Annotated in this window: 48 protein-coding genes and 1 pseudogene; 33 read left to right on the top strand and 16 right to left on the bottom strand. The window is 65.5% G+C overall.

Annotated elements, in window-relative coordinates:
* Both BOO71_RS21565 and BOO71_RS21570 read right to left on the bottom strand, forming a co-directional pair.
* Positions 1 to 1,580: TolC family protein (locus BOO71_RS21565; protein WP_075835937.1), on the bottom strand; the 1,580-nt coding region annotated here is incomplete at its 3' end.
* 162 nt (positions 1,581 to 1,742) lie between these two features.
* Positions 1,743 to 2,336 carry a TetR/AcrR family transcriptional regulator gene (locus tag BOO71_RS21570; RefSeq protein ID WP_075835939.1) on the bottom strand — a complete coding sequence of 198 codons (594 nt, stop codon included), beginning with the start codon at positions 2,334 to 2,336 and terminating at the stop codon, positions 1,743 to 1,745.
* A 182-nt stretch (positions 2,337 to 2,518) separates the two neighbouring features.
* Between BOO71_RS21570 and BOO71_RS21575 the strand changes: the two genes are divergently transcribed.
* The 3 genes from BOO71_RS21575 to BOO71_RS21585 all read left to right on the top strand — a co-directional run bounded on the left by BOO71_RS21575 (position 2,519) and on the right by BOO71_RS21585 (position 4,735).
* Positions 2,519 to 2,881, top strand: a complete 363-nt coding sequence (locus tag BOO71_RS21575) for a PadR family transcriptional regulator (RefSeq protein ID WP_075835941.1) — start codon at positions 2,519 to 2,521, stop codon at positions 2,879 to 2,881.
* Complete coding sequence (locus tag BOO71_RS21580; protein ID WP_075835943.1) at positions 2,878 to 3,993, top strand: permease prefix domain 1-containing protein; 1,116 nt, start codon at positions 2,878 to 2,880, stop codon at positions 3,991 to 3,993. The genes BOO71_RS21575 and BOO71_RS21580 overlap by 4 nt, the downstream gene beginning before the upstream one ends.
* Positions 3,994 to 4,117: 124 nt before the next feature.
* The gene (locus BOO71_RS21585; protein ID WP_075836007.1) at positions 4,118 to 4,735 is read left to right on the top strand and encodes an NADPH-dependent F420 reductase; all 618 of its coding nucleotides are present in this window, start codon (positions 4,118 to 4,120) and stop codon (positions 4,733 to 4,735) included.
* 158 nt (positions 4,736 to 4,893) lie between these two features.
* Here the strand turns inward: BOO71_RS21585 and BOO71_RS21590 are convergent, their stop codons facing one another.
* From BOO71_RS21590 to BOO71_RS21610, 5 genes are read right to left on the bottom strand one after another with little or no spacing between them, the layout of a single operon-like run.
* Complete coding sequence (locus BOO71_RS21590; protein ID WP_075835945.1) at positions 4,894 to 6,012, bottom strand: NAD(P)/FAD-dependent oxidoreductase; 1,119 nt, start codon at positions 6,010 to 6,012, stop codon at positions 4,894 to 4,896.
* Positions 6,009 to 6,824 (bottom strand): SDR family NAD(P)-dependent oxidoreductase, encoded by an 816-nt coding sequence (locus tag BOO71_RS21595; RefSeq protein WP_075835947.1) that lies wholly within the window; start codon positions 6,822 to 6,824, stop codon positions 6,009 to 6,011. The genes BOO71_RS21590 and BOO71_RS21595 overlap by 4 nt, the downstream gene beginning before the upstream one ends.
* Positions 6,821 to 8,395, bottom strand: coding sequence for a 5-oxoprolinase subunit PxpB (gene pxpB / locus BOO71_RS21600; protein WP_075835949.1), 1,575 nt, complete (start codon positions 8,393 to 8,395; stop codon positions 6,821 to 6,823). The genes BOO71_RS21595 and pxpB overlap by 4 nt, the downstream gene beginning before the upstream one ends.
* Positions 8,396 to 9,169, bottom strand: a complete 774-nt coding sequence (locus BOO71_RS21605; RefSeq protein ID WP_075835951.1) for a LamB/YcsF family protein — start codon at positions 9,167 to 9,169, stop codon at positions 8,396 to 8,398.
* Between the two features lie 38 nt (positions 9,170 to 9,207).
* Positions 9,208 to 10,404 carry a trans-sulfuration enzyme family protein gene (locus BOO71_RS21610; RefSeq protein WP_075835952.1) on the bottom strand — a complete coding sequence of 399 codons (1,197 nt, stop codon included), beginning with the start codon at positions 10,402 to 10,404 and terminating at the stop codon, positions 9,208 to 9,210.
* Positions 10,405 to 10,650: 246 nt separating this feature from the next.
* On the opposite strand from BOO71_RS21610, the gene BOO71_RS21615 reads away from it, so the two are divergent.
* The 3 genes from BOO71_RS21615 (at position 10,651) to BOO71_RS21625 (ending at position 14,511) form a co-directional block, all read left to right on the top strand.
* Positions 10,651 to 11,349: a PucR family transcriptional regulator gene (locus BOO71_RS21615; protein ID WP_075835954.1), complete on the top strand. Its 699-nt coding sequence runs from the start codon at positions 10,651 to 10,653 to the stop codon at positions 11,347 to 11,349.
* A 102-nt stretch (positions 11,350 to 11,451) separates the two neighbouring features.
* Positions 11,452 to 12,825, top strand: coding sequence for an aminotransferase class III-fold pyridoxal phosphate-dependent enzyme (locus BOO71_RS21620; RefSeq protein WP_075835956.1), 1,374 nt, complete (start codon positions 11,452 to 11,454; stop codon positions 12,823 to 12,825).
* A 177-nt stretch (positions 12,826 to 13,002) separates the two neighbouring features.
* Positions 13,003 to 14,511 (top strand): CoA-acylating methylmalonate-semialdehyde dehydrogenase, encoded by a 1,509-nt coding sequence (locus BOO71_RS21625; protein WP_075835958.1) that lies wholly within the window; start codon positions 13,003 to 13,005, stop codon positions 14,509 to 14,511.
* Between the two features lie 140 nt (positions 14,512 to 14,651).
* Here the strand turns inward: BOO71_RS21625 and BOO71_RS21630 are convergent, their stop codons facing one another.
* From BOO71_RS21630 to BOO71_RS21665, 8 genes are all read right to left on the bottom strand, one after another.
* Positions 14,652 to 15,275, bottom strand: a complete 624-nt coding sequence (locus tag BOO71_RS21630) for a uracil-DNA glycosylase (RefSeq protein ID WP_075835960.1) — start codon at positions 15,273 to 15,275, stop codon at positions 14,652 to 14,654.
* A gap of 82 nt (positions 15,276 to 15,357) precedes the next feature.
* Positions 15,358 to 17,484, bottom strand: a complete 2,127-nt coding sequence (locus BOO71_RS21635) for a molybdopterin-dependent oxidoreductase (RefSeq protein WP_075835962.1) — start codon at positions 17,482 to 17,484, stop codon at positions 15,358 to 15,360.
* Between the two features lie 158 nt (positions 17,485 to 17,642).
* The gene (locus BOO71_RS21640; protein WP_075835963.1) at positions 17,643 to 19,052 is read right to left on the bottom strand and encodes an NCS2 family permease; all 1,410 of its coding nucleotides are present in this window, start codon (positions 19,050 to 19,052) and stop codon (positions 17,643 to 17,645) included.
* A gap of 223 nt (positions 19,053 to 19,275) precedes the next feature.
* Positions 19,276 to 20,640 carry a guanine deaminase gene (gene guaD / locus BOO71_RS21645; RefSeq protein WP_075835964.1) on the bottom strand — a complete coding sequence of 455 codons (1,365 nt, stop codon included), beginning with the start codon at positions 20,638 to 20,640 and terminating at the stop codon, positions 19,276 to 19,278.
* Positions 20,637 to 21,482 (bottom strand): xanthine dehydrogenase accessory protein XdhC, encoded by an 846-nt coding sequence (gene xdhC / locus BOO71_RS21650; protein ID WP_075835965.1) that lies wholly within the window; start codon positions 21,480 to 21,482, stop codon positions 20,637 to 20,639. Before xdhC ends, guaD begins: the two co-directional genes overlap by 4 nt.
* 111 nt (positions 21,483 to 21,593) lie before the next feature.
* The gene (gene xdhB / locus BOO71_RS21655; protein WP_075835966.1) at positions 21,594 to 23,951 is read right to left on the bottom strand and encodes a xanthine dehydrogenase molybdopterin binding subunit; all 2,358 of its coding nucleotides are present in this window, start codon (positions 23,949 to 23,951) and stop codon (positions 21,594 to 21,596) included.
* 54 nt (positions 23,952 to 24,005) lie between these two features.
* Positions 24,006 to 25,427: a xanthine dehydrogenase small subunit gene (locus BOO71_RS21660; protein WP_075835968.1), complete on the bottom strand. Its 1,422-nt coding sequence runs from the start codon at positions 25,425 to 25,427 to the stop codon at positions 24,006 to 24,008.
* Between the two features lie 234 nt (positions 25,428 to 25,661).
* Positions 25,662 to 26,021, bottom strand: coding sequence for a hypothetical protein (locus BOO71_RS21665; RefSeq protein ID WP_139323107.1), 360 nt, complete (start codon positions 26,019 to 26,021; stop codon positions 25,662 to 25,664).
* Between the two features lie 321 nt (positions 26,022 to 26,342).
* Between BOO71_RS21665 and BOO71_RS21670 the strand changes: the two genes are divergently transcribed.
* The 27 genes and pseudogenes from BOO71_RS21670 to BOO71_RS21800 all read left to right on the top strand — a co-directional run bounded on the left by BOO71_RS21670 (position 26,343) and on the right by BOO71_RS21800 (position 54,952).
* Positions 26,343 to 28,199 carry a sensor histidine kinase gene (locus tag BOO71_RS21670; protein WP_075835972.1) on the top strand — a complete coding sequence of 619 codons (1,857 nt, stop codon included), beginning with the start codon at positions 26,343 to 26,345 and terminating at the stop codon, positions 28,197 to 28,199.
* A complete protein-coding gene (locus BOO71_RS21675; RefSeq protein WP_254843249.1) occupies positions 28,192 to 28,839 on the top strand; it encodes a response regulator transcription factor in 648 nt (215 codons plus the stop codon). The genes BOO71_RS21670 and BOO71_RS21675 overlap by 8 nt, the downstream gene beginning before the upstream one ends.
* Positions 28,832 to 28,963: a hypothetical protein gene (locus BOO71_RS29115; RefSeq protein ID WP_303046769.1), complete on the top strand. Its 132-nt coding sequence runs from the start codon at positions 28,832 to 28,834 to the stop codon at positions 28,961 to 28,963. Before BOO71_RS21675 ends, BOO71_RS29115 begins: the two co-directional genes overlap by 8 nt.
* Positions 28,964 to 29,084: 121 nt before the next feature.
* Positions 29,085 to 29,549: pseudogene (locus tag BOO71_RS21680) on the top strand (dihydrofolate reductase family protein); the annotation flags it as partial.
* A gap of 118 nt (positions 29,550 to 29,667) precedes the next feature.
* Positions 29,668 to 30,483, top strand: a complete 816-nt coding sequence (locus BOO71_RS21685) for an aminoglycoside N(3)-acetyltransferase (protein WP_075835975.1) — start codon at positions 29,668 to 29,670, stop codon at positions 30,481 to 30,483.
* A 106-nt stretch (positions 30,484 to 30,589) separates the two neighbouring features.
* Positions 30,590 to 31,093: a GlcG/HbpS family heme-binding protein gene (locus tag BOO71_RS21690; protein ID WP_075835978.1), complete on the top strand. Its 504-nt coding sequence runs from the start codon at positions 30,590 to 30,592 to the stop codon at positions 31,091 to 31,093.
* 10 nt (positions 31,094 to 31,103) lie between these two features.
* Positions 31,104 to 31,811, top strand: coding sequence for an ankyrin repeat domain-containing protein (locus BOO71_RS21695; RefSeq protein WP_254843250.1), 708 nt, complete (start codon positions 31,104 to 31,106; stop codon positions 31,809 to 31,811).
* Positions 31,812 to 31,984: 173 nt separating this feature from the next.
* Positions 31,985 to 33,646, top strand: a complete 1,662-nt coding sequence (locus BOO71_RS21700; protein ID WP_075835980.1) for an FAD-binding dehydrogenase — start codon at positions 31,985 to 31,987, stop codon at positions 33,644 to 33,646.
* 68 nt (positions 33,647 to 33,714) lie between these two features.
* Positions 33,715 to 34,374, top strand: coding sequence for an HAD family hydrolase (locus tag BOO71_RS21705; protein WP_075835982.1), 660 nt, complete (start codon positions 33,715 to 33,717; stop codon positions 34,372 to 34,374).
* Between the two features lie 80 nt (positions 34,375 to 34,454).
* Positions 34,455 to 35,426: a cytochrome c oxidase subunit II gene (gene coxB, locus BOO71_RS21710; RefSeq protein WP_075835984.1), complete on the top strand. Its 972-nt coding sequence runs from the start codon at positions 34,455 to 34,457 to the stop codon at positions 35,424 to 35,426.
* A complete protein-coding gene (gene ctaD, locus BOO71_RS21715; protein WP_075835986.1) occupies positions 35,423 to 37,123 on the top strand; it encodes a cytochrome c oxidase subunit I in 1,701 nt (566 codons plus the stop codon). The genes coxB and ctaD overlap by 4 nt, the downstream gene beginning before the upstream one ends.
* Complete coding sequence (locus BOO71_RS21720; protein WP_254843251.1) at positions 37,113 to 37,754, top strand: cytochrome c oxidase subunit 3; 642 nt, start codon at positions 37,113 to 37,115, stop codon at positions 37,752 to 37,754. The genes ctaD and BOO71_RS21720 overlap by 11 nt, the downstream gene beginning before the upstream one ends.
* The gene (locus tag BOO71_RS21725) at positions 37,751 to 38,314 is read left to right on the top strand and encodes a cytochrome c oxidase assembly protein (RefSeq protein WP_254843252.1); all 564 of its coding nucleotides are present in this window, start codon (positions 37,751 to 37,753) and stop codon (positions 38,312 to 38,314) included. Before BOO71_RS21720 ends, BOO71_RS21725 begins: the two co-directional genes overlap by 4 nt.
* Complete coding sequence (locus BOO71_RS21730; RefSeq protein WP_254843253.1) at positions 38,298 to 38,675, top strand: hypothetical protein; 378 nt, start codon at positions 38,298 to 38,300, stop codon at positions 38,673 to 38,675. Before BOO71_RS21725 ends, BOO71_RS21730 begins: the two co-directional genes overlap by 17 nt.
* Positions 38,672 to 39,226: a ubiquinol-cytochrome c reductase iron-sulfur subunit gene (locus BOO71_RS21735; protein ID WP_254843254.1), complete on the top strand. Its 555-nt coding sequence runs from the start codon at positions 38,672 to 38,674 to the stop codon at positions 39,224 to 39,226. Before BOO71_RS21730 ends, BOO71_RS21735 begins: the two co-directional genes overlap by 4 nt.
* Positions 39,223 to 40,683 carry a cytochrome b N-terminal domain-containing protein gene (locus BOO71_RS21740; RefSeq protein ID WP_254843255.1) on the top strand — a complete coding sequence of 487 codons (1,461 nt, stop codon included), beginning with the start codon at positions 39,223 to 39,225 and terminating at the stop codon, positions 40,681 to 40,683. The genes BOO71_RS21735 and BOO71_RS21740 overlap by 4 nt, the downstream gene beginning before the upstream one ends.
* A gap of 89 nt (positions 40,684 to 40,772) precedes the next feature.
* Positions 40,773 to 41,936 (top strand): heparan-alpha-glucosaminide N-acetyltransferase domain-containing protein, encoded by a 1,164-nt coding sequence (locus BOO71_RS21745; protein ID WP_083653729.1) that lies wholly within the window; start codon positions 40,773 to 40,775, stop codon positions 41,934 to 41,936.
* Between the two features lie 63 nt (positions 41,937 to 41,999).
* A complete protein-coding gene (locus BOO71_RS21750; RefSeq protein ID WP_075836023.1) occupies positions 42,000 to 43,121 on the top strand; it encodes a hypothetical protein in 1,122 nt (373 codons plus the stop codon).
* A 4-nt stretch (positions 43,122 to 43,125) separates the two neighbouring features.
* Entirely contained in the window at positions 43,126 to 44,409 is a 1,284-nt protein-coding gene (locus BOO71_RS21755; protein ID WP_075835991.1) for a polysaccharide deacetylase family protein, read from the top strand.
* A 281-nt stretch (positions 44,410 to 44,690) separates the two neighbouring features.
* Positions 44,691 to 46,520 (top strand): thiamine pyrophosphate-requiring protein, encoded by a 1,830-nt coding sequence (locus tag BOO71_RS21760; RefSeq protein WP_075836025.1) that lies wholly within the window; start codon positions 44,691 to 44,693, stop codon positions 46,518 to 46,520.
* Positions 46,513 to 47,625 carry an enolase C-terminal domain-like protein gene (locus BOO71_RS21765; RefSeq protein ID WP_075835993.1) on the top strand — a complete coding sequence of 371 codons (1,113 nt, stop codon included), beginning with the start codon at positions 46,513 to 46,515 and terminating at the stop codon, positions 47,623 to 47,625. Before BOO71_RS21760 ends, BOO71_RS21765 begins: the two co-directional genes overlap by 8 nt.
* The gene (locus tag BOO71_RS21770; protein ID WP_075835995.1) at positions 47,622 to 48,632 is read left to right on the top strand and encodes an SDR family oxidoreductase; all 1,011 of its coding nucleotides are present in this window, start codon (positions 47,622 to 47,624) and stop codon (positions 48,630 to 48,632) included. The genes BOO71_RS21765 and BOO71_RS21770 overlap by 4 nt, the downstream gene beginning before the upstream one ends.
* Complete coding sequence (locus BOO71_RS21775; RefSeq protein WP_075835997.1) at positions 48,616 to 49,005, top strand: hypothetical protein; 390 nt, start codon at positions 48,616 to 48,618, stop codon at positions 49,003 to 49,005. The genes BOO71_RS21770 and BOO71_RS21775 overlap by 17 nt, the downstream gene beginning before the upstream one ends.
* The gene (locus BOO71_RS21780; protein WP_075835999.1) at positions 48,998 to 49,462 is read left to right on the top strand and encodes a hypothetical protein; all 465 of its coding nucleotides are present in this window, start codon (positions 48,998 to 49,000) and stop codon (positions 49,460 to 49,462) included. Before BOO71_RS21775 ends, BOO71_RS21780 begins: the two co-directional genes overlap by 8 nt.
* Positions 49,452 to 52,064 carry a GMC family oxidoreductase gene (locus BOO71_RS28500; protein WP_083653726.1) on the top strand — a complete coding sequence of 871 codons (2,613 nt, stop codon included), beginning with the start codon at positions 49,452 to 49,454 and terminating at the stop codon, positions 52,062 to 52,064. The genes BOO71_RS21780 and BOO71_RS28500 overlap by 11 nt, the downstream gene beginning before the upstream one ends.
* A gap of 143 nt (positions 52,065 to 52,207) precedes the next feature.
* On the top strand, positions 52,208 to 52,594 hold the full coding sequence (locus tag BOO71_RS21795) for a sensory rhodopsin transducer (RefSeq protein ID WP_075836001.1): 387 nt from the start codon (positions 52,208 to 52,210) through the stop codon (positions 52,592 to 52,594).
* Between the two features lie 3 nt (positions 52,595 to 52,597).
* Positions 52,598 to 54,952: a glycoside hydrolase family 15 protein gene (locus BOO71_RS21800; RefSeq protein WP_075836003.1), complete on the top strand. Its 2,355-nt coding sequence runs from the start codon at positions 52,598 to 52,600 to the stop codon at positions 54,950 to 54,952.
* 93 nt (positions 54,953 to 55,045) lie between these two features.
* Here the strand turns inward: BOO71_RS21800 and BOO71_RS21805 are convergent.
* A partial coding sequence (locus BOO71_RS21805) for a carbohydrate ABC transporter permease (protein WP_075836005.1) occupies positions 55,046 to 55,828 on the bottom strand: 783 nt, incomplete at its 5' end.

Below are 55,828 nucleotides of genomic sequence, written 5' to 3' on the forward strand. Positions count from 1 at the left end.
GGGACGGGGACTGAGGGAGTGGCGATGGGGGGAGTGGGGACGGGGGGAGTCGGGAGAGGGGCTGGGGGAGGCGTGAGGGGCAGAAGCGGAATCTGGCCCAGCAACACCGGGTCCAGCTCACCCGTGGCCTGGAGCAGTTGCAACGCGGCCAGTTCCACTGCCGCCGCCTGAGCGTCGATGGCGTTCTGCGCCTGCGTTACGCCCAGTGCGGCCTGCTCGATGTCCAGCGGCGTGGCCAGTCCGGCGTCCACGCGGGCGCGGGCGCTGGCAAACGCGGTCTGGGCGCGGGTCAGCGCGGTCTGAAGGCTGGTCAGCCCTCCCACCTCGTCCTGATAGTCCGACAGGCGGGTACGGACGTCGAGGTCCACGCCCTGCCGCGCGCTGCTCAGGCCCAGTTGCGCCTGCTGCACGCCCTGGCTGGCCTGCGCCAGTTCCCCGGCCCCCGCGCCGCCCAGCAGGGTGTAGGTGCCGCTCAGCGACAGCGCCACCCCGCTGGGAATCTCGCCCGTGTCCTTCAGCGGAAGGCTGACCTGCACGCCCAGCACGCCGGTTCTGGAATTCAGACTGCCGCTGACGGTGCGGCCCGCGTTGCCCTTGGCGTCGCTGAGCTGCCCGGCGCGCACGCCAGCGGTCAGGTCCGGCAGGCGGGCGTCGCGCTGTGCGGCTGCCAGGGCGGCCTGAGCGTCGGCCAGCGCGGCCTCGGCCTTCGCGATTTCCGGGCGGGCGCTCAGGGCGCGTGACAGCAGGGTATTCAGATCACTGGAGGGGGCCAGATTGGGCAGGCTGCCGAAGCTGCTCAGATCGCCCGGCAGCGCCAGCGGACGCCCCAGCACGCGGGTCAGTTGCGCCGCCGCCAGATTCACGCCGCGCACCGCCTTATCCCGCGCTGCCTGGGCCGATTCCAGCGCCGATTGCCGCTCCAGCACCGCCTCTGCGGTGATCAGGTTCTGGGTGCGTTGCTCATCGGCCACCGCCCGCAGGCGGACACTCAGGGCCAGTTGCGCGTCGGCCTGGGCTACCCCGGTCACGGCGCTGCGCGCCCCGGCAAACGCCTGCGCGGCCTGGATGGTCAGCGTGGCGCGGCTGTTGCGCAGGTCCACCGCCGCCGCCGCCAGCGCGCGTTCGGCGCTGCGGACCGCTTCGCGGGCGGGGGACCACGGCAGCACGTTCAAGGCGGCGCTCACGTTCAGCGTGGTGCTGCCCTGCCATTCGCCCGTGTCCCAGGGCACCCTGGTCAGGTTGCCGTCGGCCCCCACGCTCAGGCTCAACCCTGCGCGGGTGCGGGCGCTGTCCAGCGCGAGTTGCGCGGCGCGGTACGTCAGGTCCGCCGACTGCCAGCCCGGAGACCCACGCAGCAGTGCCAGCACATCGTTCAGCGTGAACGGCGCGGTCTGGACCTGGGCCGGGTCAGCCGAGGTCTGTTGCAGCGGGGGCGGCGTGGGTGCGGTTGGAGCTGGCGGAGTTGGAGTGGGCGCAGTCGGTGCCGGTGCAGGGGGCGGCGCGGTCTGCGCGTGGCCTGCGCCCAGCAGTCCCAGGCTCAGGAGCGCCGAGAGAAAAAGGGTGGGGAAACGTCGTGTCATGGGGTGAACCTCGGAACAGGGGCGGAGAACATCAGATTCGGCGTGTGGGGTTTCTTGTGCAGAGTTTCTAGAGTGGCCACTTACTTTCGGGCAAGATGCTACACCCTCGCCCCAGGTCCGGGCCACCGTCCAAAGGTGGAGGCAGGCCAGAAAAAGACACGGTCACGGCGAAAGCCCCGGCCACAGCAGGTCCAGCAGCCCGCGCACGAAGCGCCCGGCGTCCATCGGCTCGCGCCCGGTCTGGTTCATCATGTGTTCCTGATGCACGTAGGTGGTCAGCGCGCCTAGAATGGTCAGGGCCGTGACCTCGGCGTCCAGCGGGCGCACCCGGCCCAACCCCAGCTCGGCGCGCAGGTAACGGGCCAGCACCTCCGCGTCCTGGCGCACCGGATTGCCCAGCCGCTCCAGAATGCGGTTGTGTTCGGGATCGTGCCCGCGTGACAGCACCGTCATCAGGTTGGGAATGATCGCGGCAGCCTCCCCCAGAAATTCCATGAACGCCTGTTCCAGATTGACCCGGACCTCGCCCTGCCCCAGCCGCTCCAGCAGATTCGCGCGCCAGTGGGCGTAATCGTGCAGGCCCACTGCCGCCTCGAACAGGTCCTCCTTGCTGGCGTACCTCTTGAACAGCGTGCCCTCCGAGATCCCGGCGCGGCGGGCGATCTCGGCGGTGGTGGCGGCAAATCCCTGCTCCAGAAAGACCTCACGGGCCGCCTCCACGATCTGCTCGTCGGTAATGGTGCGGGGACGGGCCATAAGTGAGGTTCTACTGCATTAACTCTGGAACCTACCGTGAAGGTGGTTACGCAATGCCGGAGAACTTGACAGCCCAACCCAGTTGGCGCAATGTATAGGAACACGATAGAGCAACCCAATACAGGGCAATTCAATACAGGGATACTCAATACGGAGCAGCCCAATACACAGGAGGCCCAGCCATGTCCACCGCACCGCCCACCCCGCCCGACGCCAATCTTCTGCGCGGTCACCTCGATCTGATCCTGCTGAGCATCATCCAGGGACCGCCCAAATACGGCCTGGAGATCAGCAAACTGGCCCAGACCGCCACCGACGGCTACTTTGACCTGAAGGTGGGCAGCCTGTACCCGGCGCTGCACCGACTGGAAAAGGCGGGCTTTGTTCGCAGCGAATTTACCAGCGGCCCACGCAGCGGCAATCAGGTCAAGGCGTACACCCTGACCGAGAGTGGTGGACGTGAGCTGAACACCCGCCGCGCCGAATTCCAGACCTTCACGCAGCAACTGGGCAAGCTGTGGACCCTGACCGGAGGCATGACATGAACCAGACGGAACAGTACGTCAGGCAGGCCACGCGCGGGCTGTGGGGCCGGGCGCAGCGTGAATTGCGGACCGAACTGGAAGGCCACATTGCCGAGCGCTGCCAGGAATTCCGGCTCTCGGGCCTGAGCGCCGCCGAAGCTGAACGCCAGACCCTGCGCGAGTTGGGCGCACCTGTGCAGGTCAGCAGGGGCATGCTGGACGTGTATACCGCTCCGGCGTTGGGCAAGGCAGGAGTGCTGAGTGCGCTGCTGGCCACCGCTGTCTTTTCCGCGTTGCCGCAGGGGCTGGCGCAGGTCACCAGCATTTACGGCAGCTTTCCGATGACCGGACCGACCAGTTATCTGGACTTTGAGCAGTTGAAAGCCGCCATCGAGAAGGCAGGCGGTCAGGTTGACGGGTCAGCCAGCAACGCCATCATTGCCCTCCCCGGCGCGGTGGTGGGCATGAACGGCCTGAGCGAGTCGGACTGGCCGGGTATCTCGGTGGCCCGGAACGGCAAGACCTACTATCAGACCGACGCGCTCCTCTATAGCCTGCTGAGCAGCAAACTGGACGTGCGGATCAGCGGCTGGACCAACCCGGTCGTGAATGCTGACGGCGCGAAAATTGCCATTGAAACCAGCGACTGGCAGACCATCAACTGGCTCTATGCCAGTACCCTCAGAATGTCTTTTTCAATGCCCAGGGACGATCTCAACACCCCCTATGCCCTGATCGAACCAGAAAGTTTAACAGGACGGCTCAATTTCAAGGGTGCATTTCAGAAGGCTGCGGTTTACGCGCTGGTCATCCCCAAACTGGTGAGCTGGACGGGAATGGACGCGAAGGGCCAGCCTGTAGGTGGCTTTCTCAATCTCCTGAATACCACCGCCCAGGCCCAGGCGGGAAGTGTTCAATTTCATGTGCCCCCGGACTTCAAGGATTACAAACTGTATTCCAACCCCAGCGAGTTTCAGAAGGCCCTTGAGCCGTACCAGCAATTGGTGACCGCGCCTGTTGCCCAGTGGAACGCCCAGCACCCTGCCCCCGTCCTGCTCCTGAAGCTTAGCGGACACTTCGGGCCGGATGCTTACACCATCGTTTCGCCCGGATCGGTGAAGAAGCAGCCCTGAGCGGTCCTGAGATTTACAGGGGAAGAGGCGAGTGGGCTTCCCTCGTGGCAGTCACCCCTGCTGGCCGCTGTACCGCAAGAAACGCACAATCTCCTGGCCGGTTCCGCAGGACTACAGTGGCGGCATGAAGATAGGCATTCTGGGAGCTGGACACATCGGTCAGGCGCTGGCGCGGTTGCTGGCGGAGGCCGGGCACGACGTCGGGATCAGCAACTCACGCGGCCCGGACACGTTGCGGGACCTCGCCGGGCGTCTGGGTCACGGTGTCACGGCCTACAGCAGCGAGGACGCCGCACGCTTCGGCGAACTGATTATCGAGACCGTCCCCTTCGGCCATTACAACGACCTGCCCACCGCCCAGATGAACGGCAAGATCGTGATCGACACCGCCAACTATTACCCCGAGCGGGACGGCAAGATCGACCTGGGCGGCCTGTCCGAGAGCGCCTTCATGGCCCGGCATCTGGGGAGCGCGCGCGTGGTCAAGGCGTTCAACGCCATCGCGTCGGCGGACCTGGAAAGCCAGGGAGACGCCAGCAAGGCCCTGGATCAGCGCCGCGCCATTCTCATCGCCAGTGACGACGCGGAGGCCAAAGCCGTGGTCAGCGGATTGATCGAGGCCATCGGCTTTGTGGCGGTGGACAACGGTGATCTGGAGCAGAGCAAAAACCAGCAGCCCGGAACGCCGATTTACGGCCAGGACGCGACAGCCCAGCAGGCGCGCGAGGTGCTGGGGCTGTAGAGCAGTTGCTGAAAAAATTGCTCCACGGCGCGAAGTCGGGGCGTCTTCAATGACAGTTCGCGATCCATTCCCGGAGCAACCTCATGCCAATGTCGACACATTGATCGTCGCTCCGTCTTCGTCGAAGATGGCTCACCACCGACGAAAACGGGCAAGTCTCACACCTGCAAATCCAGCCGCCTGACTTCTGATCCAGCGAAACGCTCAATGCCCAGCGGCGAGACATCTATAAACGGTGTCTCGCCCGTTGCGATCTGTGCAATTACGCGGCCCGTGGCGGCGGCCTGCATCACGCCATGCCCGGAAAAACCGCAGGCATTGAGCCAGCCGTCCACGTCCGGCATCCGGCCCACCACAGGAAAGCCGTCCGGCGTGAGTTCGTAGTAGCCCCACCAACTGGCTTTGCGGTCCAGCGAGGCCTCGCTCAGCCACGGCCAGCGCTCCAGCGCCAGGGTCAGCGTCGGTTCCAGCCAGTCCCAGTTCAGGCCCTCTCGCCAGCCGGTGTCGCCGGGGTCCGCCCGTCCGAAGATCAGGCGTTCGCCCTCCGAGCGCAGGTAGACGCCGCTGGTCAGGTCAAAGGTCATGGGAACGGGGCGGGGCAGTGTCAGCGGGCCAGTGCTGAAGACCATGCGGCGGGCGGGGTGAACAGGAATTTCAAGGCCCGCCAGCTTGCCTATCTCGCCAGACCAGGCCCCGGCAGCATTGAGGAGTTGAGGCGCTTCAAATGTGCCGCCCGGCGTTTGCACCTGCCAGACCTCGCCCAACCGCTCAATCACCGTGACGGGCGTGTCCAGCACCACCCGCGCCCCGGCCTCGCGCGCCAGCCGCACGTATTCGTGGTTGAGGCTGTGGGCGTCCACCTTGCCGTCGGTGGGGCAGAAGCTGCACCCGCCCAGGCCAGCCGTGTCGAAGGCGGCGTATTGCTGTGCCTCGTCAGGGGTCAGGGCTTCGGACGGAATGCCCAGACTCTGTTGCAGGGCCACCGCCTCCCGGTGTTCTGCCCAGCCTGCCTCCGGGATCAGCATCAGGTAGCCCTCGGCACGGTAGCCCGACTGCGGCATGGTGGCGTATTCGGCGATGCTCTCGCGCGACAGCAGGATGTTGGTGGCGTTGTTGAACTGCGCCCGCACGCCCGCCACGCTGCGCCCTGTGGAGCCGCTGGCGGGGCGATCTTTGTCCAGCACCACCACCCTCAGGCCACGCTGGGCTAGTCGGTACGCACTCGCCGCACCGATAATTCCAGCGCCAATCACGATGATGTCCGCCGTGTGATTCATTGCAGATCAGCCTCAATCTCGGGGAATCCCTCCACTGGATAGGTGTCTACATTGGCCGAGCGCTGCTGCACCAGCACGCCGCCGTCCACGCTGATGAACTGCCCCGTGATGTACGAGGCGTCGTCGGAGGCCAGGAACAGCGCCGCCCCGGTCATGTCCTCGGCCACGCCGTAGCGGCCCAATGGCACGGTCTTCTCGCGTTCGCGCAACTCGGATTCGGTCAGGCCGTAGGTGTTGATGAAGCCCGGCACCACACCGCAGACGCGAATGCCGTATGGCGCGAGGTCCAGGGCCATAGAGCGGGTCATGGCCTCGATGCCGCCTTTCGTGGCGTCGTAGGCCACATTGCCCCGGTGGGCGCGGGTTCCGCCGCCGGAGGAGGTGGTCAGGATCACGCCTTTCCGCCGCCGCGCCATGATGCCCGCCGCACGGTGAGAGCAGAGAAACACGCTCTTGAGGTTAACTTTCTGAATCCGGTCCCACCACGCCTCGTCCGCTTCCAGAAAGTGACGGGTGGTGTCAATTAAAGCGGCGTTGTTGTACAGCACATCCACGTATCCCAATTCGGCTTCCACCCTGCCGAACATGGCGTCCACCTGCGCGGCGTCGGACACGTCGGCGGCGGCGGCCAGAGCAGAGCCGCCCGCCGCCGTGATCTCGTCCACCACCGATTGCACCATGTCAGGCCTGATGTCGTTGACGGCGACATTCGCGCCCTCGGAGGCGAAGCGCAGGGCCACCGCCCGCCCGATGCCGCCGCCCGCACCCGTGATGAGAACGGTTTTGCCAGTAAAACGTTGGGGATGGGTCATATTTTTTCTCCTATGGGTGAAGCCTGGGCGTCCAGAAACCAGCGCCGCGCCCAGTCCTCCGGCGTGCCAGTCGTATCGGGGCGCAGAGAAACGAGCTGACCGGGCCGCAACTGCGCCGCCAGCGGCAAATCCTGGGGGTGGACGACAGCGGGCTTGTGATAGCCGCCGATGCGCCCCCGGTCTGAGAGCAGGATGATCGGCTCCCCGGCAGGCGTGACCTGCACGGCCCCGGGCGGGGTGGCCTCGCTGGTGACCTGCCCGCCCGGCACCTGTGGCCCGCCCAGGCGCAGGCCCATGCGGTCTGATCCCGCCACGCGGAAGGGGGCGCGGCCCAGGGCGTTCAATGCTTCCAGCGAGGCCTGTGGGCCGGGCAGCAGGCGCAGGGTAATGTGTTCGGGCAAAGTGAGTGGCAGGTTGGCAAAACCTGGCATGGCCTCCTGCACCCCCGCCAGTCCCAGCAGGTCGCCCGCCCGCAGTGGCCGCCCCACCCGGCCAATCAGGTCCGTGCTGCAACTGCCCAGGAACGGCGCACCTTCAAAGCCGCCTGCCACGGCCAGATACGCCCGTGCGCCCGTCTGGGTAGAGGAAAAGCGCAACGTCTCACCCCTCCGAAGCCGGAATCCTCGCTGCATCGGCCCACTTTCGGGGCGCATTCCGAAGCCGGCCACGCCCACCATCAGGTCACGCAGGGCGGTCAGCACCGGGCCTTTCAGGGTCAGCTCCAGCAGCGGCGCGTCAGGCGCATTGCCCACCAGTCCGTTGGCGAAGTGGGCCGAACGCGTGTCCATTGGTCCACTGCGGGCCAGCCCGACTTGCGCCTGATACGGGCGTCCCGCGTCCATCAGCAGGTCCAGCAAACCGGGTTTCTCTACCCTGAACGCGGGCAACCGGGGTGTGGCGGGCCACGTCTCGCGCACCGTGGGAAGGGGCGGCGTCTGGCCTTCCGAGGGCCGAAACCGCACCCGGTCTCCCGGCGCAATCAGGAAGGGTTCGGCACGGTTCGGGTCATAAATGGTGTCCAGCGCCGTGCCCAGCAGATTCCAGCCCCCAGGCGAGGACAGCGGGTACACGCAGGTCTGGGCATTGGCGATGGCAACGGCATTCGGCGGCACGGTGGCGCGTGGGGTAGAGCGGCGCGGCAGCCTCAGAACTTCACTGACCTCGCCCAGAAAGGGGAAGCCGGGGGTAAAGCCCACCGCGTAGACGTGGTATTCGGAACCCGAATGCAGTCGGATTACCTCCGCTTCGCTCAGGCCGGTGCGTTCCGCGACATCGGGCAGGTCGGGGCCGTCATAGCGGACGGGGAGTTCAATCAACCGGCCCTCGGCTCCCACCGGGTCTTCAAAACTGGCCAGATGCCGCGCCACCCAGTCACGCACCACTGCGCCGGAGACCAGCGCCTCGTCATATTCCACGAACAGGTTGACGTAACCGGGACCGAGATCGGTCACGCCCGGCAGCCAGTCCGCCCTCAGCGCCCGGTGAAAATTGTGCAGGCGGGCGTTCTGACGCAGGTCCAATTCCTGTGAGAACTGGACGTAAAAGCCGGTGGGATGGGCGGGCCGCTGCATTCAGGGCAGCCCGGCGAAGGAGCGCACTTCCACGCCCGCATTCTCCAGCGCCTCACGCACGGCCAGGGCGATCTGCACGGCGTTGGGGTTGTCGCCGTGAATGCACAGCGAATCCACTTCAAACTCAAAGAATCCCCCGTCTATCGCCTCAATTCGCCCCTGCGTCGCCATCATCACGGCGCGGCGGGCGGCCTCGGCGGGGTCATGAATGCTGGAACCGGGCATGGAACGCGGGGCCAGCCGTCCATCCTGCAAATAGGCGCGTTCGGGAAAGGTTTCCAGCACCACCGGAACACCCAGGTTACGGGCTTCTGTTTCCAGCAGGGTGGCGGGCAGGACCATCAGTGGCAGGGCCGGGTCAAAATCACGGGTGGCCTGGGCAATCGCCGCCGCCGTGGGCGCGTGTGTCCAGGCGCGGGTAGAGAGTGCGCCGTGGGCCTTGACGTGTTGCAAGGGAACCCCAGCAGCCCTGGCCATCCCCGCCAGCGCCGAGATCTGATACAGCGTGTCGGCATAGACCTGATCGGGGGCAGCCTCCATGATGCGTCGCCCGAAACCTGGAAGGTCTGGATAGCTGGGATGTGCGCCAATGCCCAGGCTATGCCTTCTGGCCAGTGCCACTGTTCCCTGCATGGTCAGCGGATCGCCCGCGTGGAAGCCACAGGCGATATTCACGCTGCTCAGCAGGGGAAACAGATTCGCGTCGTCGCCCAGCGTCCACGCTCCGTAGGACTCGCCCGCGTCGGCGTTGAGGTCAATGGATGTGCGCGTCATGCGGTCAGGCTAGCGGAAAAGAACAGCAGGTGGCGCGTTTATGCCAGTTCCTTGACCCGTACCTTCTCCAGAGCCGCCAGCACGTCCTGCACCAGATCGTCCGGGTCTTCAATGCCCACGCTCATGCGGACCAGACCTGGCGTAACGCCCTGGCGCAGCAGGGTTTCCTCGCCCAGCAGGGCATGGGTGGTGCTGGCGGGGTGGCAGGTCAGGCTCTCCACGTCGCCCAGGCTAACGGCCTGCGTGAACAGTTTCAGGCTATTCAGGAAGGTCATGGCCGCCCCCATATCGCCCAGATCAATGCTGACCAGTCCGCCGAAAGCACGCATCTGCCGCGCGGCAATCTCGTGGCCGGGATGGTCTTTGAGACCGGGGTAATACAGGGCCTTGATTGCCGGGTGGCCCTGCAAGGCGTCTGCCAGTGCCGCAGCCCCGGCGCAGTGGGCCTCCATCCGCAGGGGCAGCGTTTTCATGCCGCGCAGGAACAGGTAGCCCTCGAATGGCCCCAGCGACGCGCCGATGTGCCGCAGTCCGACGCCGCGCAACTCGGCCAGCACGTCCGCAGGTCCGGCCACCACACCGCCGATGGCGTCGCCATGCCCGCCCAGGTATTTGGTGGCACTGTGCATCACCAGATCAAAACCGTGTTCGATGGGCCGCGTCAGGTACGGCGTGCTGAAGGTGCTGTCGGCCACCGTCAGCGCCCCCACGGTTTTCGCAGCCCGTGCCACCCGCGCCAGATCAAGGATGCCCAGACGCGGATTGGTGGGCGTTTCCAGCCAGACCATCCGGGTCTTCGGGGTTAATTTGCTTTCCAGATCGGCCTCGTCGTGCGCCTCGTGGACGGTCACGCCGAATTTGCCCGCAACTTCCAGCAGGAAGCCTTCCGTACCGCCGTAAAGGGGAGCCAGAAAAACAACCTCATCGCCTGGCCCCAGCAGCGTCATGGCAATGGCCGACACTGCGCCCATGCCGCTGGCGAAGGCCACGGCGTCCTGCGCGCCCTCCAGATCGGCCAGTTTTTCCTCAAAGGCGCGGACGGTGGGATTGGTCACGCGCGAGTAGAAATAGCCGCTTTCCTCGCCCGCAAACAGGCGCTGACCGCGCTCGGCGCTGCCATAGGCGAAGGTGCTGGTGGCGTAGATCGGCGTGGCGTGCGCGCCCGTGGCCGGGTCGATGCCCTGCCCCGCGTGGACGGCGCGCGTGCGAAAGCCGCGTGAATCTGAGTTGGACATACGATTACTGTACGCCATGCTGCCTAACGGGCGTTCGTTAGGGGTGGACGGGGAGAGGGCTGTTGCTCAGTGTTTGGGGTGGCTGCCACGGTTAAACCCCTCCGCCCCTCCGGGGCACCTCCCCTTAGAAGGGAGGCAGGAGTTTTTCCGCCTGGCACGGCCTTCTGCGCTCCTAGGCTCCCTTTTGAGGGGAGCTGGCTGCGAAGCAGACTGAGGGGTTTCTTTTAGCCCGCTAAGCTATGCCCCATGCTGCCCACCCTGGCCGAGTTGCTGACCCTCCCGGCTTTCGCGGGCGCGGAGGTCAGGAGTGGTCACGCCCGACTGGGGCAACCGATCACCTGGGTTCATGTCTCCGAGATCAGTGATGCGGCCCGTTTTCTCAGCGGCGGGGAACTGCTGCTCAGCACGGGGACGCCGCTGATCGGGGAGGATGCGGGGGCTTATGTCCGCTCGCTGGCCGTTGGCGGGGCACACGGGCTGGCATTGGAGCTGGTGCGCGAGGTGCGTGAACTCCCACTGGCAGCGCTGGACGCGGCCCAGCAGTCCAACTTCCCGCTCCTCGTCTTCCGGCAGGAGGTGAACTTCGCCGAGCTGACGCGCGCAGCCCACGCCCGGATTCTCAGGCCGCCCGCCGCCGCTTCCCCGCCCTCGCTGGCCCCACTGACCGACGCCCTGAACGAGACGGGCCGCGCTGCCGACTTCGTGGCCTCGCATCTGGGCGCGGTGCTGGCGCTGCCGCCGCGCCCGCGCCTGACCCTGCTGGATACACTGAGCGCGCTGCTGGCGTGCAATTTCAACGTGGCCGAATCCGCCCGCACTCTGGGCGTGCGCCGTCAGACGGTGTATTACCGCCTGGAACAGTTGCGGGCCATGCTGGGTGATCTGGACGATCCCCAGCGGCAACTGGGGCTGCTGCTGGCGCTGGAGCTATCCAGAGGTTCCTGAGAACGCCGTTTTTTGGACACCCTGTCTCTTGAGTCCGGCGCGGTGAAAGGAGGACAATAGCCCCAGCATCCCGCTCCACAACTCTTGCCCGGAGGTTCGTCCATGACCAGCACCGAAGAGCGCCCATCCGTACCTGAACCCGTCGCCTCTGCCCATGACATAGCGCAGCAAAACCGCAACTACACCATGTTCTCGTGGTCCGTGCAGGGCGGGCCGCTGCCGCCCGTGATGACCGGGGGCAAGGGCAGTCACTTCTACGACGGCGACGGCCAGTCCTGGCTCGATTTTTCCAGCCAGTTGATCAACCTGAACATCGGCCACCAGCACCCGCGCATGCTGGAGGCTATCAAGAAACAGGTGGATACCATGTGCTTCGCCGGGCCATCCTTTGCCACCGAGCCGCGCGGCAAGCTGGGGCAGAAGCTGGCCGAGGTCACCGGGCTGGCCAAGACCTTCTTTACCCTGGGCGGCAGCGAGGCCAACGAGAACGCCATCAAGATCGCCCGGCTGGTCACGGGCCGCGACAAGATCATCACCCGTTACCGCAGTTACCACGGCGCGACGATGGGCAGCATGACCGCTTCCGGTGATCCGCGCCGCTGGCCGGTGGAGCCGGGAGTGCCGGGCGTGGTGCGCGCCTTTGACCCGTACTGCTACCGCTGCCCTTTTGGCAAGACGCCGGATTCGTGTGGCCGCGAATGCGTGTCGCACATTGACGAGATCATTCAGATGGAGGGGCCGGACAGCATCGCCGCGATTCTGGTCGAGGGCATCACGGGCAGCAACGGCCTGCTGGTGCCGCCCGACGACTACTACCTCAAACTCCGCGCGCTGTGCGACAAGTACGGCATCCTACTGATCACCGATGAAGTAATGAGCGGCTTCGGGCGCACCGGCAAATGGCTGGCAACGCAGCACTACGGCATCAAGCCCGACATCGTGACCTGTGCCAAGGGCCTGACGAGCGGATACATGCCGCTGGGCGCGTGCATCGTCAGCCAGCCCATCGCCGATTACTTCGACACGCACATGCTGTGGGGCGGCCTGACCTACAGCGGCCACCCGGTCTGCTGCGCCGCCGCCGTGGAGAATCTGGCGATCTACGAGGACGAGGGGCTGTTCGAGAACGCGCTGGAGTTGGGCGCATACCTGGGGCAAAGGCTGGAGGCCATGAAAGCCAGATACGCCTGCGTGGGCGACGTGCGCTACAAGGGCCTGTTTTCCGTGCTGGAGCTGGTCAAGGACAAGGCGACGAAGGAACCGCTGGCCCCGTTCGGCGGCACCTCACCGGAAATGGGCCAACTGGCCGCGCACCTGCGCAGTAAGCACGTCTATGCCTACAGCCGCTTCAACTTCCTGTGGGTCTGCCCGCCGCTGGTGGTCACGAAAGAGGAACTGGACGCTGGCCTGGATGTGTATGAGGAGGCGCTGGCGCTGGTGGATGCGACGCTGGCTGGGGCTGTAGCGGCGGATTAAATAAGTTCGCTCCGCTCACCACCCCCCAGCCGCTACGCGGCGGCCCCCCATAAAGAGGGGCTAGAAAAGAAAAAGACTCCCGATCTTTGCTCCCTCCCTCTTTATGGGGGAGGGTTGGGGAGGGGGTCAATCGCAGACGCCCGCTCAGCGTTGCCTGAATGACACGGAGGTACATCCATGACCGCCACCACCGAAAAAACCACCACCCTTACCCACTGGATCAACAACGCTCCCGCCGAGGGCAAATCGGGCCGCACTTCCCCCGTTTACAACCCGGCCACTGGGCAGGTGCAGGCGCAGCTTCCCCTTGCCAGCGCTGCCGAGATTGATGCCGTGGTGCAAATTGCCACCGCCGCCGCCCTCAAGTGGCGCACCAGTTCCCTCAGCGTGCGCTCCAGCGTGATGTTCAAGTTCCGCGAGCTGCTCTCGGCGCGGCGGGATGACCTCGCCCGCATCATCACCCGCGAACACGGCAAGGTACACAGTGACGCGTTGGGCGAGATTGCGCGCGGCCTGGAGAACGTGGAGTACGCCTGTGGCATTCCCACCCTGCTGCGCGGCGGCTATTCCGAACAGGTCAGCACTGGCGTGGACGTGTACAGCATTCAGCAGCCGCTGGGCGTGGTGGCGGGCATCACGCCGTTCAACTTTCCGGCGATGGTGCCGCTGTGGATGCTGGGGAACGCGCTGGCGTGCGGCAATGCCTTTATCCTCAAGCCCAGCGAGAAAGACCCCTCCAGCGCCAACTTCATGGCGGAACTGCTGAAGGAGGCCGGACTGCCCGACGGCGTGCTGAGCGTCGTCCACGGTGATAAAGAGGCGGTGGACGCCATTCTGGAACACCCCGGCATCGCCGCCGTGAGCTTCGTGGGCAGCACCCCGATTGCCAGATACATTTACGAGAAGGGAACCGCCGCTGGCAAACGCGTGCAGGCGCTGGGAGGCGCGAAAAACCACATGCTGGTGCTGCCCGATGCCGATATCGGCATGGCTGCCGACGCCGCCGTGTCTGCCGCTTACGGCTCGGCGGGCGAGCGCTGCATGGCGATCAGCGTGGTGGTGGCGGTGGGCGACTCGGGCGACAAACTGATCAGCGCCATTCAGGAGCGCATCCCCGCCCTCAAGATCGGCCCCGGCGACGTGGCGGGCAACGAGATGGGGCCACTGATCACCCGCGAACACCGGGACCGGGTGGCCGGATACATCGGCTCCGCGCAGGAGCAGGGCGCAAAAGTCGTGGTGGACGGGCGCGAGACCAAGTTTGACAACGACGGCTTCTTCCTGGGTGTATCACTGCTGGACGATGTGAAACCCGGCATGGCCGCCTATGACGATGAAATCTTTGGTCCCGTGCTGTGTGTGGTTCGCGCCGACACCTACGCCGAAGGCTTAAAGCTCATCAACGACAACGAATACGGCAACGGCACCGCCATTTTCACCCGCGACGGCGGAGCGGCCCGTCAATTCCAGTTTGATGTCGAAGTGGGCATGGTGGGCGTGAATGTTCCCGTGCCTGTCCCCGTCGCGTATTACAGCTTCGGCGGCTGGAAGGCCAGTCTGTTCGGTGACACGCACATGTACGGCCCGGAAGGCATCAAATTCTTCACCCGCAGCAAGGTGATTACCTCCCGCTGGCCCGATCCGGCAGGCAGCAAGGTGGATTTAGGGTTCCCGCAGACCCGCTAGAGCAGTTCTCCGAATTACGTCGCCGGAATGAGGGACTTCCGGCGACTCCATTCTCCGTCCTGCTCAGTAAAAGTCACTCGCTCTCTGCGAGCTGTGCCAGTCCGATCGGTCATAAAAATGATCTTTTTATGACAACTGCTCTAACCCCCGCTATTTCTCGCCAGCAGCCGCGCTTCTACCAACGCCGACAGCGCCCGCACCGGGGCCTGTGAATCGGTGGCGAAGTAGCGCGGGCTGGGGTGTGGACAATTCACGGTAGGCAGGGGGCGGGGCAGTTCGGGCCACACGAACTTCCAGCCGCCCTGCGCCTTGCCGCCCACCAGGACCACCACCCGGAGCGCGGGCAGCAGCGTCAGCAGTTCCAGCGTGGCGGGTGTGGCGGCCCGGACCTGCGACGCCGTGGGGGTGACCACGCCCCCCGCGCTGAGTTGCCACGGCAGGATGTTCCAGACCAGACAGCGCCGCCGCCCGATTCCGGCCAGTTTCAGCAGGCAGCTCAGGTTCTCGGCGGTGCGGTCAGGGTTGTCCAGTGAGGCGAAACCAGTCTGGGCGACTTTCGGCCCCGGTGATTCCAGCAACAGCAGGATTTCAGTATGGATGCCGCCGCTCTCGGGGTCAAAATTAGGCAGGTCCAGCCGCCCACCCAGCGCCTTGCTTTCCCTGAGCCGTGCCGCAAAAGCCGTCAGGGGCGCAATGTGGGGTTCTTGCAGTCGGGCGTGGCGGGCGGCGAGAACGCTCGGATCGGCCAGGGATTGCGTCTGCACTAGCTAAGTCTAGCTTTGGCGCGGTGCATCGGCACTCCGCATCCCTTCAGCCTGAGCTAAGAGATGTGGAGGCGCGGTCTGTTCAGTCCGCCGCGCTGGCCTCACTTGCTGCCGCCGCGTGCAGTGTGATCGGCGTCCCGTTGACCGCTGCATTCCCGGTCAATGCGTCCACCCGGCGCGAATCGGTCAGGTCATTCAGGCTGACGCCCGCGTGTGCAGAGGCCACGCCCAGCCGCACCCCAGCGCGCGAGTGGCCGAAGCCGTGCGGCAGGGAGGCCACACCGGGCATCAGCGTGTCGGTCAGTTCCAGCGGGACCGTGACCGCGCCCACGCGGGAGCGAACCTCCACGTCCTGCCCGTCCACCAGTCCGGCGGCGTCGGTAGGGTTGAGTTGCAGGGTGCAGCGCCCCGGCCCGCGCATCAGGCGCGGCGTGTTGTGCATCCAGGAGTTGTTGCTGCGAAGCTGCCGCCGCCCGATCAACACCAGCGGGGGAGGCATAATTTCCAGCGCCGCTTCCAGCCGGGGCAAGTCTGCCAGCATCGGCGCAGGGGCGAGATTGACGCGGCCAGAGGCAGTCAACAGACGTTCGGGGAAGCAGGGTTGCAGCGGGCCGTAATCCACGCCGTGCGGGTTGGCCTTCAGCTCATCCAGATTGGTGCTGTACGGGCCAGCCGAGAGGCCCATGTTCAGCTTTTCTTCGGGGGTGCTGCCTGCCTTGCCTGTCATTCGCTCGGTCAGACCCATGAAGATCTGGTAGTCAAACCGCTGATCCTCGGCAATGGGGAAGACGGGCAGCGAGTACCGCGCCGTGTTCTGCACCGCCAGCAGGTGAAAGGTGATGTCGTAATGGGCCACTTCCAGCCCGAAGGCGGGCGGCAGGATGACGTGGGCGTGCCGGGTGGTCTCGTTCAGGTAGGGATCGATGCTGACCATGAAATCCAGCCCCGCCAGCGCACTGTCCAGAGCTGCGCCGTCTGGGGTGGACAGCACCGGATTGCCCGCCACCGTGACCAGCGCGCGAATCTGGCCGTCGCCGGGGGTGGCGATTTCCTCGGCCATCGTCACGTTGGGCAGCTCGCCGTCAAATTCAGGCAGGCCCCGCACGCGGGAGGTAAAGCGTCCGTGGTGGACTGCGCCCTTCTTTGCCCGTTGAAGAAGATCGTAGGCGGGTTTGGTGAACATCGCGCCGCCCTCCGAATCCAGATGCCCGGTCACGGCGTTCAGCACGTTGACCAGCCACTGGGACAGCCCGCCGAATTCCTGAATGCTCAGGCCGATGCGCCCGTAGGCCACCGCGCGCTCGGCGGCGGCAAAATCGCGGGCCAGCGTGCAGATGGCGTCAGCAGAAACGCCGGTCAAGCCTTCCACCCGTTCTGGAGTGAAGGACTGGGCCGCGCCCCGCACATCGTCCAGCCCGTCGGAGAAATCGGCCAGATGGCCCAGCCGCTCCAGCCCCTCGGCAAAGATGACGTTCAGCAACGCCAGCAGCAGATAAGCGTCGGTGCCGGGGCGGATGAAGTGGAAGTCGGTGGCGTGGTCCGCACTCTCGGTGCGGCGGGGGTCCAGCAGCACCACGCGTCCGCCGCGTTCACGAATCGCCTTCAAGCGTCCGCGCACGTCCGGCGCGGTCATGATGCTGCCGTTGCTGGCGAGGGGATTTGCGCCCATGATCAGCATAAAATCGGTGCGGTCGATGTCGGGAATGGGGATCAGGAAGGGATGGCCGAACATCTCCGCGCCCGCGAAGTGGTGCGGCAACTGATCGATGCTGGTGGCCGTGAAGCGGTTGCGGCTGCCGATGGCCCGCACCAGCCCGCCCGCCGAGAGCAGCGTGCCGCTGTTGTGGACGCTGGGATTGCCCTGGAAGGTGGCCACCGCGTCTGCGCCGTACTTCTCGCGCACCGCCCCTAGCTGGGCCGCCACGTAATCCAGCGCCTCGTCCCACTCCATCTCGTGCCAGGTATCGCCGTCGCGCCGCATGGGACGTTTCAGGCGGTCCGGGTCCGCGTGCAGGTCGGGCAGCGCCGTTCCCTTGGGGCAGATGTGGCCCTTGCTCAGCGGATCGTTGACGTCGCCGCGCAGATCGGTCACTTTGCCGCCCTGGACAGTGATTTGCAGGCCGCAGATGGCCTCGCACAGGTTGCAGGCGCGGAAATAGACGCCATCGGCGGGCAGGGGAGCAACGGCAGGAGCGGTGTGCTGAGTCATGGGACGAACCTCCAGAAAGGGTTTTGAGTTGGGGCAGTCTGGCACATAGGCCGAGTCTGGACGGTGGATTGCCCCGCCTCTTCGACAATTCTTGCCACCAAAAGGAAGCGGTGGGCCGGAAATTCAACTCCGGTCCCACCGCCTGTCTACCCGTATGTTCAGCCCTCGGTGAGCCAGATGTAACGGGCCAGCAGCGCCGCCGCGACAGCGTACAGAATCGGGCTGACTTCTTTCGCCTTGCCGCTCAGCAGCTTGATGGCGCAGTAGCTGATGACACCCAGGCTCACGCCGTTGGCGATGGAAAAGGTCAGCGGCATGACGATGATGGTCAGGAACGCAGGCAAGCTGTCGGCGATGTCGTCCCAGTCGATGTGCTTCACGCCGTCCATCATCAGCGCGCCCACCAGGATCAGCGCGGGGGCGGTGGCCGCGCCAGGAATGGCGGAGGCCAGCGGCCACAGGAACATGCTCAGCAGGAACAGCACGGCCACCGTGACGGCGGTCAGGCCGGTGCGTCCACCCTCGCCGATCCCGGCGGCGGATTCCACGTAGGCGGTGGTGGTGGAGGTGCCCATGAACGCGCCGAACATGGCGGCGATGCCGTCCATCGAGAACAGGCGGCGGGCGCGCGGCATGTTGCCCTGGGCGTCGATGTACCCGGCGCGTTGCGACAACCCGGTCAGGGTCCCAGTGGCGTCGAAGAAATCCACGAAGAAGAAGGTGAAGACCACGCTCAGCAGGCCCAGGCCTAGCGCCCCCGCGATGTCCATCTGGCCCACCAGTCCGCTGGGCCAGATCGGCGTGCCGAAAATGCCCAGGAAGCTGCCGTCAAAGCCGGGAAATGAGCGCAGCGCGCCTTCCGGTCCACCCGCGTACACGGCGGCCCCGGTTGCGATTCCCAGCACAGTGGTGGCCAGGATGCCGTACAGGATCGCGCCGGTGATCTTGCGGGCCATCAGCGCGGCGGTCAGGATCACGCCGATGGAGGCCAGCCACACCGTAGGCGAGGCCAGCGAACCCATGCCCACCAGGGTGGCCGGGTTGGCGATCACGATGCCTGCGTTCTTGAGACCCAGGAAGGCCAGAAATGCCCCGATGCCCCCGGTAATGGCGTATTTCAGCGAGTTGGGAATGGCCTGTACGATGGCCTGCCGCGCCCCCAGCACACTGAGCAGCACGAACAGCACCCCGCTGATAAACACCGCCCCCAGTGCGGTCTGCCACGCCACGCCCATGCCCTGCACCACCGTGAAGGCGAAGAATGCGTTCAGTCCCATGCCCGGTGCCTGCGCGAAGGGGTATTTGGCGATCAGTCCCATGACCGCCGAGCCGAAGGCCGCCGCAATCGCTGTGGTCATCAGCAGTTGCACGAAGGCATTGGGAATGTTGATCGCCGTGGAGAGAACTTGCGGGTTGACGAACAGGATGTAACTCATGGTCAGGAAGGTGGTCAGGCCCGCGCGCATTTCCTGCGTGACACTGGAATTCTGGGCGGTGATGCCAAAGTAGCGGTCCAGACCCGACAGGGGGACGAGCGGCGCGGGGCGTGAAGCAGCGGGATCAGACATAGGGTCTCCTTCGCTCTTTGCGGCGTCGCCTCAAGAGCTGTGCAGGGAATTGTTTTTTGAGGGATTCATACGGACTCCGATTGAATCGTTTGCGAAAACGATGAAATCCGAGCGGATGCGAGGAGGAGAAAGACGGGTTCCGGGCGTGGAGTGAACGAACCGGAGCTTTCCCGGTTTGTTCACGAAACAGACGGAATCCGTATCAGCCGTGAATAGATCAGCGTTACGACACCAGTTCTGGTGGTTGTTTTTGTACGACTTCGGAACCCTTAAACCCGGCGCGGGCAAAAACCTCATCGCCGCCCACCCAGACACGGGCCACGTCCGCCTGCGTGCCGTTGGCGAACAGCGCGGCCAGCGTCTCGGAAGAAGAAGTGGCGTGGTTCAGAATGGCGTCTAACGTGCTGCCTTCCGGCGGGCGCAGCCACACGGCATCGAACGCCTTGCCCACGCCGAAATCCCCGATCTGATCTTGCATGTCCAGCGCCTGCGCCCCGGCCCGCGTGGACAGGTACAGCAGGTGCGCGGGGGTCAGCGGCAGGCCGCCTTCGCCCAGAAGCTGCTGCATGAAGTACGCCTGCAAGCCTTCCTTGAGCATCGAGAAGCCGGTGCCGCCGCCCACGTCGGTGCCCATTGAGACGTGAACCCCAGCGTTCAGGTGACGCTTGAGGGGAAACAACCCGCTGCCCAGCGCCGAGTTGCTGCATGGGCAATGTGCGGCAGTGCAGTGGTGCGCGGCCATCTGGCCCAGTTCGCGGTCCGTGGTATGGACGCTGTGCGCCAGCACGCTGCGGCGGCCCAGCAGCCCGGCGCGGTCATAGGTGTCCAGATAATCCAGGCTGCCGGGGAACAGCTCCTTAACCGTCTGGACCTCGCGCACGTTCTCATTGATGTGGGAGGTGAAATGCACGTCTGGAAATTCGTGCATCAGCGCGGCACAGGCGTCCAGAATGCCCTCGCTGGCCGACAGGCTGAAACGCGGGGTCACGGCGTAGCGGGCGCGGCCCACGCCATGCCAGCGCTCGATCAGCGCCTTGCCCTCGCTGTAGGCCAGTTCGGGCGTGGTGTGCAACTCGTCGCGCAACATCCGGTCACTGACCACCTGTCCGGCCACGGTTCGCAAGCCCGTCTGCGCGGCTTCCTCAAAAAAGACGTCCACCGCGCTCCTGTAATGCGAGCCGAACACCAGCGCGGTGGTGGTGCCGTTGCAGCGCAGACCGTGCAGAAAATCCCTTGCCACGGCGCGGGCGTAGGTGTCGCTGCTCAGCCGTGCCTCTTCCGGCAGCGTGACATGGTCCAGCCAGTCCAGCAGCGGCATTCCCAGCCCGCCGATGATGCGAACCTGCGGGTAGTGGACATGGGTGTCGATAAAGCCCGGCAGCAACACGCCGCCGCGCAGGTCCGTGATGGTGGCCTCTGGATATTCGGTGCGCAGCGTGGCAAAGTCGCCGCTGGCCGTGATCTTGCCGCCGTCCACCAGCAGGCCACCGTCCTCCTGAACGTGCAGGGCGTCGTCGTCCGTGAACGGATTGGAGGGCGTGTGCATGAAAGCGGCCCGATAAAGGGTGGGGGACAGGATGGGTGTCATGTGGGCCTCGAAAGGGAAGAAGTGGTCTGCTGTTGGACCGCCCGCTGGCTTTCGAGCAGCGTCACCAGTTGGGCGGCCACGCTCACCGCGATCATGGCGGGCATCTTGCCGGAAATCCCCGGCAGGCCGATGGGGGTGGTGATGCGGGCGAGGTCCGCGTCGGTGTGGCCCTCGCGCCGCAGTTGCTCCTGAAAGCGAATCCACTTGACTGCCGAGCCGATCAGCCCGATAAAACCCAGGTCCGCCCGCCGCAACGCCGCGTCGCACAGGGCGGCGTCCTCGGCGTGGTCATGCGTCAGGATCAGGATGTGCGCGCCGGGGGGCAGTTCGTGCAACGTCATTTCAGGAATGGGGGAGTGATGAACCTCCACCCGCGCCTCGCCGCCCATCAGCGGGGCCAGGCGTTCGGGCGTCAATTGCCCAGCCCGCGAATCCACCAGATGCAGGTTCAGCGGCAGCCGCGAGAGGATCAGCCCCAGCTCCAGCCCCACATGCCCGACGCCGAAAATGGCGATGTGGGGGCGTACAGTTGCCAGCGGCTCCAGCAACAGGGTGACCTCGCCGCCGCAGCACTGGCGGCCATGCTCGTTGGTGGCCTTATCGGTCAGCCGCAGCATAAGCAGTTCCGGCGTGTTTGCCGACACTTTCAGCATCGCCCGCGCCCGTTCCACGGCGGTGGCTTCCAGGTTGCCGCCGCCGACGCTGTCCCAGCTCGTTTCCAGGCTGACCACCATCTTGGCTCCCGCCTCGCGCGGCGCGTGGCCCCGGACAGCAGCGACGGTCACGAGAACGCCCGGCGTGGCGGAGTCGTGAAGGTGTTGAAGGGCGGAAAGCCAGTTCATGAGGCTGGGTTGTGGGAAAAGCGGGGGCTGAGGTTTTTAGCTCCCTCCCTCCTCGTGGGGGAGGGTTGGGGAGGGGGGACCACCGGGCAGGCCGCTACCACCAGTCCCCCCTCAGTCATCTGCTGCCACCGGCTCGCCCTGCACCTGCCGCGCTTCTTCCAGCGCCCAGAACACCGCTTCCGGGGTGGCGGGACTGCTCAGGAACTGTTCGCGGCCAGCCGGGCCGAAGGCGGCAGCCGCCTGACGCAATGCCTCGCGGGCGCTGATGCCCAGCATCAGAGGGGGTTCGCCCACGGCTTTGGAGCCGTACACCACGCCGTCCTCGGTGGCCCGTTCCATCAGCGCGACATTGAAGACCTCGGGCATCTCGCTGAAGCTGGGGAGCTTGTAAGTGCTGGCGGCCTGGGTACTGAGGCGTCCCCGGTTCGGGCCATCCGACTCGTCCCAGCGCAGTTCCTCCAGGGTCAGCCAGCCCGCGCCCTGCACGTAGCCGCCCTCCACCTGCCCGATGTCCACCAGCGGCGAAAGGCTGTCGCCCACGTCCTGCAAGATGTCCACCCGGCGCATGCGGTACAGGCCTGAGAAGCCGTCCACCTCGACCTCGGTGATGGCCGCGCCGTAAGAGAAGTACTTGAAGGGTTCGCCGTGCATCGCCACGCGGTCCCAGTGCAGGCCGGGGGTGCGGTAGAAGCCCGCCGCCCACAACTGCGTCCGAAGGTGGTAGGCATCGTGGACCAGCGTCTTGAAGTCGATGCCCTTGTCGGGGTGGCCCAGCGGGAAGACCAGCCCCTGCTCGAAGCGCACGTCATTGGGATGCACGCCCAGCGCGCCAGCGGCGACATCCGACAGCCGCTCCTTGATCTGCTCGCAGGCGTTCTTGATCGCGCCGCCGTTCAGATCGGCCCCACTGCTGGCGGCGGTGGCGCTGGTATTCGGCACCTTGTCAGTGCGGGTGGGGGCCAGACGCACCCAGTTCACCGGGACGCCCAGCGCCGTAGCAGCCACCTGGATCATCTTGGTGTGCAGGCCCTGACCCATCTCGGTGCCGCCGTGGTTGATCAGCACGCTGCCGTCCTTGTACACATGGACCAGCGCGCCTGCCTGGTTGTAGGCGGTGAAGTTGAACGAGATCCCGAATTTGACGGGCGTGATCGCTAGCCCGCGCTTGGTGTGCGGGTGCGAGTCGTTGAAGGCGCGCACTGCCTGATGACGTGCTTCAAAGTCGCCGCTGACCATCAGTTGTGCCCACAGGTCTTCCAGGCGCTCGGCGTGGCGCACCGGCTGACCGTAGGGGGTGGCCTCGCCGGGCTGGTAGAAGTTCAGGCGGCGCAGCTCGTGCGCCTCGATGCCCAGCAGCGGCGCGCAGCGGCCCAGGATATCCTCAATCACCAGCATGCCCTGCGGCCCGCCGAAGCCCCGGAAGGCGGTCTGGGAGGTCTTGTTCGTTTTGGCGATGCGCCCGTGAACCTCCACATGCGGGATGTAATACGCGTTGTCGATGTGACACAGCGCCCGCGCCATCACCGGCTCGGACAGGTCCAGGCTCCACCCGCCGTCGCTGGTCAGCGTGGCCGAGAGGGCGCGCAATTTGCCGCCCTCGTCGAAGGCCACCTTCCATCTGGCGTGAAACGGGTGACGCTTGCCGGTCATGGTCATGTCCTGGGTGCGGTTCAGGCGCAACCGGACCGGGCGGCCCGTCAGGACGCTGCCCAGCGCGGCAATCGCGGCGAAGCCGTGCGGCTGCATTTCCTTGCCACCGAAGCCGCCGCCCATCCGCAGGCACTGCACGGTGACCTGCGAGGCTTCCAGGCCCAGCACATGCGCCGTGATCTCCTGCGTTTCGCTGGGGTGCTGGGTGCTGGACTGGATGAAGATCTGCCCGGCCTCGTCCACGTAGGCCAGCGCCGCGTTGGTTTCCAGATAGAAGTGTTCCTGCCCGCCGAACTCGAACTCGCCCTCGAAGGTGTGGGCCGCGCCCTCAAATCCCAGATGGATGTCGCCGCGCCGCAGGGTGGACTGCGCGCCCTGGAAGGACTCTGCGGCGATGGCGTCGTGGATGCTGATCAGCGAGGGAAGCGGTTCGTACTCCACCTCTACCGCCAGTGCGCCCAGCCGCGCCGCGTCGATGCTGTCGCCCAGCACCCAGGCCACCACATGCCCGTGGAACATCACCTCAGTGGGGAACAGGGCTTCGTCGCCCTTGACCCCGGCGTCGTTCGCGCCGGGAACGTCGGCGGCGGTCAGGACGCGCACCACACCGCTGACGTTCAGCGCCTGAGATACGTCCATGCGCGTTACGCTGGCGCGGGCATGCGGGGCCTGCACCGGCCAGGCGTGCAGCAGATTGGAAAGGCGCACACCCAGATCATCGGTGTACAGCGCGTGTCCGGTGACATGCGCGGAGGCACTTTCATGCGGCACGGCGTCGCCGACTGCGCCGTTGTGCGGGCGTTCATGCAGGCTGGTCATGGGTTTACCTCCGGTGACGTGGGGTTCTGTGCTGCGGGGAGACGGAGCAAGCGACTAGCCACGGACCACTTCTGTTTTCTCGAAGAAGAATTTCAGCAATGCCTGCTCCAGCATGGCGGCGCGGTACTTCGCGCTGGCGCGGTGGTCGCTCAGGGGGGTTCCTTCCTGGCCCATCAGCGCGGCGGCCTCGCGGACGTTGCGTTCGGTCCAGGGCTGGCCCGTCAATGCCTCCTCAGTTTTCAGCGCACGCAGCGGCGTCGCGGCCACTCCACCCAGGCCGATGCGGATGCGGCTCACGTTGTTGCCGTCCAGTTGCATGGCAATGCCCACGGCAACGCTGGAAATATCATCAAAACGGCGCTTGGCGTACTTGTAAAAGCCGGTGATCGGGGCGAGGGGCAGTGGAATCTTGACCGCACGAATTAACTCGCCGTCCTGCAACTTGGTCTGGCGGTAGCCCTCAAAAAACTCGAACAGCGGAACTTCGCGCTCACCCTGACGCGAGGCCAGGATCAGCGAGGCGTCCAGCGCCAGCAGCGTGGGCGGGCTGTCGCCGATGGGCGAGGCGGTGCCGATGTTGCCGCCCAGCGTGGCGCTGTTGCGGATCAGGCGGCTGGCGAACTGCGGGAACCACTCGGCCATCAGCGGGATGCGCCCGTCCAAGCGGCGCTCGATCTCCGTCAGGTTGAGGCCCGCGCCGATGCGGACATGATCGTCATGCCACTCCAGCTCGCGCAGTTCGGCCAGCCCATCCACCGCGATGGTGACGCCTGCCCGCGCGTGGCGGATGTTGACCTCCACGCCCCAGTCGGTGCCGCCCGCCAGCAGCGTGGCGTCAGGGTGTTCGGCCAGCAGTTCCAGCGCCCCCGGCAGGTCGGCGGGGCGGTGAAAGTCGCCGTCGGGGCCGGAGAGGTGCAGGGGCTGGGGGGCCGGGGCCGGGCGGGTTCGCAACGTGCCCAGCGTGTCGTCTGCGGGCGGCGTGCCCAGCGCGTGGGCGGCGTCCTGGATGGGGCGGTAGCCGGTGCAGCGGCACAGGTTCCCACTTAGCGCGTGGATGTCGAAGCCGTTGGGCGCGTGGTGTTCGCCGTCCTTACGTTCAGGCCGGTAGTACTCGGCGGCCATGCTGACCACGAAACCAGGGGTGCAGTACCCGCACTGCGAGCCGCCCCGCACGGCCATCTCGTGCTGGACGGGGTGCAGGTGGCCGGGCGAGCCGATGCCCTCGGCGGTGATGACCTCCTGACCGTTCATGGCCGGGAGCATCACCAGACAGGCATTGACGCTTTCCAGCCGTGTGCCGCCGCGTCCATCCGGGCGGGAAACCAGCACCGCGCAGGCTCCGCATTCGCCCTCGGCGCAGCCTTCCTTGCAGCCGGTCAGGCCGCCGTCGCGCAGCCAGTTCAGCAGCGTCGTGTGGGGCCGCGCGCCCTGTACCTCGCGGGGTTGACCGTTGACCGTGAGCGTAAAACTGTCCATGCTTTCTCCTTCCGCCGTCAAAAACGACAAGCCCGGCGTTCCACTGCACCCAGATTCCCACAGAAGGAATTTAGATGCATGGTTCACGCCGGTGACGAAAAGGGCGGGTCGCTGGTTATCCATGCAGAACAGCAACCTGATTTGATGTGATTTGATTCTACGCCTAAGTATCTGGTTTGCCTAGCCCCTTTTCGGGCGGATTGGACCGGGTCCAGAAAAAAGTCTAGTGGGTGGTCACATCGGCTTCAGCGGCTTCATGGGCTGCATCGGGGTCATCGGTTTTATCTCGCTCTGGCCCATGCCGTCTGCCACTTCATCCAGCTCGATATATCTGGCTTCCTCCAGCGACGGTATTTCATTCAGCGAATGCAATTGCCCATTCTCGATCTGAAAATAGACCGATCCGTCTCCGGTATGAATCTCCACCACCGCACCGCTTTCGGTCTGGAAGAGGGTGGGGGCAATGGTCCACACGCCCGTCGTGACGCCGCTGCTCTGGCGCTGGCCGTCGCCGCTGATGCCAATGGTGGTCTGATCACCCTGGTTTTCCAGCACGATGGTCTGCCCGCCCTTCAATTTCGCCTGATATGCCATGCCCGACAGTAGTGGGTGGGGGAGCGCGGCAGGTCCGTATCGCCTTCAGAGGCATTAATTACGGGTTCCGTCTGTAACGCGGTAGGAATCGGAACAGCGCCGATCCCTGCACTCCACGCCCGGAACCCGTTTTTCTCCTGCTCGCTCTCGTCATGAACAGACTGTCGTCGTGGGATAGCACCCGTATGGGGCTACTCCTCCCCAGGAGGACGCTATTCCTCTGCGTCGCAGCTCTGCGAGTCCCGCTCGGATTTACAGGTGTTTTCAACACCTTCTAATCGGAGTCCGTATGAGTTTGCGTCCGTGCGGCACAATGCGGGGATGAAACGCCTGTCGCTCGCCGTCCTGATCTGGCTGCTGCTGGCCGGGGCAGGCGTGGCGGCGCTGTTCACCGGGGCGCGCGGGCAATTCACGGAAACCTTCAACACCGACGCCCGCATCCTGCACCGCGTCCTGTCGCAGCGCATGGAGCAGCAAGAAGCTGTGCTGAACGCTGTGGACGCGCTGGGGCAGGGCATGGACGCGGCGGCACTGGGAAGTTATCTGGACACGCTGCTGCGCCCCTACCCGCAGGTGGTGGCGGTAGAGCGCTGCACGGCGGGGGCCTGCCGGGTGCTGGGAACGCCTGCCGAGCCGCCGCCAAAGCTGGCTCCCGCCCTGTCCCCAGATCCCGCCGTGCGCTGGCCGGAAGGTGGCGGTCCGCTGTACGCATTGTCGCGCGGTGATGTGCGCGTGTGGGTGGACGCGCGGCGGCTGACCGGAGCGCTGGACAGTGGGGCCGCGCCGCTGACCTACACACTGTTTCAACCCGCCACGGGCGCGGTGATCGTGAATCATACGCAAGAGGGTGGGACCGGGGCAGCTTCCACCACATTGCGGGTGGAAAAGGTGCTGGGAACGGCCCTGCAACCCTTTCCCATCGTCATCTCGCGCCCGGTGCCGTGGGGGGTCTGGCCGTGGATGGCGGGCCTGTTGTGGACTTTGCTGACGGCGGGCCTGACCGCACTGGTCTGGCGACTGCTGGAAGCCCGGAGGACCGCGCAACACGCCCTGCTGGACGAACGGGCGCGGGCCGGGGGCGTGGTGGAGGCCGCCTCAGAGGCCATCGTGGCGCTGGACAGCCTTCACCGGGTCACGCTGGCAAACCCGGCGGCGCGGGCGGCGATGGCCCACCCGCTGCCCCCTGGCACCGATCTGCGCGATGTCACCACCTTCCAGGCCACGCTGTCGCAGGCTCCGTTTGATGCCGCGTCCTTCTGGGACAGCGCCGGGCCTGTCGCCCTGCCCGAAGGTCTGACGTTGCTGCGAAATGGCGAGGCTGTGGGGGTGGAAGGCTCTCTGGCCCCCCTCCCCGGCGCGGACGGCACCCTGCGCGGGCGGGTGCTGATCGTGCGCGAGGTGGGGCCACTTCAGCGCCGGATGCTGGAACATCTGGAAAACGGCGAGCGGCGCGTGCGCGAACACGAGGACATGCTGGCCCACGTCTCGCGCCTGTCCACCCTGGGCGAGATGGGCGCGGGGCTGGCGCACGAGCTGAACCAGCCGCTGACCGCCATCGTCAGCTACGGGCAGGCGGCGGCGCGGCTGCTGGACGATCCCGAACCCGATCTGGCCCGGGTGCGGCATGCGGTGGGCGCGTCGGTCACGCAGGCCGTGCGGGCAGCGCAGATCATCGTGCGGCTACGCCAGTGGGTGCGCCGCACGCCCAGCACGGCGCGGCCCACCGATCTGGTTCAGGCCGTGCAGAATGTGCTGACCCTGTGCCGCGCGGACCTGAACCGCCTGGGCGTGCGGGTGGTCACAGATTACGCCGACGCGCCGCTGGTTCAGGCCGATCCGGTGCAACTGGAACAGATCGTCCTGAACCTGCTCAGGAACGCGCTGGACGCTGTGCAGGACACCCCTGATCCTGCTATTGAGCTGAGCATCGTGCTGGAGAGGGGTGGCTGGTCCCTGAGTGTGAGCGACAACGGCCCCGGAATTGCCGCCGAGGTTGCGCCGCGCCTGTTCACGCCGTTTACCACCAGCAAATCGGGCGGTCTGGGCCTGGGCCTGAGTCTGTCGCAGACACTGGCGCAGGGGATGGGCGGTGACCTGAGCGGCGCGAATGCCCATGCGGGCGGCGCGGTCTTCATCCTCAACCTTCCGCGTCTGGAACTGGAGGCCGCAAGTGACTGAGCCAGTCATCAATGTTGGCCTGCCGCTGGAACCCACCGTGTATCTGGTGGACGATGACGACGCGGTGCGTGACGCGCTGGGCTTTCTGCTGGGGACGGTGGGGCTGAACGTGCGCCCCTTTGCCGATGGTCTGGAGCTGGAGCGCGCCCTGGACGCCGAGGGGCCGCCCGCCATAGGTTGCCTGCTGCTGGATATTCGTATGCCGCACATCAGCGGCCTGCAACTGCAATTGCGCCTGCAAGAGCGCGGTGTGGACCTGCCCGTGATTCTGTTGACCGGACACGCCGACGTGGAGTTATGCCGCCGGGCCTTCCGTCAGGGTGCGGCGGACTTTCTCAGCAAGCCCGTGGACGAGACCGAGTTGCTGGAAGCTGTGCAGCGGGCCGTGCGCCAGCATCTGCGGGGCCGTCAGCGCCGCGCGGCGAGTGGGCAGGCCCGGCTGCGTCTCTCGCGCCTGTCTGTCCGCGAACATGATGTCCTGCGCGGCATTCTGGACGGCCAGACCAGCAAGCAGACCGCCCGCACGCTGGAGATTTCTGCCCGCACCGTGGAAACCCACCGCGCCAGCCTGTTTGCCAAGCTGGAGGCCGATTCGCTGGCTGAGGTGATCCGCCTCGCGCTGGAAGGAGAAGATGTTTGACCGCGATTGGGCGGCCAGAGGAGACCCTCTGCGTAAGGTCATCGTGACCGAGTTTCTGACCCTGGACGGCGTGTACGAGGATTCCACCCCTTGGCAGCAGGGTTATACCAGTCACCGAAAATGAGGCTGAATAAGCCGAATTTTCCGAGCAGAGCGAGAAGAGAAAAATACCAGTCACCAAAATGGAGGCGGAACTCTCGGCGCTTTTCTGAGAGTTCCGCCTCCATTTTGGTGACTGGTATTACAGCCCAGAGGATGGCCCGTTCAAGCACGACGAACTGTTTGAGAGCGGCGGCCTGCTGCTGGGCCGCGTGACCTACCAGGGCTTCGCCGCGTACTGGCCCACCGCTAGCGGCACCGGGGCGTTTGGCGAACGCATGAACAGCCTGCCAAAGTTTGTCGTCACCACCACCCTGGGATCCCTGGAATGGAACGCCACCGCGCTGGAGGGAGATGTCGGCGCGGCAGTGCGGGCTTTGAAGCAGCAGGATGGCCAGAACCTCCTTGTCTACGGCAGCGGCACCCTGGTCCAGACGCTGCTGCGCCTTGGCCTCGTGGACGAACTCCGGCTGATGGTCTACCCACTGGTGCTGGGAAGCGGTAAGCGCCTGTTTGCGGATGGGGACCGTCTGGCGCTGAATCTGACCTCCTCAAGAGACCTCGGCTCAGGCGTGCTGCTGCTGACCTACGGACCTGTGGCGGGAAGCTGATTTCCATGTCCATAGCGGGCGGTAAGCCACCTGGCCCATCCGGCGTACCCTGCCTGACGGTAGCCTCTGCATGAATCAACGCACTTGCCACTCTCGCTGAGCATGTAAAGGACGGAACATGACCGAAACTGAAGCCATTGCGCGGGCAGATGCCCCCCGCACCCGCGCCAGCCTCGCCGCTGACCTCCGTGCGCTGGGCGTGGGGGCGGGCGACGTGCTGATGGCTCACGTCAGTCTGAGCAGCCTGGGCTGGGTGGCCGGTGGACCGGTGGCGGTGATCCAGGCCCTTCAGGATGCCGTGACACCTGCGGGAACACTGGTGATGCCCACCTTCACCCTGAACCTGACCGATCCGGCAGACTGGCGCAGACCCGCCGTTCCACCATCCTGGTGGGAAACCATCCGCGCCGAGACCCCAGCCTTTGACCCGGCGCTGACGCCCACGCGCGGGATGGGCCGCACCGCCGAACTGTTCAGAACGTGGCCGGACGCGAGGCGCAGCGATCACCCGCATAGTTCCTTCGCCGCGTGGGGCAGGCACGCCGAGGTCATCACGGCGGACCACCCCCTGACATTTTCGCTGGGAGAAGGCTCGCCCCTGTCCCGCGTCTATGACCTGAATGGCCGGGTGCTACTGCTGGGGACCAAGAACAACTCCAGCCTGCACCTCGCGGAAGTCCGGTCCGGCAAGCAGAAGACTGTGCCTTTCAGCGGCCCCATTCGGGTGAACGGGCAGCCGCAGTGGGTGACGTTTGACGAATGCGATTATGACGAGGACGCCTTCCCGCCCGTCAAAGCCGCCTTTGAAGCGAGTGGCGCAGTCACGGTAGGGAAAGTCGGCTCAGCTACCGCGAAACTGATGTCCCAGAAAGCTCTGGTGGATTTCGCTGTGCAGTGGTGGACGGCGGATTCGGCTACCGACGCTTCGTCCTGAGGGGCAGTGCTGCGGCAGGTTTTCCCCACCTCTCCGTAAAACTACGCAGTCCATACGCGAATTGCCCGGATACCGTTTTTGCCGTGTGGGGCGCAAAATATCAGGCATGAAGAAGATTCTGACTGCCCTGCTGACCGTCTCTGCCATCTCTCTGGCCGCCGCACAGACCACTCCCACGCCGATCAAGCTGGCAACCACCGCCACCGTGTCAACCGCCAGCCTGAGCCTGAGCGCCGCCAGCCGGATTGCCACGCTGGCCGTGAACAACTGCGCCCAACTGGGCTACAACGTGACTGCCACCGTGGTGGACCGCAGCGGCGTGACCCTGGCCGTGGCCCGCGCCGAGAATGCCGGGCCGCATACCCTGGGGGCCAGTCTGGGCAAGGCGTTCACCAGCGCCAGCGCCCGCAACCTGACCAGTAACATTGCCAAGGGGCTGGAAGCCAACCCCGGTCTGGCCGACATCCCCGGCTATCTGGTGCTGGCAGGCGGCGCGCCGATTAACGTGGGAGGCGCAGTGGTGGGCGCGGTAGGCGTGGGCGGCGCACCCAGCGGCCTGACCGACGAGAAGTGCGGCACCGATGCCGTGGAAACGGTGCTAGGCAAGTAAAATGCGTGATGTGAAGAAGCTGTCCAGAGGGGTCATTCTCGGTCTGGCCCTGCTGGGCAGTTTCTCGCCGTCGCCAATGGCTTCGGCTCTGGGTGTGAAAGGGAGCGCCGTGACCACGACTGCACAGAAGAGCAAGCTGAACGCGCAATTGCTCCAGGCCGCCGAACAGGGCAATCTGGAGCAACTTCAGACGCTGTTGAAAGCGGGTGCGTCCGCCAGCGCCGCCGACGGCAGTGGACGCACGGCACTGACCTGGGCCGCCAAGGGGGACCACGTGGCCGTTGCCCGCGCCCTGATTGCAGCGGGTGCGGACCCTGATCCGCAGGACGATCAGCGCAATAATGCCCTGCTGGTCACGGGCGAAACCGGCAGCGTCGCCATGCTGCGCGAGGTTTTAAAGGCCAAGCCCGATCTGACGCGTACCAACCGCTACGGCGGCACCGCCCTGATTCCCGCCGCAGACCGGGGCCACCTGCCGTATGTGAGCGAGATTCTGAAAACCACCAAAATAGACGTGAACCACGTCAACAATCTGGGCTGGACGGCGCTGCTGGAAGCGGTGATCCTGGGCGACGGCGGCAGGGCGCACACCGGGATCGTGCACGAACTGCTGGCCCACGGTGCAGACCGGAAGATTGCGGACCGTGAGGGCGTCACGCCCTTGCAACACGCCCGCCAGCGCGGATACAGCGAGATGGTCAAGCTGCTGGAAAAGTAATCTGGCTCTGAGTTCTGAAACGTGCCAAACACCGTCTCTCCCGCCGGAGAGGTTTTTTCTTTGCCCTGGCCGGAAGCCACCTTCACGTCCCCACGCAAAACCTGCGTCCTGTGCGCCACAATGCCCGCATCTATTAAACAGGATCAAGGTCAGCCGCTGACCGGGGAGGGAAGATGACAACACATGACACCGACATCATCGTGATCGGCGCGGGGCTGGCCGGACTGGTGGCCGCCGCCGAGGCCGCCGACGCCGGAAAGCGCGTGCTGCTGCTGGACCAGGAAGGTGAGCAGAATCTGGGCGGACAGGCGTTCTGGTCTTTCGGCGGCCTGTTCTTGATCGATACGCCAGAGCAGCGCCGCCTGAAAATCCGTGACAGCCACGAACTGGCGTGGCGCGACTGGCAGAATACGGCGGGATTTGACCGCCCCGAGGACCACTGGCCCCGCAAATGGGCCGAGGCTTACGTGGACTTTGCCGCTGGGGAAAAGTATGGCTGGCTGGCTTCGCAGGGCATGAAGTTCTTTCCCGGTGTGGGCTGGGCCGAGCGCGGCGGGCAGGGCGCAAGTGGCCCCGGCAACAGCGTGCCGCGCTTCCACATCACCTGGGGCACCGGGCCAGGGGTGGTAGAACCGTTTGAACGCCGGGTGCGCGAGCATGTTGCCACTGGCAGGATTGCCTTCAAATTCCGTCATCGTGTGCGCGGCCTGAACATCACGGACGGTGTGGTGCATGGGGTTCACGGCGACATTCTGGAATCCTCCAACGTATTGCGTGGAGAGGACAGTTCACGCGTGGTGGTGGACGATTTTGACCTGAATGCTGGGGCCGTCATCCTTACGTCTGGCGGCATCGGGGGCAATCAGGAACTGGTGCGGAAGAACTGGCCTACAGAGCGCCTCGGCCCCGCGCCCGAGTTCATGATTTCCGGCGTGCCGAAGCATGTGGACGGCGCAGCGCAGGGGATGGCCGAGGCGGCGGGCGCGCACCTGATCAACCGGGACCGCATGTGGCACTACACCGAGGGCATCCGCAACTGGAATCCCATCTGGCCCATGCACGGCATTCGCATCCTGCCCGGTCCCAGCAGCCTGTGGCTCGCGCCAGACGGCACACGGCTACCGTACCCGAATTACCCCGGCTTCGACACCCTGGGCACGCTGCAACACATCACCACGAACGGTTATCCGTATACGTGGTTCGTGCTGAACCGGGCCATCATCAAGAAGGAATTCACCCTTTCAGGCAGCGAACAGAATCTCGATCTGACAGACCGCGATCTCCGCAAGGTGGCCGGACGGCTGGGCAAGAATGTCGCGCCCTCCGTGCAGGCGTTCATGGACAGCGGCGCGGATTTCGTGGTGCGCGACAGCCTGCCCGAACTGGTGCGCGGCATGAACGAGTCCATCGGCAACAGTGCCGTGGATTACGACACGGTGGCGCGCGAGGTGGCGGACCGTGACCTCCAGATCGCCAACCCCTTCGGCAAGGACCCGCAACTGGCGGTGGTGCGCGGCGCGCGGGCCTTCATCAACGAACGCCTGATCCGCATCGTCAAGCCTGCGCCGCTGCTGGACTCGGCCTCGGGGCCGCTGATCGCCGTCAAGCTGAACATCCTGACCCGCAAAACGCTGGGCGGTCTGGAAACCGATTTGCAGGCGCGGGTGCTGGGCACGGGCGGCCAGCCGATGCCGGGGCTGTACGCTGCCGGGGAAGTCGCGGGCTTTGGCGGCGGCGGGATGCACGGCTACCGCTCGCTGGAAGGTACGTTCCTGGGCGGCTGCCTGTTCAGCGGGCGGGTGGCGGGGCGCTGCGCGGCGGGGGCGGTGGGGTAGTAGGGGGATAAAGCCCTGCCCAAGCGCCGCCCATCTGCCGCGCCCGCACCCCCGCTACCCTGACGCCCATGACCCCCTACCGCGCACTCATTCTCGATCTGGACGGCACGCTGGTGGACAGCAACGACGCCCACGCCCGCGCCTGGGTGCATGCTTTCACAGATGAGGGTTTTTCCGTGTCCTTCGCACAGGTTCGCCCCCTGATCGGCATGGGCGGCGATCAACTGGTGCCGCGCCTGACCGGGGTGGGGCCGGAAAGCGAGCAGTACGAGCGACTTTCAGAGGCCTGGAAGGACCACTTTCAGCGCGGCGAGTTGCCCACCGTCCGGGCGCAACCGGGGGCGCGCAAGCTGGTGGAGGAACTGCGGCGGCGCGGTCTGGACCTGATCATCGGCACCTCGGGCGACGAGACGGTGGTGGAAGCCCTGTTGATGCGCGCGGATGTGGCCGATCTGGTCCCGCAGCGCACCACCGCCCCGGACGTGGAGGACTCCAAGCCTGCCCCGGACATCGTGCAGGCGGCGCTGAAGAAGCTGGGGCGGCAGCCGGGCGAGGTGCTGATGCTGGGCGATACGGCCTACGACATAGACAGTGCGGGAAAGAGCGGCGTGGACACCGTGGCCCTGCGCTGCGGCGGGGCGGAGGACGGGCGGCTGGCCGGGGCCATCAAGGTCTACAACGATCCACTGGATCTGCTGGTTCATCTGGACGATCTGGCGCTGGGATAGGGCTGGGAGGCTGCGCTCCAGCCCGGCCCTGCTAACCGGTTTCATCCTGCGCGCCGTGTGAGAGGACTACACTCCCCCCCATGAGTGCGCCTGCCGTCCTACCCACCTTGCAGCCCGCCTCACCCCTGGCCGTGCCGATCACCACCCTGACCTACGTGACCCTGGAGATCGGCCTGGCGGTCTTCGCCCTCGTCACCGGCCTGACGTTCTATTTTATCTGGCGCTACAAACACCGGGGCGCGGACGGTGAACCCCCGCAGATCTTCGGCAACGCCCGCGATGAGATCATCTGGATGCTGATGGCGGCGGGCATTCTGGTTGTTCTGTTCGTCCTGACCTGGACCACCATGAACCGCATCGATCCGCAGGCTGGGCAGGACGGCACCCCCGATCTGATCGTGACCGGCCACCAGTGGTTCTGGGAGGCCAGCTATCCGCGTGGCACCAATCCGTCGGGCATGGGCGTGGTCAGTACCGCCAGCGAGATTCACATTCCCACCGGCAGAAAACTGCTGCTGGAGGTGGGCAGCGCCGACGTGATCCACGACTTCTGGGTGCCACAACTGGCCCGCAAGATGGACGCCATTCCGGGCCAGGGCAACCGGCTGTGGATTCAGGCCGACAAACCCGGCACCTACCTGGGGGCCTGCTCCGAATTCTGCGGGGCGCAACACGCCTGGATGCGTTTCAAGGTGATCGCCCAGACGCCGCAGGACTTTCAGGCGTGGCTGGCAAAGCAGGCGCAGCAGGCGGCCCCACCGCCCCCCAACCAGACCGATGTAGAGGACGGCGCGGGGCTGTTCGTGCGCCAGGGCTGCGGCGAGTGCCACACGCTGCGCGGCATCGGCGCACGCGGAAAAGTCGGCCCTGATCTGACCCATTTCGCCTCGCGTGGCATCATCGCCGGGGGCGTGCTGGACAACACGCCGGAGAACTTGCGCCGCTGGTTGAAGAACCCGCAGGCCGTCAAGCCCGGCGTCCGCATGCCCAATTACCGCCTGAACGACGCCCAACTGCGGCAATTGACCGCCTACCTGGAGACGCTGCAATGACCACCGCGCCTGTACCTGTTGAGACTGCGTCCGCCCCGATCAGCCGCCCACGCAACCTGACCCGCTGGCTGTCCACCACCGATCACAAGGACATCGGGATGATGTATCTGGCGCTGGGGGCGCTGTTTTTCCTGATCGGCGGGGTGGAGGTGCTGATCATGCGCCTGCAACTCGCGCGGCCCGGCAACACGCTGCTGGAGGCCACCACCTACAACGAGTTCTTTACCCTGCACGGCACCACCATGATCTTTCTGGCGGTGATGCCGATGCTGCTGGGCTTCTCCAACTACCTGCTGCCGCTGCAAATCGGCGCGAAGGACATGGCCTTTCCGCGCCTGAACGCCTTCGGCTTCTGGCTGACCGCGTTTGGCGGCATCGTCCTTTATCTGAGCCTGCTGGAAGGGCCGCCCGACGCGGGCTGGTTCGCCTACGCGCCGCTGTCCGAGCGCCCCTTCAGCTCCAGCCTGGGCACCGACTTCTGGGCCGCCGCGCTGCTGATGATGGGCATGGGCACCACGTTAACGGCCCTGAACATCATCATCACCACCGTGCGTTACCGCGCCGTGGGCATGGGCCTGTGGAAGATGCCGCTGTTCTCGTGGATGGTCTTCGTCAACAGTTTCATCATCGCCTTCGCCCTGCCCTCGCTGAGTGCGGCCCTGATCATGCTGGAGGTGGACCGGGCGCTGGGCGGACGTTTCTTTCAGGGCGGCGGTAGCCCGGTGCTGTGGCAGCACTATTTCTGGCTGTTCGGCCACCCGGAGGTCTACATCATGGTGCTGCCCGCCTGGGGCATCATCAGCGAGGTCATCCCGGTCTTCTCGCGCAAGCCGATCTTCGGCTACGAATTCGTGGCGGGTTCCACGGTGGCGATTGCGGTCCTGAGTTTCGCGGTGTACGCCCACCACATGTTCGCGGTGGGCTTCGCGCGTCCGGTGAACCTGGCCTTCGCCGCCAGCACCATGCTGATCGCCATTCCCACCGGCATCAAGGTCACCAACTGGGTGGCGACACTCTGGAAGGGCAGCATCCGCATGACCGTGCCGATGATGTACGCCATCGCCTTTATCGTGCAGTTCACCTTCGGCGGCATCACCGGGGTCAGCTTCGCGGTGCTGCCCATTGACTGGCAATTGACCGACAGTTACTACGTGGTGGCGCATTTTCATTACGTGTTGATGGGCGGCACGCTGTTCGCGCTGCTGTCAGGCCTGCACTTCTACTTTCCCAAGATGACCGGACGGATGCTCAGCGAGGGCTTCGGCAAGCCTGCCTTCTGGATGATCACGCTGGGGTTCAACGGCGTTTTTCTGGTGCAGCACGCGCTGGGCATGATGGGCATGCCCCGGCGCGTCTACACCTATCCCGACTTGCCCGGCTGGGGAGCGCTGAACATGTTCTCCACCGTCAGCGCCTTTGTGCTGGGGCTGGGGCTGGTGCTGACCCTGATCAACATCGTGATCAGTTGGCGGATGGGCCGGATTGCGGGCGACAACCCCTGGCAAGCCTGGACGCTGGAATGGGCCACCACCAGCCCGCCGCCCAGGGGGAATTTCGTGCGCCTGCCGCCGATCAAGTCCAGCCGCCCGCTGTGGGATCTGGCGCACCCGGAAGACCCGGATCACCAGCGCCCGACGCGCCATGACCAGCAGGGCAAGGGCCACATCCGCCCGGAGGAGAAGGGCCATGAGCAGTAAGCCGTCCTCCATCCCAATGATTCCGAGTGTTTCGCAGTCCCTGGATGTATCGGCCCTGCCGCTGCCGCCTGAACATATGGACGCCAGCCCGCGCTCCAACGGCTTCTGGGGCATGGCGGGGTTTCTGGTCACGGACACGGTCATTTTCCTGCTGCTGCTGGTGGCGAACATCTACCTGCGGCGCTACTCGCACGGGCCAGCGCAGGGCGCGTTAGACCCTGGTACGACGATCTGGTTCAGCCTGGGCTTGTGGGCTTCCAGCGGAGCGCTGGTGCTGGCCGACTATTTCAAGAAGCAGGCAAAAGTATCTGGAATTCTTTACATCGTCACCGCCGCGCTGGGCTTCGTCTTCCTTTACGGGCAGGCGCAGGAGTACATCAAATTGAACGCCCAGGGCGCGACGGTGGACGCCGATCTGTTCTTCACGGGCTTCTACACCCTGACCGGCCTGCACGGTTTGCATGTCGCCTTCGGTGCGCTGGCCCTGCTGGTGACGGGCATGCTGCGCTTCCGGGGTCTGCTGGATGGGCGGCGCGAGGGCTTCACGGCGGCGTTGGGCCTGTACTGGCATTTTGTGGATGCGGTGTGGGTGGTTTTGTTTTTGCTGCTGTACGTGTGGGGTGGGCCGTGAGGCGGGCATTTCTGATCGGCGCGATTGTCGCCGTCCTCAGCGCCGCGCTGTTCTACGCTTCCGGCATGGGCATGCGCCCTGGCAGTTTCAGCCTGCATATGGGCGCACATCTGCTGCTCTCGCTGGGGGCCGCGCCGCTGCTGATTCTGGCACTCCCGCACTGGCGTCCGCACATCAGCGGACCACTGGCGTTTCTGGCCCTCAACGTCGTGACGTATGGCGTCCATCTTCCCGCCGTCTACGCGCGGCTGATGACCCCTGGCGGAATGCTGATGGAAAGCCTGCTGTTTCTGGGTGCGGGCCTGCTGTTCTGGGCGCGGGTGGCACGGGGCGGGCTGGGCGCGGCATTGCTGCTGCTGGCCCAGATGGCCGCCTGTGCGCTGCTGGGCGCGGCAATTACCTTCAGCCGCGACGCCTACGTCATGACCCTTCCCGACGACACCGCGCTGGGCGGCGTGCTGATGTGGGTGGTGGGCGGCTTCGTGGTGATGGCGGCGGCGTTCTACCACTTCATGCTGGTGTTGAAAACTGCGGAGACGAGAAATGAACAGACTGTCTAAGGTGCTGGCCCCGCTGCTGCGCGTGCTTGGCTTTCCGATGTACTGGCTTTTGCGTCGGCTAGGCTCCCTGCCCCTGAAAGCCGAACCCGCCTCTATTCCCGCCCCTGAACCCCAACCGCTGCCCGACGATGTGCTGCTGCCCCCTGGCTGGACGCGCCCGCGTGAAATGGCTGAGGCCAACCCCACGCTCGCGCCCGTGCTGCTGGCCTTCGGGCTGGCGGGAACGGCGCTGGGGCTGCTGATTTCCACCTGGGGGATCGTGGGCCTGGGTGTGGTGGTGGCTTTTCTGGGCGGCGGAATGTGGGCCTGGGACAGCTTTCAGGCCACGGTTCAACCCGCTGGCCCGCAGGAGGAAACATGAGCGACACGCACGCCAGTTCTGACATGGCAGGTCAGGACGACACGCAGGAACCCTCCCGCCGCAAGCTGCTCATTGGCCTCAGCCTGGGATCAGGAGCGCTGGCCGCAGCGGCGGCGGGCTATCCGATAGCGAAAGCTGTGCTTGATCCCGCTTTTCAGAAGGGGGGCCGGGGCGACTGGCAAACCGTGGGCCAACTGACCGACTTTCCCCTCTGGAAAACGGTGCTGGTCACGTTCATCCGGCCCGGCGCACGCAGCTTCGGCGGCGACATCAAAAAGGACACTGCCTACCTGACCCGGCGGCCCGGCGACTGGCTGGCGCTGCACAACGTCTGCATGCATCTGGGTTGCCCGGTGCGGCATCAGGAGGGTTCCGGTCTGTACTTCTGCCCCTGCCACGGCGGGGTCTACAACGCCGAGGGCATCAACGTGGCCGGGCCGCCGCGCATTCCGCTGCAACGCCTGGGCGTGCGCGTGGAAGGTCAGGACGTGCAACTCCAGAGCGCCGCCATGCCGCTGCCCACGCTGACCTGGCCGGGGGGTGACTCGTGAGCAATCCCGCTCAAACCAAACAGGCCAAGATCGATGAGGCGAACGACACGCCGCCTGCCGTTACCGAGAAGAAATACGGTTTATTTCTTGGCTGGCTGGAAGACCGCACCGGACTGATCAGTCGCCTGAACACCGTGGCGGGCCACCGGGTTCCGAAGCGCAGCAAATGGGCTTTTGTGTTCGGCAGCGCCACCCTGTTCGCCTTCATCCTGCAAGTGGTGACGGGGATCACGCTGGCAATGTTCTTTGAGCCGTCCAGCGCCACGGCGTACCAGAGCCTCCAGCGCATCTCCACCCCAGGCACCGCCGAGGCGATGGTGCGCGGGCTGCATTACTTCGGCGCGTCGCTGATGGTGGTGATGATGGGCATTCACCTGATCCGGGTGTACCTCTCGGCGGCTTACAAATACCCGCGTGAAATGCAGTGGATCAGCGGCGTGGTGATGCTGCTGCTGGTGCTGGCGATGGCCTTTACCGGGCAGACGTTGCGCTGGGACCAGACCGCCGTCTGGAGTGTGGTGGTGGGCGCGGAGCAGGCGTCACGCGCCCCGATTGTCGGCCCGATCCTGGCCCGCTTCCTGATGGCGGGGGACACGCTGAATGCAGGCACACTGTCGCGGCTGTACGCCCTGCACACCTACTGGTTTCCGGCGCTGCTGTTCGGCCTGATCGGGCTACATGTGTTTCTGGTGCTGCGAAACGGCATCAGCGAACCGCCCGTGCCGGGGCGCAGGGTTGATCCGCGCACCTACAAGCAGGAGTACCAGGCCCGCGTCAAAAAGGACGGTGTTCCCTTCTGGCCGGACGCGGCATGGCGGGACACCGTGTTCGGCAGTGCATTGATCATCCTGATGGCGTTTCTGGCCTGGAAATTTGGCGCACCCGCGCTGAGCAAGCCGCCGGACCCCAGCCTGATCAACGCCGATCCCAAGCCCGACTGGTACCTGATCTGGTACTTCTCGATCCTGGCGCTGTGGCCGTATGGCATTACCAACCTGATGATCATTCTCGCGCCGCTGCTGGCGATTGTCGGGCTGATCGCGCTGCCGCTGGTGAGCAATAAGGGCGAACGTGCGCCCAGCCGCCGCCCCTGGGCCATCGGCATCGTCGTCGTGACCGTGGGGATGATCTTCAGCCTGACGCTACTGGGCTACCGTGAGCCGTGGCTGCCACGTTTCGGGACGCCGCCGCTGACGGCCCAACAGGTGAACAGCACCGATCCCAGTGTGGTGCGCGGCGCGGCGCTGTTCCATGACCAGTCGTGCATCCTGTGCCACAAGATCGACGGGCAGGGTGGGATTCGCGGTCCCAACCTCAGCCAGATCGGGGAGCGGCTGACCAAGGATCAGTTGACGTGGCGTATCCAGAACGGCGCGGCCAGCATGCCCTCATATGCCGGGGTGCTGACCACGGACCAGTTGCGCGATCTGGTGAATTTTCTGGCGTCGCGTCAGTGACCGGAAGGCCCTGAGCAGACCGTGCTGACGGTCAGCACACTGCCGCGCCACTTCACATGGGCGTCATCTGGCAGACGCACCATCGCCCCATGAGCAGCTTTTCCGTGACACGAATTCCGGCGGAAGCCCAGATCGGCACGGATCAGATCGGCACTGGAACGCCGCAGAGGGTCAAGACGGCCCGCCTGACCGCCCTGGACGCCTGGCGCGGCCTGACCGTGCTGCTGATGCTGCTGGTCAACAACGTCGCGCTGGGTGGGCGCACGCCGTACCAACTGGTCCACGCGCCCTTCGGCGGGCTGACCCTGACCGATCTGGTCTTCCCGTGGTTCCTGTTGTGCGCCGGGGCGGCCCTGCCGTTCTCGCTGGCGGCCATGACGCGTTCGGGCGTCGTCGGCTGGCTGCGGGTGCGCCGCTTGTTGACCCGCGCTATTTTGCTATATCTGGTCGGGGCCTTCCTGACCAGCGTGACCATCCACGCCCCCACGCTGGGGCTGGGCGTGCTGCAACTGATCGCCCTGGCGACGCTGTGCGCGGCGCTGCTGGGTGGGTTGCGCGGATGGTGGCAGGCTGGGATTGCCGCCGCGCTGCTGGTGGGCTACGCCGCCTTCCTGACCCTGACCCCGCACGCGGCGGGCGTGGGCATCATTTCTGAGACGCAGAACCCGGTGCAGACGGTCAACGACGTGGTGCTGACCCCCCTGGGGTTGCGCGGCCTGATCTCGGTGATTCCCACCACCGCGCTGGTCTTGCTGGGCGCGCTGGCGGCCCGGCCCCTGCAACAACGCGACAGCCGCGCGCCGCTCAAGCTGCTGGGGCTGGGGCTGGCCCTCAGCGTCATCGGTTTTGGCTGGGCGGCCAGCGGGCACATCCCTTTCAGCAAGGCGTTGTGGACACCCCCGTACATCCTGTACAGCGCGGGGCTGGGCATTCTGGGGATGCTGGCCTTCTGGCTGCTCGCCGATTCGGGGCGTGTGCGCTTTGGGCGCAGGCTCTTGGCCCCGCTGACCATTCCGGGGCGCAACGCGCTGGCCGGGTACATGCTGCCCATCCTGATCAAGTTCTGGATTCTGCTGGAGTGGCAGGTGAGCTGGACCGGGAAAAGCCAGAGCATCCTCGCCTCGTTGCTGGAACTGGGCCGCACGCATCTGGGTGGGTTTGCGGGCGGGCTGGTGTACACGCTGGGCTACGTGCTGGCGGTGTGGCTGGGGCTGGCCTGGATGGCGCGGCGGGGGCTGATCTGGAAGCTGTGAATGCTGACCCGCCTGATCTTTCTAGCCTGCCCATGCGTCTCCCCACCGCTCAAAGGACCCGATATGATGCGCCAACGACACATGACCCTGCTGCTGTGCAGCCTGCTCGGATCGGCGCTGGCCGCCCCAGCAAACCACACCCCGGCAAACCTGACTTACGGCGGCACAAATTTCAATGCCCTGGCCGCCGACTCGTACAAACTCGCGGGCCTCAACGGTAAATTCACCGACTGGCTGGACGGGGCGTACCTGAAATCGGGCCTGCCGCTGAAGGCTGGAGCGGCAAAAGGCCAGACGCTGGGGGCCGCGCTGGACATCCGCAAGGCCGAGCTGAAGGCCGCGAAGGGCGACGCCCGCGACAGACTGGCGCGTGAAACAGCCGTCTGGGCACACGCTTTTATCAAGAAGGTGGTGCCGAGGTTCAGTCTGGAACGCGGCTTCGAGTTCGCCAGTCTCGCCACGAACGGCGAGCGCCAGTGCCTGCTCCAGAGCGTGGTGATCGCCGGACTGCTGGAGCGTGCCGGGCTGGACGCCGGACTGGTGATGGTCTGGAAGAGTCAGGAGGGCCAGGAGAGCAATCTGGGCCATGTGACCAGCGTGCTGCGGCTGCCGGGCGGCGCGGGCGATCTGGAGGTGGACGCCAGCGAACCCACGCCCACCGCACGTCACGGCGGCGTGCTGGCCTGGGCCGCTGGAGGCTACCGCTTCCTGAACGCCCGCTTCGGCCCCGGAGACGTGATCACGTCCTCTACCCGTGCGGACGGCAAGGGAACGATCAAACCCGCCGATCTGTCCTTCCTGAGCCTGCATTACGTGCGCTCGCAGTTCGATTACTACCGGGGCGAGCGGGCCATCGGCGGCCTGCTGGGCACCGGCACCGGGAAGGCCACCACCGACGGCCTGAAGCTCAGCGAGAAATGGCTGAAGGCCGCGCTGGCCGAGGAACCGAACAATGCGCTGGCCGCAGGCGTGCTGGGCAATGTGTGGCGCAAGGAGAGCCGCAACGCGGAGGCGCGGGCGCAGTACCTGAAAGCGGCCAAACTGTACGCCGCACAGGGCCACACCCCTGTCGGGATGGCCGCCAACCTGAAATGGGCCTCGGCCCAGGCCAGTGTGGGTCATTCCGCGCTGGTTTTCACCCCTGCCCTCCGACTCTTCGCGCTCCTGAGCGCCGCCTACAGGTGATTCCTTGACCCGCATCCTGCCCCGACGAATCGTTCTCGGTCTGCTGCTGGCCGGGGCCGTTCACCAGGCCGCCGCTTTTGCCGCCGCCCCTTCCGTCCATCCTTCGGCGCTGGCACGAAAAGCAGCCCAGATGCCCGGCCAGATTCAGCCTGTCGCGCCCGGCACCCGCCCCGCGCCGCCGCTGCCCACGCTGACGCTGACGCCGCCCATCACGCAGGTCTACCGCGTCGAATACCTGAGCAACGGCTTTATCGAGGCCGCGCACGCCATCGTGACGGTGACCCCCGCCGAGCGCGGCACGCTTCGCCCGCTGGCTGCCGAGGTGGTGCGCCGCGTGCTGGCCGCCCGCCCCAGCCTGAGCGAGGTGGACCTGAGCATGTATGACCGGGGCAGCTACGCGGGCTTTGGCGGCCCCCTGCCTGTGCTGACGGCCAGCGTACCCCGGAACAGGCTCGACGACTTTCTGGCCTGGACGGCCCAGGAGCAGGCGGGGAGTGCGGCCAGTGCGGGGAGCGTGGCCAGTTACGAGCGGGTCTGGGTCAACCCCGGCAACCTGCCCGCCTACCGTGAGCCGGATCAGGTGCTGGAAACCACGCCGAAGCTTCAGACGGACAAAGCGGCACCTGTCCATCAGGCGCGGCAGAACGTGCGGGATATCCGGCGAACCACCGCGCAGATCGTGGGCGGCCTGCATGACGGGCTGCTCTACCGGGGCAGGCGCGGCGGCGGGCGCATCGCCGCCCTGACCTTCGACGACGCGCCGCATCCGCTGTTCGAGCCGTTGCTGCTGGATCTGCTGCGCCGCAGCGGCGATCACGCCACTTTCTTCGTGATCGGGCGCAACGCCCGCGCCTACCCGTATTTTGTCCGCGATATGGCCGCAGCGGGCCACGAGGTAGGCAACCACACCTACCACCACGTTCGCCTGCCGCCTCTGCCGCTCGCCGAGGCGTCCCGGGAAATGCAGTGGGACAACGACGTGATCAGGGAATTGACAGGCAAGCCCGCCCGCTATTTCCGTCCCCCCGGCGGCGACTACACCCCGCAGACCCTGGAAGCCGCGCGCAGGCTGGGCCTGACCACCGTGTTCTGGACCGATGATCCCGGCGACTTCGCCAACCCCGGCGACGCGCTGCTGGAGGCCAGATTAAAACGCAACCTGCGCCCCGGCGGCATCGTGCTGCTGCACGACAACGCCCCGCAGATGCTGGACGTGCTGCGCGAATTTCTGCGGGTGGCCCGCCAGGAACGGGTGCATCTGACGACGGTGGGCGGCCTGCCCAAGTAGGGCCGTGCGGAGTGCCCAGCCCTACCTATTAGCCCAGCCCACATGCCGTTAGAAAGATCAAGAAACCCGCACCAAACCGCAATCTTTCTTGAATGTTTCATCTGAACGTTGAAAGGGCGGGGGTACGCTCCTGGTGTTGACCTGGCATGGACCGGACACGGGTGTCAGGCACGGACCTCGCTGCTCATGAGAACGCAGATCATGAGAATGCAGCGCGGCCCGAAAACACAGAGCCGCCCGAAAGCTCAGCGGATCGGCACACAAGACATGGAGGAATGATCATGGCGAACGTCAGCGATTTTGTGATTGACCGGATTCAACAGTGGGGCGTCACCTGCGTCTTCGGCTTTCCCGGCGATGGCATCGGGGAATTTGATGGCGCGCTGGGCAGGGCGGAGCGCAAGGGCGAGGGCCTGAAATACATCCGCCCCACCCACGAAGAAATCTGCGCCCTGATGGCGACGGCGCACGCCAAGTTCACGGGCGAGGTGGGCGTATGCATCGCCACCTCCAGCCCCGGCGCATTTCACATGCTCAACGGCCTGTACGACGCACAGATGGACAACCAGCCCGTGGTGGCCTTCGTGGGGCAGCAGGGGCTGAACTCGCTGGGAACGTTCAACCAGCAGGAGAGCAATCTCGAGCGCGTTTTCGCGGACGTGGCCTGTTATGTGCAGACCATCGTGTCGCCGGAGCAGGCGCAGGCCGTGGTGGATACCGCTTTCCGCACCGCCCGCACCCGCCTGGCCCCCGCCGTGGTGATCCTGCCGCACGACGTTCAGAGCATGAAAATGGAGGAACCGGGCCGCGAGCAGTGGGTCTCGCGCAGCAGTGCGGTTGCGCCGTCCACGTCCATCACGCCGCCAGACATGGAGATCAAGAAGGCCGCCGCCATCCTGAACGCGGGCAAAAAGGTGGTGGTGATGGTGGGCCACGGCGCGAACGGGGCCACCGACGAGGTGCTGAAAGTGGCCGAGCTGACGGGCGCGGGCATCATCACCGCCCTGCGCGGCAAACAGGTGGTGCCGTCCGACGTGCCGTACCACGCGCAGCAACTGGGCCTGCTGGGTTCGCGCCCCAGCCTGGAAATGATGAAGGACTGCGACACCCTGCTGCTGCTGGGCACCAATTACCCCTACAGCCAGTTTCTGCCCAAAACCGGGCAGGCGCGGGCCATTCAGGTGGACCTTAAGCCTGAGCAGATGGGCCTGCGCTATCCCACCGAACTGAACCTGTGGGGCGACGTGAAGGCCACGCTGGAGGCGCTGATCCCGTACCTGGATGCCAAAACGGATCTGGTCTGGCAGGAGGGCGTCAGCAAGGGCATGGTGGAGTGGGAACAGGAGATGACCGCGCAGGCCGACACGGAATACGAGAAACTCAACCCGCGTCTGGTCTTCCACGAATTGAATAAACGGCTGCCCCCGCAGGCCATCGTGACCTGCGACGCGGGCACCACCGCCGACTGGTACGGCCACCACATCCGGCTGAGGCGCGGCATGATGGGCGATCTGTCCGGGCGGCTGGCAACCATGCTGGCGGCCATGCCCTACGCCACCGCCGCCAAATTCGCGTATCCCGAACGCCCGGTGATCTGCACCATCGGTGACGGCGCGTTTCAGATGCTGGGCATGAACGAGCTGATCACCATCAAGAAGTACATGAACACCTGGGCCAATCCGCAGTTCATCATCATGGTGCTGCACAACGACGATCTGGAGCAGGTGTCCTGGGAAATGCGAACCGAGGACGGCAACCCGCTGTGGGACGGCTCGCAGGATGTGGAGACGGTGGATTACGCCGGGTACGCCGAGTTGCTGGGCTTCAAGGGCATCCGTCTGAAGAAGGGTGACGATGTAGGGGCCGCCTGGGACGCCGCTTTCGCCTACCGGGGCGTCACGCTGATCGACGCCTACGTCAGCAAGAACGTGCCGCCCATTCCCGCGCACATCAGCCTGGAATACGCCATGAACACGGCCAAAGCGCTGCTCAAGGGTGACCCGGAGGAAGGAAACGTGATCGTGGACTCGGCCAAGGCGCTGGTCACCGAGGGCGTTTCGCGGGTCAAGGGGGCGCTGCACATCGGCCAGGGCGACAAGGACAATGATTGACGCCCGGATCACCCGTCTGACTGTCCGCGCCTACAGCGTGCCGACGCTGACCGACGCCGAGACGGACGGCACCGCCTGCTGGGACAGCACCGGAGTCCTGATCGTGGAGGTGGAGGCGGGTGGTAAAACCGGGCTGGGCTACGCCTACGCCGACGCGGCTGCCGCTGGGGTGATTCAGCACACGCTCTGGCCGCTGCTGGACGGTCAAAACCCGCTGGATACTGCCTGCCACTTCTGGACGATGGCCGGGGCCGTTCGCAACCTGGGCTGGCCGGGCGTCGCTGCGGGCGCAATCTCGGCGGTGGATGTGGCCCTGCATGACCTCAAGGCGCGGCTGCTGGACATCTCCCTGGTACAGATGCTCGGTGGCGCACGCGAGAGCGTGCTGGCCTACGGCAGTGGCGGCTTCACCAGTTACAGCGTGCAGGAGCTGGAAAAGCAGCTCGGCGGCTGGGCGCAGCAGGGCCTGAAGGCCGTCAAGATGAAAATCGGCAGCCGCCCCGAAGATGACCTGAACCGAGTGACCGCCGCCCGCGCCGCCATCGGCAACGACGTGGCTCTGTTCGTGGATGCCAATGGCGCGTACAGCCGCAAGCAGGCGCTGGGATTCGCCGAGAAATTTGCCGATCTGAACGTGTCGTGGTTTGAAGAACCTGTCTCCAGCGACGATCTGGCGGGGCTGAGGCTGCTGCGAGACCGTGGCCCCGGCGGAATGCAGATCGCGGCGGGCGAGTACGGGTACACGCCCACCTACTTTCATCACATGCTGGCGGCGGGCGCGGTGGACACCCTCCAGGCCGACGGAACGCGCTGCGGCGGTGCATCCGGCTTTCTGAACGCGGCGGCCCAGGCGCAGGGCGCGGGTCTTCCCCTGAGCGCCCACACCGCCCCGGCCCTGCACGCCTCCCTGGCCTCCGCACTGCCGAATGTGGTCAACGTGGAGTATTTCTTTGACCACATCCGCATTGAGGACATGTTTTTTGACGGTGTTCCCGAACTCAGGGACGGCTTCCTCTACCCAGACCGCAGCCAGCCGGGTCTTGGCCTGACCTTCAAGGCGGCGGACGCCCAACCCTATTTACAGACCGAATGGAGGTCATCATGACCAGAAGTAAGAAACCGAGAATCGTCGTCGTGACGGGCGCAAGTGCCGGAGCGGGCCGCGCCGTGGCCGTCGCTTTCGGCAAGCGCGGCGACACCGTGGCTTTAATCGCACGCGGCAGGGCTGGCCTGGAAGGCGCGAAGATAGAAGTGGAATCGGCGGGCGGTAAGGCTCTCGTCGTTCAGTGTGACGTGGCCGATGCCGACGCGGTGGAGGCCGCAGCCGAACGCATTGAAACCGAACTCGGCCCGATAGACGTGTGGGTGAATGTCGCCATGACTGGGGTGTTCAGCTACGTCAAGGACATGAAGCCGGAGGAATACAAGCGCGTGACCGACGTGAATTACCTGGGTTTCGTGTACGGCACACTGTCGGCCCTTAAGCGGATGCTGCCGCGCGATTCGGGGCGCATTATTCAGTTCGGCTCGGCGCTGGCATACCGGGGCATTCCCCTCCAGAGCGCCTACTGCGGCAGCAAGCATGCCATCCAGGGCTTTTGCGACTCTCTGCGGGCCGAACTCCTGAGCGAGAACAGCAAGGTCACGGTCAGCATGGTGCAGATGCCGGCCATCAACACGCCGCAGTTTGACTGGCTCAGAACCCGGATGCCCCGCAAGGCGCAGCCCGTCCCGCCGATCTACCAGCCGGAGATTCCCGCTGCCGCCATCCTGTACGCCGCCGACACCGGACGCCGCGAGTTGCTGGTGGGCTTTCCCACCTGGGTGGCCGTGTGGGGCAATAATTTCCTGCCCGCCGTGGGCGACTGGTATCTGGCGAAAACCTGCATCAACGGCCAGATGACCGATCAGGCCCAGCCCAAGGACGCCCCCGACAACATGTTTCACCCGCTGGACGACGAGAAGGACTGGGGCATGCACGGGCGTTTTGATGACCGCGCACGAACCACGAGCTGGGAGCTGCCGCTGGATGAACACCGAACTCTGTTCGCGGGGGCGCTGGCCGTGGCCGTCGCAGGTGTCTGGGGGGTCAGCCGTGCGCTCCGCCGATAGGGTTGCCACCGTCGCCACTGTCACGGCACTGGCCTCGCTGGCGGTCATCAGCGCCCGCCAGTTTGATCTGCTGGATCATCTGCCGGAGCTGCCCGGCAAGGTCTTTCAGTCCGACAAGCTGACCACTTCCGAGGACAGCAAGGTGCTGGGCCTGCCCGACGGTCCACTGGGCCTGGGCAGCTACGCGCTGACGCTGCTGCTGGTCTCGTGCGGCAGTTCGCTGGCGAAATATAAGGTGGGTCTTGACCTGCTGTACGCCGTTTCGCGTTCGGGCGGCACCTACCTGAAAAAGAAGGAGTTGTGCGGCTGGTGTCTCGTGGCGCTGGGCGCGAGCGCGGTGAGTATGGTGGCTTTGTGGGGGTCCGATGAATAGGCTGGAGAAATGCGCCCAGAACGACGTAAAGGTCATCCTGTGTGACGTGAACCACGGACGCTTTGAAAAGAGCATGTCCGGCGTCACTGCTGCCAGCGCCCTGCTGGTCTGCGCCGAGGTCTATTACGAGCATTACAAGGGCAGTTTCGGCAACCGCGTAATGTGGTCTCCGATCATCGTGACGCCGCCGCTGGTGATTGCCGGAATCGCGGGGATTTTTAGCGCGAGGGCTGCCAAAACGGCCCTGCCAGCCGCGTCTTTGCTGTACATGCTGACCGGGGCGGTGGGCCTCGTGATGCACATTCGCGGGGTGTCCCGCAAGCCGGGCGGCTGGAAATTCGCGGCCTACAACGTGGTCATGGGGCCGCCCGTGATCGCGCCGGGGCTGTTTGCGATGGTGGGCGGTATGGGCCTGCTGGCCTCGCTGGTGCGGCGTGAGGGTGGAGATGACGACTAAATCGCGCCCCCAGACTTCTGCCACACAGACCAATCCCTTCCGCTCGGCGGATCACCTGCCCAAGCAGCGCGGCGGACAGGCTCCCGATCCCAGTTATCTGCCGCGCCAGCGGGCCGGAACCACGCCGCAAATGCATGGGCGCTACCCCGATTTTGACACCCTCTCGCAGGAGAACGCCTGGGACGAGGTGACGCGCAAGGTGGTCTTGAAACGGCTGGAACCTTACGGCGAACCGAAGTTCTTTACGCCGCAGGAATGGCGCACCCTGTCCGCCTTCTCGGACGTGTTGCTGGCCCAGCACACCGCGCCGAAAGTGGACGTGCTGGCGCATGTGGACGCCAAATTGCACGCGGCGAACGGTGGCGGCGTCAACGGCTATCAGTTTGATGACCTTCCCAGCGAGCAGGACACCTGGCGGCGGGCGGCGGCGGGCCTTGATGAAACGGCGCGGGAACGAGAAGCGGCGCAGTACGCGGACGCCAATCTGGAGACGCAAGCTGCCATCCTCAGCGATTTTATGGACGGCAAACTTTCGGGCGGCGCGTGGGACGGAATGAATGTCAAACGCGCCTTTCAGGTCATCACGGGCGATTTGCTGGAGGGTTTTTACAGCCACCCGTGGGCCTGGAATGAAGTCGGCTTCGGTGGCCCGGCCTATCCACGCGGCTACATGCGGCTGGGCATGGCGCTGGACGAGGACGGCGATCAGCGCGAACCCTGGGAGAAGCCGGAAACGCGCGATATCAACGCCGCTTTGCTGAAAGACAACGAGGAACATCTGGGCAGCAAGGTCAAAGCGGACGAGCCGATAGATCTTGACTGGCTCAAAACGGAGGCGGCACGCGCCGCTGCCATTTCCGCCGAACTTGCCGCCAATCCGCGCCAGTTCCGGGCCAACAGCTACAAGCGGCTGCTCAAGGGGGCCATCCAGCCCAAGGAGAACGACAGTTTCCGCCTGCTGCACGTCCACAAACGCGCTGTGCCGCAGGACAGGATGCGGCGCTACACCGATGACGACGAGGTGGATCTGCTGATCGTCGGCGCGGGTGCGGGCGGCGGGGTGCTGGCGCAGCGGATGGCCCGCGTGGGCTGGCGGGTGGTGGTGCTGGAGGGCGGCCCCTTCTGGGACCCGGATGCCGACTGGGTCAGCGACGAGGCGGCTTCGCACCACATCTACTGGAACGGCAAACGCATCATCGGCGGCGCTGATCCGGTGGCGATGGGTAAGAACAACAGCGGCCACGGCGTCGGCGGCAGCATGGTGCATTACGCGGGCTATGTGCCGCGCTTCCACCCGTCCGACTTCATGACGCACTCGCTGGACGGCGTGGGGGCCGACTGGCCGATCAGTTACTGGGACGTGGCCCGCCATTACGAGGCGTGCGAGGTGGAGTTGCCCGCCGCCGGGCAGGACTGGCCCTGGGGCCACGTTCACCGCTACACCCACAGCCCGCACCCGGTCAGCGGCGCGGCGGAGCGGCTGATCGTCGGGGCCGACAAATTCGGGATGAACCTGAAAATCGGCCCGGTGGGGATTGCCAACGGCACCTTCGGCAACCGCCCGCACTGCATTTACCGGGGCTTTTGCCTTCAGGGCTGCAAGGTGAACGCCAAGGGCAGCCCGCTGGTGACGCACATTCCCGACGCCATCAACCACGGTGCGGAGATTCGCGCCAACAGTACAGTGCTGCGGGTGCTGATGGACGGGGCGCGGGCGACGGGCGTGGAATACATCAGGGACGGCCAGATTCGCCGTCAAAAAGCCAGGAAGGTAGCGGTGGCGGGCTACGCGATTGAGTCGCCGCGCCTCTTACTCAACAGCGCCCAGAAGGATTGGGAGGACGGCGTGGGCAACCGCCACGATCAGGTGGGCCGCTACGTGATGGTGCAGGGTGCGCCCGTGGTGATGGGCCGTTTTCCCGAAATGCTGCGGACCTATAAGGCCCCGCCACCCGAAATCAGCACCGAGCAGTTTTACGAGACCGATGATGAGCGCGGCTTCAAGCGCGGCTTTTCGATCCAGACTACCGGGCCGCTGCCCATCGGCTTCGCGCACAACATTCTGGGCGAGGGCCACTGGGGCGACGCGCTGCGCGAATACGGGCGCGACTACAACCACTGGGCCAGCCTGGGCGGCCTGTGCGAACTGCTGCCGAACGCCGACAACCGCGTGACGCTGGCGGACGTGACGGATCACAACGGCCTGCCCGTCGCCCGCTTTGACCACTCGCTGCATGACAACGATAAGAAGAACATCGCCTATGCCATGCGCTTCATCAAGGGGCTACTCCAGCAATCCGGGGCGCAGGACATTATCGCTGTGGAACGCTTTGCCCACCTGATCGGCGGCAACCGCATGGGCTTCTCGCCGGAGGACAGCGTGGTCAGCAGCGATCACAAGGTCTGGGGCACCGAGAACCTGTTCGTCACCGACGGCAGCGCCTGTCCGACGCAGGGCAGCGCCAATCCCGCGCTGACGATCATGGCCCTGAGTTCACGGCTGGGCGAGCGTTTCAGCCGGGGGCAGGTGCCGGACGGGCAGCCGACGCCGCAGCCGAAGCGGACGAAAGAGCGGGCGGAGTTGTTTGGGCCGATGGGGTAGAGGTTGATAGGTGATGGTTGATGGAAAAAACACTGCGTACCGTTTTTCGTGAACCGCCTCCCCCCTCTTTTCACCGCGCACTGCTCCCCATTTTGTCCCACAACCTACGACCCACCCCCCACAACCACTCCAAAGGAGAATCCATGTCCCAACCCTCCAATCCCGACATCGGCAAACTCGTCTGGGCCATTCCCGAAGGCTGGATTCCCGGCTGGAGCAACGGCCCCGAACCGGAGCTGCTGTCGCACGAGGCGGCCTGCATCCTGAACCCGAATGACCGCGACGCACACGTTGAAATCACCATCTACTTCGAGGACCGTGGTCCCGTCGGGCCGTACAAACTGACGGTGGGGGCGCGGCGCACGCTGCACCAGCGCTTTAACACGCTGACAGACCCGGAGCCGATTCCGGTCAGCGTGGCCTACGCCTCGGTCATTCGCTCGGATACGCCGATCATCGTGCAGCACACCCGGCTGGATTCGCGGCAGGCCGAGAACGCGCTGCTCAGCACCATCGCCTACACGGAGTAACGCATGACCCCCAGCTCCCCACCTCTTAGCCCGGTCCATCCTGATCCACACGCCCCCGAGGCCCCCGGACGCCCTGGCCTGACCCCCAAATGGACGAGCAGCGCCAAGGACGCCGTGACCGGCGCGCTGGGCGGTGGGCGCGTAAGGGCCGCTGTCGGCTACGGCGTGGTCAACGAGGTCTACTGGCCGTCTTCCGGCGAGCCGCAGGTGCGTGACCTGACCTTTATCCTCAAAACCGCAGGCGGCTGGGTGGACGTGAAGCGCGACTGCACCTACACCCTGACGCCCTGTAAGACTGGCCCGCTGATCGGGGTCACGCATGTCCACGCGGATGATCCGGCGTTCAAACTTCGTCTGGAAATCATGCCGTCCATCGAGAACGACTCTCTGCTGATCGACTACGCGCTGGAGGGTGGCGGCACGTTGTACGCGCTGCTGGCCCCGCATCTGGCCGATTCTGGCGCGGACAATACGGCCTGGGTGCAGGATGGCATGCTGTATGCCACGCGGGGGGACGCGGCGCTGGCGATGTCGTGCAGCGGTGGCTACGGCGGCATGAGCGCGGGTTTTGTGGGCGTCAGCGACGGCTGGCAGGACTTCGCGCAGCACGGCCAGATGACCTGGCAGTACGCGCGTGCCGAGGGTGGCAACGTGGCCCTGATGGGCGAGTTGAAGACGGCGAGTGGCACGCTGGCCCTAGCCTTCGCGCGGCATGCGGCAGGGGCGGCCATCCATGCGCGCGGCAGTCTTCAGCGTCCCTATGCTCAGCAACGCGCCGAGTTTCTGGAAAACTGGACGCACTGGACGGGCCGCCTTCAGCTTCCGGCAGGTAGCGACGAGGAACGTGACCGCGCCCGCCTGAGCGCCCAGGTGATCCGTGTCCACGAGGGCAGCGATTTCTCTGGTGCCATCATCGCCAGCCTGAGCGTGCCGTTCGGGCAGGCCCACAGCGATCTGGGCGGCTACCACCTGGTCTGGCCGCGCGACATGGTGGAGGCGGCCACCGGACTGCTGGCGGTGGGGCAGCCGAACGACACCCTCCGCAGCCTGAATTACCTGCTGGCGGCGCAGTCCCCGGACGGTCACTGGCCGCAGAACCTGTATCCCAACGGTGAGCCGTTCTGGTCTGGCGATCAACTGGATGAAACCGCCTTCGTGCTGCTGCTGATGGGCAAACTGCGCGAGGAAGGGCTGGATTCGGCCTTCCGGCAGGAGGCGCTGGAATGGGCGGCGCGGCGGGCCGCAGGCTACATCGCCCGTCACGGCCCGCTCAGCCAGGAAGACCGCTGGGAGGAAAACAGCGGCGTCACCGCCTACACCCTGGGCATCATGATCGCCGCGCTGGTGGCTGCCGTGCCGTGGCTGGAGCCAGAGCAGGCCGACTACGCGCTGGCCCTGGCCGACGACTGGAACGCCCGTTTAGAAGGGTGGTGCTACGTGACGGGTGACGACGCCCCGCTGGCCGAGAAATATGGCGTGCCGGGCTATTACATCCGAATCGCGCCGCAAGCCGGACAGAATCCGGGGCGGCAGACCGTGGAAATCGGCAATACGGGCGGCCTGACGGTGCAGGCGGGCGGGCTGGTCAGTCTCGATTTCGGCTATCTGGTGCGCGTGGGCCTGCGCCGCGCCGACGATCCGCGTATCCGTGACACCCTGAAAGTGGTGGACGGCGAACTGCGCTACGACTCGCCCGTCGGCCCGCTGTATTACCGCTACCAGCACGATGGCTACGGCAATACGGCGGACGGCGGCCCGTATCTGGGCCAGGGCATCGGGCGTGCCTGGCCGCTGCTGGCCGGGGAGCGGGCGCATCTGGCGCTGCTGGCGGGCGAGTCGCCAGACCCGTACATCGGGGCCATGCTGCATTCCAGCGGTCCCGGCGGCCTGTTTCCCGAACAGGTCTGGGATGCGCCGCCCATCCGTGCGTTTCAGCCGGGCAAACCGGCGGGCAGCGCCATGCCCCTCGTGTGGGCGCACGCCGAGTACCTGAAACTGCTGTGGGCGCGCGAACACGGTCAGGCTTACGAGGCACTGGCGGCGGTGAAGGAGCGCTATCTGGAAGGTGGCCCGCCTCCGAAAATCCGTTTCTGGCGCACCGACTCACTCTCATTCGAGCTGCCTGCCGGGTTGTCGCTGTGGATCGAGGACACCCGCCCATTTACCCTGAGCTTCGGTTTCGGCGCGGCGGCGGTCTGGGAGGGCGTGCAGGAGCGTGAGGCGCAGGCAGGCGTTTTCGGGTTGTGGCGTGTGGAGTTCCCGGCGCAGGAACTGTCACGTCACTCGGCGCTGAATTTCACCCGTCGCTACGGCGATGGCTGGGAAGGTAAAGATCACCGTGTAAAGCTGGGAGAGTGACCTTGACGGGTCACTTCGGAGCTTCTGCCCGGCCAGAAAAAGCAACGCAGCGTTGGAGCTTTTGCTCTAACGTTGCGTTCCAGAATGTCGTCTCTAGCCCTTCATCCCGGTCAACACGATGCCCTCGATGATCTGTTTCTGGAAGATGGCGAACACGATCAGCACCGGGATCACCGCCAGACTGCTGGCCGCCATGATCAGCCCCCACTGCGTTCCCGCTTCCCCGTTAAACAGCGCGGTGCCCACCGGCAGCGTGCGGAACTCCGGTCTCTGGATCACGATCAGCGGCCACAGGAACGCATTCCAGTTCCCCAGAAAGGTGAAGATCGCCAGACTGGCCAGCGCCGGGCGAACCAGCGGCAAAGCGATCCGCCAGAAAATGCCGAATTCACTCATGCCGTCGATGCGTGCCGCTTCCAGCAGGTCATCGGGCAGCGTCTCGAAGAACTGCCGCATCAGAAAGACCCCGAACGCGCTCATCAGCCCGGGGAACATGATCGCAAAGTAGGCTCCCGGCACACTCTGGGTCAGGTGGATGTCGCTGACCCCCACGAACCAGGGAATGACCAGCATCTCGGTGGGGATCATCAGCGTGGAGAGGATCAGGATGAAGATGAGGTTCTTGCCGGGAAAGTCGAACTTGGCCAGGGTGTAGCCCACCATCGAGTCGAAGAACAGCACGGTGGCGGTGGTCACACCGGCCACCAGCAGGCTGTTGCCGAACCACTGGATGAACTTGGTTTCCAGCAGGACCTGACGGTAGTTGTCCAGGGTGGGCGATTCGGGCAGGAAGCTCAGGTTGAACAGTTCCTGAAAGCTCTTGAGGCTGGTCAGGAGCATCCACATGAAGGGAAACAGCGTGACCACGATGCCCAC

This window comes from Deinococcus marmoris (genome assembly GCF_001949125.1).
GTDB lineage: Bacteria > Deinococcota > Deinococci > Deinococcales > Deinococcaceae > Deinococcus > Deinococcus marmoris_A.

What these genes read in the sequence shown, in the direction of transcription:
- xdhB (WP_075835966.1), bottom strand. Translation starts at nt 23,951, where the DNA reads ATGACCAGCCTGCATGAACGCCCGCACAACGGCGCAGTCGGCGACGCC.
- BOO71_RS21605 (WP_075835951.1), bottom strand. Translation starts at nt 9,169, where the DNA reads ATGACGCGCACATCCATTGACCTCAACGCCGACGCGGGCGAGTCCTAC.
- BOO71_RS21765 (WP_075835993.1), top strand. Translation starts at nt 46,513, where the DNA reads ATGATTGACGCCCGGATCACCCGTCTGACTGTCCGCGCCTACAGCGTG.
- BOO71_RS21685 (WP_075835975.1), top strand. Translation starts at nt 29,668, where the DNA reads ATGACCGAAACTGAAGCCATTGCGCGGGCAGATGCCCCCCGCACCCGC.
- ctaD (WP_075835986.1), top strand. Translation starts at nt 35,423, where the DNA reads ATGACCACCGCGCCTGTACCTGTTGAGACTGCGTCCGCCCCGATCAGC.
- BOO71_RS21780 (WP_075835999.1), top strand. Translation starts at nt 48,998, where the DNA reads ATGAATAGGCTGGAGAAATGCGCCCAGAACGACGTAAAGGTCATCCTG.
- BOO71_RS21795 (WP_075836001.1), top strand. Translation starts at nt 52,208, where the DNA reads ATGTCCCAACCCTCCAATCCCGACATCGGCAAACTCGTCTGGGCCATT.
- BOO71_RS21720 (WP_254843251.1), top strand. Translation starts at nt 37,113, where the DNA reads ATGAGCAGTAAGCCGTCCTCCATCCCAATGATTCCGAGTGTTTCGCAG.
- BOO71_RS21590 (WP_075835945.1), bottom strand. Translation starts at nt 6,012, where the DNA reads ATGAATCACACGGCGGACATCATCGTGATTGGCGCTGGAATTATCGGT.
- BOO71_RS21760 (WP_075836025.1), top strand. Translation starts at nt 44,691, where the DNA reads ATGGCGAACGTCAGCGATTTTGTGATTGACCGGATTCAACAGTGGGGC.
- BOO71_RS29115 (WP_303046769.1), top strand. Translation starts at nt 28,832, where the DNA reads ATGTTTGACCGCGATTGGGCGGCCAGAGGAGACCCTCTGCGTAAGGTC.
- BOO71_RS21635 (WP_075835962.1), bottom strand. Translation starts at nt 17,484, where the DNA reads ATGACTCAGCACACCGCTCCTGCCGTTGCTCCCCTGCCCGCCGATGGC.
- BOO71_RS21705 (WP_075835982.1), top strand. Translation starts at nt 33,715, where the DNA reads ATGACCCCCTACCGCGCACTCATTCTCGATCTGGACGGCACGCTGGTG.
- coxB (WP_075835984.1), top strand. Translation starts at nt 34,455, where the DNA reads ATGAGTGCGCCTGCCGTCCTACCCACCTTGCAGCCCGCCTCACCCCTG.
- pxpB (WP_075835949.1), bottom strand. Translation starts at nt 8,395, where the DNA reads ATGCAGCGGCCCGCCCATCCCACCGGCTTTTACGTCCAGTTCTCACAG.
- BOO71_RS21730 (WP_254843253.1), top strand. Translation starts at nt 38,298, where the DNA reads ATGAACAGACTGTCTAAGGTGCTGGCCCCGCTGCTGCGCGTGCTTGGC.
- BOO71_RS21640 (WP_075835963.1), bottom strand. Translation starts at nt 19,052, where the DNA reads ATGTCTGATCCCGCTGCTTCACGCCCCGCGCCGCTCGTCCCCCTGTCG.
- xdhC (WP_075835965.1), bottom strand. Translation starts at nt 21,482, where the DNA reads ATGAACTGGCTTTCCGCCCTTCAACACCTTCACGACTCCGCCACGCCG.
- BOO71_RS21690 (WP_075835978.1), top strand. Translation starts at nt 30,590, where the DNA reads ATGAAGAAGATTCTGACTGCCCTGCTGACCGTCTCTGCCATCTCTCTG.
- BOO71_RS28500 (WP_083653726.1), top strand. Translation starts at nt 49,452, where the DNA reads ATGACGACTAAATCGCGCCCCCAGACTTCTGCCACACAGACCAATCCC.
- BOO71_RS21735 (WP_254843254.1), top strand. Translation starts at nt 38,672, where the DNA reads ATGAGCGACACGCACGCCAGTTCTGACATGGCAGGTCAGGACGACACG.
- BOO71_RS21800 (WP_075836003.1), top strand. Translation starts at nt 52,598, where the DNA reads ATGACCCCCAGCTCCCCACCTCTTAGCCCGGTCCATCCTGATCCACAC.
- BOO71_RS21670 (WP_075835972.1), top strand. Translation starts at nt 26,343, where the DNA reads ATGAAACGCCTGTCGCTCGCCGTCCTGATCTGGCTGCTGCTGGCCGGG.
- BOO71_RS21745 (WP_083653729.1), top strand. Translation starts at nt 40,773, where the DNA reads ATGAGCAGCTTTTCCGTGACACGAATTCCGGCGGAAGCCCAGATCGGC.
- BOO71_RS21585 (WP_075836007.1), top strand. Translation starts at nt 4,118, where the DNA reads ATGAAGATAGGCATTCTGGGAGCTGGACACATCGGTCAGGCGCTGGCG.
- BOO71_RS21625 (WP_075835958.1), top strand. Translation starts at nt 13,003, where the DNA reads ATGACCGCCACCACCGAAAAAACCACCACCCTTACCCACTGGATCAAC.
- guaD (WP_075835964.1), bottom strand. Translation starts at nt 20,640, where the DNA reads ATGACACCCATCCTGTCCCCCACCCTTTATCGGGCCGCTTTCATGCAC.
- BOO71_RS21770 (WP_075835995.1), top strand. Translation starts at nt 47,622, where the DNA reads ATGACCAGAAGTAAGAAACCGAGAATCGTCGTCGTGACGGGCGCAAGT.
- BOO71_RS21580 (WP_075835943.1), top strand. Translation starts at nt 2,878, where the DNA reads ATGAACCAGACGGAACAGTACGTCAGGCAGGCCACGCGCGGGCTGTGG.
- BOO71_RS21750 (WP_075836023.1), top strand. Translation starts at nt 42,000, where the DNA reads ATGATGCGCCAACGACACATGACCCTGCTGCTGTGCAGCCTGCTCGGA.
- BOO71_RS21700 (WP_075835980.1), top strand. Translation starts at nt 31,985, where the DNA reads ATGACAACACATGACACCGACATCATCGTGATCGGCGCGGGGCTGGCC.
- BOO71_RS21570 (WP_075835939.1), bottom strand. Translation starts at nt 2,336, where the DNA reads ATGGCCCGTCCCCGCACCATTACCGACGAGCAGATCGTGGAGGCGGCC.
- BOO71_RS21620 (WP_075835956.1), top strand. Translation starts at nt 11,452, where the DNA reads ATGACCAGCACCGAAGAGCGCCCATCCGTACCTGAACCCGTCGCCTCT.
- BOO71_RS21595 (WP_075835947.1), bottom strand. Translation starts at nt 6,824, where the DNA reads ATGACCCATCCCCAACGTTTTACTGGCAAAACCGTTCTCATCACGGGT.
- BOO71_RS21610 (WP_075835952.1), bottom strand. Translation starts at nt 10,404, where the DNA reads ATGTCCAACTCAGATTCACGCGGCTTTCGCACGCGCGCCGTCCACGCG.
- BOO71_RS21575 (WP_075835941.1), top strand. Translation starts at nt 2,519, where the DNA reads ATGTCCACCGCACCGCCCACCCCGCCCGACGCCAATCTTCTGCGCGGT.
- BOO71_RS21660 (WP_075835968.1), bottom strand. Translation starts at nt 25,427, where the DNA reads ATGGACAGTTTTACGCTCACGGTCAACGGTCAACCCCGCGAGGTACAG.
- BOO71_RS21665 (WP_139323107.1), bottom strand. Translation starts at nt 26,021, where the DNA reads ATGGCATATCAGGCGAAATTGAAGGGCGGGCAGACCATCGTGCTGGAA.
- BOO71_RS21615 (WP_075835954.1), top strand. Translation starts at nt 10,651, where the DNA reads ATGCTGCCCACCCTGGCCGAGTTGCTGACCCTCCCGGCTTTCGCGGGC.